General features: G+C 60.2%; 52 protein-coding genes and 1 other RNA gene (2 of these 53 running past the window's edge). 18 read left to right on the top strand and 35 right to left on the bottom strand.

The window, feature by feature from the left end; genetic code table 11:
- From MWN76_RS02525 to MWN76_RS02485, 8 genes are all read right to left on the bottom strand, one after another.
- Positions 1-1386, bottom strand: the 5' portion of a protein-coding gene (locus MWN76_RS02525; RefSeq protein ID WP_250459056.1) for a hypothetical protein. 384 nt of this gene lie to the left of the window's left edge; the window shows 1386 of its 1770 coding nt (coding positions 1-1386); it begins with the start codon at positions 1384-1386; the stop codon falls past the left edge of the window.
- A 98-nt stretch (positions 1387-1484) separates the two neighbouring features.
- Positions 1485-2348: a DUF1853 family protein gene (locus tag MWN76_RS02520; protein ID WP_250459054.1), complete on the bottom strand. Its 864-nt coding sequence runs from the start codon at positions 2346-2348 to the stop codon at positions 1485-1487.
- A gap of 66 nt (positions 2349-2414) precedes the next feature.
- Complete coding sequence (locus tag MWN76_RS02515) at positions 2415-3692, bottom strand: MFS transporter (RefSeq protein WP_250459052.1); 1278 nt, start codon at positions 3690-3692, stop codon at positions 2415-2417.
- A 49-nt stretch (positions 3693-3741) separates the two neighbouring features.
- Positions 3742-6210, bottom strand: coding sequence for an autotransporter family protein (locus tag MWN76_RS02510; RefSeq protein WP_250459051.1), 2469 nt, complete (start codon positions 6208-6210; stop codon positions 3742-3744).
- Between the two features lie 42 nt (positions 6211-6252).
- The gene (locus tag MWN76_RS02505; RefSeq protein ID WP_250459050.1) at positions 6253-7014 is read right to left on the bottom strand and encodes an OmpW/AlkL family protein; all 762 of its coding nucleotides are present in this window, start codon (positions 7012-7014) and stop codon (positions 6253-6255) included.
- A 272-nt stretch (positions 7015-7286) separates the two neighbouring features.
- Positions 7287-8396 carry a lytic polysaccharide monooxygenase gene (locus MWN76_RS21115; protein ID WP_345780042.1) on the bottom strand — a complete coding sequence of 370 codons (1110 nt, stop codon included), beginning with the start codon at positions 8394-8396 and terminating at the stop codon, positions 7287-7289.
- A gap of 522 nt (positions 8397-8918) precedes the next feature.
- Positions 8919-9065 carry a hypothetical protein gene (locus MWN76_RS02490; protein WP_250459048.1) on the bottom strand — a complete coding sequence of 49 codons (147 nt, stop codon included), beginning with the start codon at positions 9063-9065 and terminating at the stop codon, positions 8919-8921.
- A 237-nt stretch (positions 9066-9302) separates the two neighbouring features.
- On the bottom strand, positions 9303-11462 hold the full coding sequence (locus tag MWN76_RS02485; protein ID WP_250459046.1) for a TonB-dependent siderophore receptor: 2160 nt from the start codon (positions 11460-11462) through the stop codon (positions 9303-9305).
- Between the two features lie 370 nt (positions 11463-11832).
- Here MWN76_RS02485 and MWN76_RS02480 point away from each other — a divergent pair, with 370 nt between their 5' ends.
- A complete protein-coding gene (locus tag MWN76_RS02480; protein WP_250459044.1) occupies positions 11833-12960 on the top strand; it encodes a PepSY-associated TM helix domain-containing protein in 1128 nt (375 codons plus the stop codon).
- Positions 12961-13146: 186 nt separating this feature from the next.
- Positions 13147-13464 (top strand): DMT family transporter, encoded by a 318-nt coding sequence (locus tag MWN76_RS02475; protein WP_250459042.1) that lies wholly within the window; start codon positions 13147-13149, stop codon positions 13462-13464.
- Positions 13465-13540: 76 nt separating this feature from the next.
- Here the strand turns inward: MWN76_RS02475 and MWN76_RS02470 are convergent, their stop codons facing one another.
- Positions 13541-14185 (bottom strand): hypothetical protein, encoded by a 645-nt coding sequence (locus MWN76_RS02470; protein WP_250459041.1) that lies wholly within the window; start codon positions 14183-14185, stop codon positions 13541-13543.
- A 237-nt stretch (positions 14186-14422) separates the two neighbouring features.
- Here MWN76_RS02470 and MWN76_RS02465 point away from each other — a divergent pair.
- A protein-coding gene (locus MWN76_RS02465; RefSeq protein ID WP_250459040.1) for an IS3 family transposase occupies positions 14423-15597 on the top strand; the annotation gives its coding sequence in 2 pieces (ribosomal slippage) (positions 14423-14678 and positions 14678-15597; 1176 coding nt in all).
- Positions 15598-15637: 40 nt separating this feature from the next.
- Here MWN76_RS02465 and MWN76_RS02460 read toward each other — a convergent pair.
- The 9 genes from MWN76_RS02460 to MWN76_RS02420 form a co-directional block, all read right to left on the bottom strand.
- Complete coding sequence (locus MWN76_RS02460; protein WP_250459039.1) at positions 15638-16801, bottom strand: NADH-dependent flavin oxidoreductase; 1164 nt, start codon at positions 16799-16801, stop codon at positions 15638-15640.
- 102 nt (positions 16802-16903) lie between these two features.
- Positions 16904-17821 (bottom strand): alpha/beta hydrolase, encoded by a 918-nt coding sequence (locus MWN76_RS02455; RefSeq protein ID WP_250459038.1) that lies wholly within the window; start codon positions 17819-17821, stop codon positions 16904-16906.
- Positions 17822-18101: 280 nt separating this feature from the next.
- The gene (locus tag MWN76_RS02450) at positions 18102-18761 is read right to left on the bottom strand and encodes a flavodoxin family protein (RefSeq protein ID WP_250459037.1); all 660 of its coding nucleotides are present in this window, start codon (positions 18759-18761) and stop codon (positions 18102-18104) included.
- A 45-nt stretch (positions 18762-18806) separates the two neighbouring features.
- Positions 18807-19637 carry an SDR family NAD(P)-dependent oxidoreductase gene (locus tag MWN76_RS02445; protein WP_250459036.1) on the bottom strand — a complete coding sequence of 277 codons (831 nt, stop codon included), beginning with the start codon at positions 19635-19637 and terminating at the stop codon, positions 18807-18809.
- A 57-nt stretch (positions 19638-19694) separates the two neighbouring features.
- A complete protein-coding gene (locus MWN76_RS02440) occupies positions 19695-20561 on the bottom strand; it encodes an SDR family NAD(P)-dependent oxidoreductase (protein WP_250459035.1) in 867 nt (288 codons plus the stop codon).
- Between the two features lie 27 nt (positions 20562-20588).
- Positions 20589-21488 carry an MBL fold metallo-hydrolase gene (locus tag MWN76_RS02435; protein WP_250459034.1) on the bottom strand — a complete coding sequence of 300 codons (900 nt, stop codon included), beginning with the start codon at positions 21486-21488 and terminating at the stop codon, positions 20589-20591.
- A gap of 70 nt (positions 21489-21558) precedes the next feature.
- Positions 21559-22197: an SDR family oxidoreductase gene (locus MWN76_RS02430; RefSeq protein ID WP_250459033.1), complete on the bottom strand. Its 639-nt coding sequence runs from the start codon at positions 22195-22197 to the stop codon at positions 21559-21561.
- Between the two features lie 124 nt (positions 22198-22321).
- Positions 22322-23257, bottom strand: a complete 936-nt coding sequence (locus tag MWN76_RS02425) for an alpha/beta hydrolase (RefSeq protein ID WP_250459031.1) — start codon at positions 23255-23257, stop codon at positions 22322-22324.
- Between the two features lie 69 nt (positions 23258-23326).
- Complete coding sequence (locus MWN76_RS02420; RefSeq protein ID WP_250459029.1) at positions 23327-24259, bottom strand: alpha/beta hydrolase; 933 nt, start codon at positions 24257-24259, stop codon at positions 23327-23329.
- 124 nt (positions 24260-24383) lie between these two features.
- On the opposite strand from MWN76_RS02420, the gene MWN76_RS02415 reads away from it, so the two are divergent.
- Entirely contained in the window at positions 24384-25310 is a 927-nt protein-coding gene (locus MWN76_RS02415; RefSeq protein WP_250459026.1) for a LysR family transcriptional regulator, read from the top strand.
- 334 nt (positions 25311-25644) lie between these two features.
- On the opposite strand, the gene ssrA is transcribed toward MWN76_RS02415, so the two are convergent.
- The 4 genes from ssrA to MWN76_RS02395 all read right to left on the bottom strand — a co-directional run bounded on the left by ssrA (position 25645) and on the right by MWN76_RS02395 (position 29468).
- Positions 25645-26033, bottom strand: a transfer-messenger RNA (tmRNA) gene (ssrA, locus tag MWN76_RS02410).
- A gap of 84 nt (positions 26034-26117) precedes the next feature.
- Entirely contained in the window at positions 26118-27464 is a 1347-nt protein-coding gene (locus tag MWN76_RS02405; protein WP_250459025.1) for a sodium-dependent transporter, read from the bottom strand.
- Positions 27465-27554: 90 nt separating this feature from the next.
- A complete protein-coding gene (gene smpB, locus MWN76_RS02400; protein WP_250459023.1) occupies positions 27555-28034 on the bottom strand; it encodes an SsrA-binding protein SmpB in 480 nt (159 codons plus the stop codon).
- 15 nt (positions 28035-28049) lie between these two features.
- On the bottom strand, positions 28050-29468 hold the full coding sequence (locus MWN76_RS02395) for a sodium-dependent transporter (RefSeq protein WP_250459021.1): 1419 nt from the start codon (positions 29466-29468) through the stop codon (positions 28050-28052).
- A gap of 178 nt (positions 29469-29646) precedes the next feature.
- Here MWN76_RS02395 and MWN76_RS02390 point away from each other — a divergent pair, with 178 nt between their 5' ends.
- Together MWN76_RS02390 and MWN76_RS02385 are read left to right on the top strand one after the other, a co-directional pair.
- On the top strand, positions 29647-30099 hold the full coding sequence (locus MWN76_RS02390; RefSeq protein WP_250459019.1) for a type II toxin-antitoxin system RatA family toxin: 453 nt from the start codon (positions 29647-29649) through the stop codon (positions 30097-30099).
- On the top strand, positions 30096-30434 hold the full coding sequence (locus tag MWN76_RS02385; RefSeq protein ID WP_250459018.1) for an RnfH family protein: 339 nt from the start codon (positions 30096-30098) through the stop codon (positions 30432-30434). Before MWN76_RS02390 ends, MWN76_RS02385 begins: the two co-directional genes overlap by 4 nt.
- Before the next feature lie 31 nt (positions 30435-30465).
- On the opposite strand, the gene MWN76_RS02380 is transcribed toward MWN76_RS02385, so the two are convergent.
- Entirely contained in the window at positions 30466-30813 is a 348-nt protein-coding gene (locus tag MWN76_RS02380; protein WP_250459017.1) for an outer membrane protein assembly factor BamE, read from the bottom strand.
- A 342-nt stretch (positions 30814-31155) separates the two neighbouring features.
- Between MWN76_RS02380 and fur the strand changes: the two genes are divergently transcribed.
- Positions 31156-31560 (top strand): ferric iron uptake transcriptional regulator, encoded by a 405-nt coding sequence (gene fur / locus MWN76_RS02375; protein WP_250459016.1) that lies wholly within the window; start codon positions 31156-31158, stop codon positions 31558-31560.
- A 79-nt stretch (positions 31561-31639) separates the two neighbouring features.
- On the opposite strand, the gene MWN76_RS02370 is transcribed toward fur, so the two are convergent.
- The gene (locus MWN76_RS02370; RefSeq protein WP_250459014.1) at positions 31640-32233 is read right to left on the bottom strand and encodes a 1-acyl-sn-glycerol-3-phosphate acyltransferase; all 594 of its coding nucleotides are present in this window, start codon (positions 32231-32233) and stop codon (positions 31640-31642) included.
- 180 nt (positions 32234-32413) lie between these two features.
- Positions 32414-34081, bottom strand: coding sequence for a DNA repair protein RecN (gene recN / locus MWN76_RS02365; protein WP_250459012.1), 1668 nt, complete (start codon positions 34079-34081; stop codon positions 32414-32416).
- 292 nt (positions 34082-34373) lie between these two features.
- Between recN and grpE the strand changes: the two genes are divergently transcribed.
- The 3 genes from grpE (at position 34374) to dnaJ (ending at position 38479) form a co-directional block, all read left to right on the top strand.
- Complete coding sequence (gene grpE, locus MWN76_RS02360) at positions 34374-35078, top strand: nucleotide exchange factor GrpE (protein WP_425606584.1); 705 nt, start codon at positions 34374-34376, stop codon at positions 35076-35078.
- A gap of 141 nt (positions 35079-35219) precedes the next feature.
- The gene (gene dnaK, locus MWN76_RS02355) at positions 35220-37160 is read left to right on the top strand and encodes a molecular chaperone DnaK (RefSeq protein WP_250459011.1); all 1941 of its coding nucleotides are present in this window, start codon (positions 35220-35222) and stop codon (positions 37158-37160) included.
- 197 nt (positions 37161-37357) lie between these two features.
- Positions 37358-38479: a molecular chaperone DnaJ gene (gene dnaJ, locus MWN76_RS02350; RefSeq protein WP_250459010.1), complete on the top strand. Its 1122-nt coding sequence runs from the start codon at positions 37358-37360 to the stop codon at positions 38477-38479.
- 221 nt (positions 38480-38700) lie between these two features.
- On the opposite strand, the gene MWN76_RS02345 is transcribed toward dnaJ, so the two are convergent.
- Positions 38701-39153, bottom strand: coding sequence for a hypothetical protein (locus MWN76_RS02345; protein ID WP_250459009.1), 453 nt, complete (start codon positions 39151-39153; stop codon positions 38701-38703).
- Between the two features lie 530 nt (positions 39154-39683).
- Here MWN76_RS02345 and dapB point away from each other — a divergent pair.
- From dapB to greA, 7 genes are all read left to right on the top strand, one after another.
- The gene (dapB, locus tag MWN76_RS02340) at positions 39684-40493 is read left to right on the top strand and encodes a 4-hydroxy-tetrahydrodipicolinate reductase (RefSeq protein WP_250459008.1); all 810 of its coding nucleotides are present in this window, start codon (positions 39684-39686) and stop codon (positions 40491-40493) included.
- Between the two features lie 13 nt (positions 40494-40506).
- On the top strand, positions 40507-41916 hold the full coding sequence (gene rimK / locus MWN76_RS02330) for a 30S ribosomal protein S6--L-glutamate ligase (RefSeq protein ID WP_425606577.1): 1410 nt from the start codon (positions 40507-40509) through the stop codon (positions 41914-41916).
- Positions 41917-42162: 246 nt separating this feature from the next.
- Positions 42163-42744 (top strand): YfiR family protein, encoded by a 582-nt coding sequence (locus MWN76_RS02325; protein WP_250459007.1) that lies wholly within the window; start codon positions 42163-42165, stop codon positions 42742-42744.
- A 310-nt stretch (positions 42745-43054) separates the two neighbouring features.
- Complete coding sequence (gene carA / locus MWN76_RS02320; RefSeq protein ID WP_250459329.1) at positions 43055-44239, top strand: glutamine-hydrolyzing carbamoyl-phosphate synthase small subunit; 1185 nt, start codon at positions 43055-43057, stop codon at positions 44237-44239.
- A 26-nt stretch (positions 44240-44265) separates the two neighbouring features.
- Positions 44266-44643: a four helix bundle protein gene (locus MWN76_RS21245; protein WP_425606583.1), complete on the top strand. Its 378-nt coding sequence runs from the start codon at positions 44266-44268 to the stop codon at positions 44641-44643.
- Positions 44643-47873 (top strand): carbamoyl-phosphate synthase large subunit, encoded by a 3231-nt coding sequence (gene carB / locus MWN76_RS02315; protein ID WP_250459006.1) that lies wholly within the window; start codon positions 44643-44645, stop codon positions 47871-47873. Before MWN76_RS21245 ends, carB begins: the two co-directional genes overlap by 1 nt.
- Positions 47874-48000: 127 nt before the next feature.
- Positions 48001-48477 (top strand): transcription elongation factor GreA, encoded by a 477-nt coding sequence (greA, locus tag MWN76_RS02310; RefSeq protein ID WP_250459005.1) that lies wholly within the window; start codon positions 48001-48003, stop codon positions 48475-48477.
- Positions 48478-48598: 121 nt separating this feature from the next.
- Here the strand turns inward: greA and MWN76_RS02305 are convergent, their stop codons facing one another.
- The 9 genes from MWN76_RS02305 to MWN76_RS02265 form a co-directional block, all read right to left on the bottom strand.
- On the bottom strand, positions 48599-49477 hold the full coding sequence (locus MWN76_RS02305) for a hypothetical protein (protein ID WP_250459004.1): 879 nt from the start codon (positions 49475-49477) through the stop codon (positions 48599-48601).
- 773 nt (positions 49478-50250) lie between these two features.
- Positions 50251-51132, bottom strand: a complete 882-nt coding sequence (locus MWN76_RS02300) for a hypothetical protein (protein ID WP_250459002.1) — start codon at positions 51130-51132, stop codon at positions 50251-50253.
- 138 nt (positions 51133-51270) lie between these two features.
- Positions 51271-52080 carry a hypothetical protein gene (locus MWN76_RS02295; RefSeq protein ID WP_250459000.1) on the bottom strand — a complete coding sequence of 270 codons (810 nt, stop codon included), beginning with the start codon at positions 52078-52080 and terminating at the stop codon, positions 51271-51273.
- A 673-nt stretch (positions 52081-52753) separates the two neighbouring features.
- Positions 52754-53644: a hypothetical protein gene (locus tag MWN76_RS21110; RefSeq protein ID WP_250458998.1), complete on the bottom strand. Its 891-nt coding sequence runs from the start codon at positions 53642-53644 to the stop codon at positions 52754-52756.
- Positions 53645-53663: 19 nt separating this feature from the next.
- Entirely contained in the window at positions 53664-54209 is a 546-nt protein-coding gene (locus tag MWN76_RS02285; protein ID WP_250458996.1) for a hypothetical protein, read from the bottom strand.
- Between the two features lie 73 nt (positions 54210-54282).
- Positions 54283-55152, bottom strand: a complete 870-nt coding sequence (locus MWN76_RS02280; protein ID WP_250458995.1) for a CsgG/HfaB family protein — start codon at positions 55150-55152, stop codon at positions 54283-54285.
- 43 nt (positions 55153-55195) lie between these two features.
- Positions 55196-55621 (bottom strand): curli assembly protein CsgF, encoded by a 426-nt coding sequence (locus MWN76_RS02275; protein ID WP_250458994.1) that lies wholly within the window; start codon positions 55619-55621, stop codon positions 55196-55198.
- Positions 55621-56052 (bottom strand): CsgE family curli-type amyloid fiber assembly protein, encoded by a 432-nt coding sequence (locus tag MWN76_RS02270; protein WP_250458993.1) that lies wholly within the window; start codon positions 56050-56052, stop codon positions 55621-55623. The genes MWN76_RS02275 and MWN76_RS02270 overlap by 1 nt, the downstream gene beginning before the upstream one ends.
- A gap of 5 nt (positions 56053-56057) precedes the next feature.
- A complete protein-coding gene (locus MWN76_RS02265; protein ID WP_250458992.1) occupies positions 56058-56651 on the bottom strand; it encodes a helix-turn-helix transcriptional regulator in 594 nt (197 codons plus the stop codon).
- An 870-nt stretch (positions 56652-57521) separates the two neighbouring features.
- On the opposite strand from MWN76_RS02265, the gene MWN76_RS02260 reads away from it, so the two are divergent.
- Positions 57522-57671 carry the beginning of a TetR/AcrR family transcriptional regulator gene (locus MWN76_RS02260; protein WP_250458991.1) on the top strand. The gene runs 489 nt beyond the window's last position, so only the first 150 of its 639 coding nucleotides appear in the window; it begins with the start codon at positions 57522-57524; its stop codon lies off the right edge, out of view.

Genomic DNA, 57671 nt, shown 5'->3' with positions numbered 1-57671 from the left:
GCGGATCCTGGTGGTGATTTCCTCCCAGCGGTTGTTTTCGCGGTTTAGGCGCAGGAAGTCTGGCTTGCCATCCCAGCTCCAGAATCCGGCTTCCTTGATTGCCAGCTGGGTGTTGCCGGCGTCGATCACGGATGAGTACTCGTCCGTATTGCCGCTACCGGTGATGCGCCATGTCTCCGGCTCCACCAGGAAGGTCTCCAGCCTGCCATTGCTGAACAGGTGGCTCTCGTAGCGGGCGAGGGTGCGAATAAACAGTTCATTGCGACCCTGCACCCGCTTCAGGGAGACAACGTCGATATCGCGGGGGCTGGGTGCGCGCTTGCCGCTGTTGTCACTGGCTGTGGAAAAGGTGATGTCGTTGTTCGCGTCGTACCAGCCGTACCCTGCGCGGAAGCTCGCAACCGTCTGCCAATCCCCATCGCCGGAGCCGCGCATGACACTCAGCAGGCTGTCGCGGCTGGTCAGCAGGTCGACCCGGTTGTCGTCCGTGAACAGGGCCTGGTGAATGTAATTGCGGTGGTCGATTGAGCGATCCTGCCATTCGCCACCCGCCGGTTTGACAAAGACCTTGCCCTCTTCACCGGCCACCACCAGGTCTCCGCGCTCGCTGGCAGCGACGGTGTGCAGGTCGATATTGGTATGCACCGCATCCAGTTGCCAGTCGCCCTGCGGGTCGCGTTTGATGATGATCCCCAGCTTGCCGACGAAGTACAGGCTGCCGTCGGGGGCCAGGTACTTGTCGTTGTAGGTGACTGGGTTGCGGGCCGCCGATACATAGGCGGTATTGCGCTCCATGTCGCGTTCGTCCTGATCCCAGCCGCTAACCGCATCCAGGTCGAAGTCGTAAAAGGGAAAGTAGCGTTGCAGGGTGTCGGCGGGCTCGGCGGCGGGGCGCCGCATAAGCATATTGACGTAGCGATCGCCCTGGGATTTGGGGTAGTAGATGATGGTGCCCAGGTCGGTCACCTGTCCCGGCGATACCTCGAAAGTGCCGAACTTTGCCGTGGTCGAGGCGAAGCGGGAATACCAGAAGTTACCGTTGCTGTGGAAGGCGCGGATACTGCTGAGGGCGTACTTGCCGGATTTCAGCGGCGCAGCGAATACCGTGCTGCTGTTGCGCTGATCGGTCAGTGCGCTCAGCCTTTCGGGTTTGATTTTCGTGGATTCGTTCAGGTTCTCCGGATCGAGGGTCAACTGGTTGAACGGCAGCGGATAACCGCTGGCATTGACCACCCTGGCGACCATCAGCCCCTGGTTGGGCTGCACGACGGTCTCCTCGGAAAGTGTGGGTACCATATTGACCTGCCCGGCACAGCCGGCCAGCAGTGTTGCCAGTGCGGCCAGGGTCAAAACCCCCACCCTGGCCCATGTTTTTCCGGAAATCATGAATCCCCCGTTGCTGTTTGTTATTGGTGTGCCTGATTGTACCGGAAATGCCGATGGCCAAGAAAAATGCCGTGGGGCCGCCCGCAGTGTGGTAGAGGTCAGCCGGGCAGCGAGCCGTGTGCCCGCGCGGCCCAGTCATCGGGAACGATAAAGCCGCGACTGATTTCCCGGCCGTCTCGCAGGCCGGCGACACAGAGCGGGTTGTGGAGCGGTGCGCTTGTCAGCTGGCGACAGGGTTCGTCGGTCTCACCCCGGTCGCAGACCTTGGACAACCAGCAGCGCTTGTGGAGCGGCAGCCACTCGACAGATTCTTCCAACTGCTCCAGGTGGCGGCTGAAGGTTTGCCGGTCGGCCCACCAGTACTGGCCCTCGCGGCCGGCACCCAGTCGCAGCGGGGTGAAAAGCCGACCGGGCACCAGGCACCACTGGCGGTCGACCCGGACAGCCTGTTGCCACAACAGCGATTGTGCCTCCGGCCGTCCGATAACCGGCAGCTGGTGATCCCGCATCCGCGCCAGCTTGATATCCAGCCGGTCGCGCAGCCCGGGACCCACCCAGTAATTCCCTTCCACCTGCAGGTAGAACTTGACCGCCACTTCCCAGTGTTCCGTGGCACCGCTGGGCAGGTGTTGTACGACAAAATCCAGTTCGCCCAGCGTGCACCCGTCGGCGCGCAGTGGCAGGTTGCGGTGCAGCAGCCGATAGTCCGGGTGCCGGGTGAAAGCAAATTCCCACAGGTTCTCGAAATAGGCGCCCAGCCTGGTGTTTTTCTGTTGTTCGTCGCACCGGCGAATGGAGGCTTCCAGAGCGGGTGCGAGTCTGTCGCGGATATCGGCGCGGGAAAAGTAGTCGTTCACCGCATCCCGGCGCGGCCGCGGCAGCCAGGGCAGGCTGCTGTCGCGGGAGATGTCTTCTGTTGTCACTGCCCAGAGCAGGTTGTTCCAGTGATTGGCTTCCGGCATACGGCTGTTTACTTGGGGTTATTGGTCAGGGGTGTCGGGACGGGAGTATTCTGAAGTGCCCCGCTGCTATTGGGAAGGTGGTCGATTGCCGGCGTCTCCGAAGGCCGAGTCCGGCAGCCGCGACAGCACCAGCCCGCCGGCCACAAACAGCAGTATCAGCGACAGCATCGAATAGCGCACGTCCCCGAACCAGGTGCCGAAGAGCCCGAACAGCGGCGGGCCCAGCAGAGCGGCGAATTTTCCCATCAGGTTGTAGAAACCGAAAAACTCACCGCTGCGGCTGGCCGGGACCAGCCGCGCGTAGGCGGAGCGGCTCAGCGCCTGGATGCCGCCCTGTACCAGCCCCACCAACACCGCGATCACGAAGAACTCCCACGGCGAGCGGATCAGCGCCCCCCAGAGGCAGACCAGGATATAGACCGCCAGGCCGATATAGATACCGCGGCGGGGGCCGATGCGCTCGCCCAGGTGGCCGAAGGCGATGGCGGCGGGGAAGCCGACAAACTGTACCAGCAGCAACGCCAGGATCAGGTCCGAACGCTCGAAGCCCAGCGCGCGGCCGTAGGCGACGGCCATGCGGATCACGGTGCCGACGCCGTCGATATACAGCCAGTAGGCGAACAGGAACAGGGCGATGGTGCGGTGGCGACGCAGCCGGCGCAGTGTCTGCCACACCTGTACGGCACCCGCGCGCCAGGGCGTTCCCGTCGCTGCGTTGTTGCGCCGGCCGGGTTCCGGCACCAGCAGAAGCAGGGGCAGTGAGAAAATCGCCCACCAGATGGCCGTCAGGGTGAAGGCGTGGAGGGCAGCCTCGGTGCCGCTCGCCAGGCCGAACAGTTGCGGCCGGAGGGTACCGATCACGCACACGAGATACAGCAGCCCGCCGCCCAGGTAGCCGAGACCGAAGCCCAGCCCCGATACCGCGTGCCAGCGGTCTGGCGGCGCCACGCTGACCAGCAGTGCATCGTACAGCAGGTTGGCGCCCATGAATCCGAGGGTGGCGCAGGCAAACAGTACTGACGCCGTGATCCAGGCCCCCTCCGGTACCAGTGCCAGCGCCGCGGTGGCGACCATGGCCGGTGCGGCGAACAGGAAAAGTATGCGTTTGTGCGCGCCGGCCGCATCGGCCACAGCGCCGATCAGTGGCGCGCTGAGTACCAGCAGCAGCGACGCGGCGGCGTTGGACCAGCCGAGGCGCAGGTTGGCCGTGGCGGCGTCGACCCCGGCGTTCCAGAAGTCCTGGTATAACAGCGGGAAAAAGCCTGCCAGCACCACCGTGGCGAAGGCGGAATTGGCCCAGTCGTAGAGGGCCCAGCTCCAGATGATGCGCCGGTTGTAGTTCACGCGCTATACCTTCATACCTGCGCGGTTGGTGTGGGCGTGGGGCGGGGAATCACCATTTAAACCGGAAACCGAAATAGAGCCCGCCGCTGTTACTCTTGCCGAAATTCTCCAGGCTGCTGGACAGCTTGAGTTCGCCGTATACGGAGCAGTAGTCACCGCACTCGTCGTAGGTGGCGCCGATACTCAGCTCGCCGCGCCAGTCGTCTCGGTCCTGGATCAGTCTGGTGCCGGATACGCGCACATCGGTCTGGTCGCGAATGTTGTAGATGGCGCTGGGGGTGACGTAAACAGTGAAGCGCTCCAGCAGTTGGCTGCCGAACACGGGTTGCTTCGCCTTGCGTTGTGTTACCCGGTTGTCGAAGGTGGCACCGATGCGCGCGCGGAAGCCGTTGTTATTGACGTCGGTCAGCTTGGTGCCGTAGACATCGCGGATATCGTCCGCCTCCTCCGACGAGTAGGACAGCTGGGCGTGGGGGGTGATATTGCAGTGACCACCGAGTTTGAAGCTGCGGCCGCCCTCGACCGACAGGGCGTAGCCGAAGGCGTCGTTTCTCCCGCTCAGCCGGCGCAGGTCGTCGGGTTCGATCTCGCTGTTGAACCAGTTGAGGTGCAGTTGCGTGTCCAGGTAGCTGCCGTCGATGCCGTACCAGGTGAGGTAGCTGGCGGCACCATAGTATTCGACGTCGATATCGCCATCGCCGAAAAAGGACTCCACATCGGTATCCGAGTCGCCGTAGTGCAGCGCGACGCTGGCGATCGGTTGGGTACCGCGCACGGTAAAATTGAGCGGTACGTCCACGCCCAATTGCAGTTTGTAGAAATCCTGTGTCCAGTTGGCGCGGGTGGTCGATTCCTCCGATTCCATTTCCCGGCGTTCGGCGACGACGCGCATCCAGGCCCCGCCGCCGTCGATGGTTTTCTCGACCGAGTCGGCGTAGTCGCAAACACCCACGTCCTTGTAACTCGAACCCACCCAGAAGCGGTTGCCCACGCGCTGGCGCAGTGTATCGGGCTGGTTCAGTGAGCGCAGTATCTGCGGGTAGGACTCGTACATCACGGCGCCCGGCTGCCAGCGCGGCATGCTGCCCTCACCGGGAAAATAGTCGCTGTTGGTGAACACCGAGCGCAGGTACCAGTCGCCGTCCGCCGGGTCGGTGATGCCGTTGTGGTGGAGGGTGTAGGCGTAGGCGCCACCGACGGTCGCTGGCTGGCCGTCCCGGGAGACGAAGTCGCCGTCCAGCACGAAAGCGTTCGCGGCGGAATTCCCCTGCACCGCCACGATACGGATACCGTCGCCGGTGGTGACCGCGCCCCTGCCGCCGCGGTTGGTAATCCGCACCGAGGTGCGGCCGGAGGTGTCGCCCCCGATGGTGACAAGGTCTGTTGGGGAGCCGTCATCGTACAGCCTGGTATCCAGCCACAGCCGGCCGCCGTTGCCGATATAACTGCCGTAGTTGCCGTCGGCATCCCGCCGCAGTATCAGCCGGTCGAAGCGGTTGTTGTGCGCCAGGTCGAGGGTGCCGGCGTTGGCGATATTCCCGGTGACGACAAAGCGTTGCGGAATAAACTGCACTAGGCCACCGAAAAGTATATCGAGGCCCAGGTCGTTGCCGTCGGCGTCGACGCCGCCGCCGACATTGAGCGAACCGAAGAACTCCATCTTTGAGCTGCCCCAGATGACGATCCGCTCCCAGTTTCTCAGCAGCCTGCCGTCCTGCTTGAAATCGAGCAGGAAGGTGAGGGTATCTATCTGGCCGTCGCCGGCGTGGAGATCGTCGCCGCCGTCCAGCAGTGGGCCGCTTTCGTAGGCGTAGGCATCAATCCTGACGGTGTCGGAGCCGGGACCGCCGCGGACTTCGTTGGTGACGCCCTCGTCCCAGTAGATGGTGTCGTCGCCGTCACCGGCATCGATATAGTTGTACACATAGGCGCCGTCGAGCGTGATATTGTCGTCGCCACTGCCGCCCCAGATATAAAAAGTCAGGCCGTCCAGCAATTCGATGGTGTCGTTTCCGGAGCCGGCATCGATACCGCCACCATTCATGAAATCGCCGATATCCGCCTTGCGATTGTTGAGGATAACAGTGTCGTTGCCGGAACCGGCGTCGATGATATTTTCGATTACGACGGCGTTGTCGGTAATACCTCCGATATCGGTGAAATCCTCTTCCTCCAATTCGTCGTAATTGGTCTCGTCGACATCGGGAATATTATCTTCCTCCTCGACGATCAGGTTGATGGTGTCGTTGCCGCTGCCGGCGAAGACGCTGCCGATGGTGCCGCCGTCCAGGTTCAGGATGTCGTCGCCAGCAAAGCTTTCCACATCCGCGCCTTCGGCGTCGTTGTCGGCGTCGCAGGTGATGTGGTCTGCGCCGGGGGTGCCGGTATTAGCCGGTGTGCACTCGGCCCAGCTGCGATCGCCAAAACCGCTGAGCGCGATGGCGGACAGCCCGAGGAATGGCCAGAACCGGCGCCGGAAAAGTTTTCTCTGCCCGGATTTTCTGTCTCTGCTGTCCACGATGATTCCCGCATTATTGCCGTGGCCGTTGTTCCACCGATGCTATAGATCGAACCGGTAGCCGATACCCAGGTTCAGGGTCCAGGGGTCGTAGTCGAAATCCGCGTAGAGGCGGTCGTGGCCGAGCCGGGTGGGAAAGCTGATGGTGACATCGGAATCCGACTGGAAGTAGAGCACCGCCGCGTTGACGAGCCAGCTGTGATTGCGGCCGAAACTGAAATCCACACCCACCTGCGCGGCCCAGCCCCAGGAATAACCCAGGCTCAGTTTGCCATTGCCGGTGGCCAGGTCGGTATTTCTGAGGAAGGCGTTGAGCTCCGGGTTCAGCTGTATATCGTGAAAGTCGGTGTAGGTGACACCGAGGCCGGCATAGGGGCGCCCCAGGCAATCGGCGCCGAGGGGATACCAGTTGGCAAAGGCACTGGTGGAGGTGGCCTGGAAATACCCCAGCCCGATGGCCGTGCGCCCGGGGATGCCGGTGAAGCCGCTCAGCTCGGTATTGTAGCGGGCGCCGTTGATATGTATCAGCTCGGCCCCCCAGTGTTCGTCCGGCCGCCAGACGCCACTGATATTCCAGGTGATGTCGCTATCCACCTCCCAACGGGTGTTGTAGAGATCCCAGTGTTGCAACACGCGGAACTTGGGCGAGGTGGAATCCTCGTCCGGGTGCAGGTAGCTGCCGCCGATGCGGACGATGAATTCCCCCCAGTCCACATCCCGCCAGTCCGGTTGTGCGCTGAGGGGCGGAGACAGCGAAATGAAAAAAACCATGCAGAGAGCGGCGACAGTGCGCATGGGCTTCATGGTCAACTCCGTCTGGATGTCCGTGGTCCGGACTACAAATTATCCGTTTGCCCGCCGGCTCCTGGAGACGCCAGCGCCGGCGAATTAATCGCCTTTGAAGTAACACTAAAAAGTAGCAGGCTGTGTCGCTTTTGGTGGGAATCCGGACGGCGTGAGAAAGGAACTGCGCCAGCGGTGGGAGCGGAATGAAAAACGCCGCCCACTCGGAAGCGGGCGGCGCAGGCAATCAAGCCTCCCCAGCGGGAGAGGCCGGACTTTTCATTGGCAAATGATCAGTTACAGACGTCCCCGGTGACTGTCGGAACTTCAAGATCATTACTGCCTTTTTCGCCCTGCAGGCCGAAGGATACGGTCTGGCCGGCGTTGATGGTGTCGTTCCAGCCGATGCCGGTAGCGGAGTAGGGGTTGGTGCCACTGATCGCCGCGTTCCAGGAGCTGAGTACAGAGCTGCCATCGGTATACTCCCAGTTCACGTTCCAGCCATCGACCGGAGTCGTGCCGGTATTGGTGAGGCGGATCTCGGCAGTAAAGCCGTTGTTCCACTCGTTGGAGACGACATACTCACAGGCAACGCCGCCGGTTCCGCCGCTGGAACTGGAAGAACTGCTGCTCGACGAGCTGCTGGACGAGGAACTCGAGGAGGAGCTGCTGGATGAACTGCTGCTGGATGAACTGCTGCTGGAAGAGGAGGAGCTCGAGCCGGTTCCGCCGCCGTCGAAGCTCACGTCGACACAGCCGTGGAAGCGCTCGTCGGTAAAGTAGTTTCGGCCCCACTCGCCGTAGATGATATGGCGACCGGAGCGCTCGGGAACTTCACAGGTGGTGTGGAACAGGTTTGCGCTTTTCTCCGCAACCACGTTGGGGTTACCGGTCGGGTTGGTATCGTCGTAGTTCAGCACACAGAATGGTTCGGCCTCAAAGTCACTCCAGGACAGGCTGCCGCCCACCTGGTAGTCGAAGCCCGGGCGGGTAATCCAGTACTTGAATTCCTCGGTGTCGTCCCAGTGCGGGCCCCAGCTGATATTCCAGGTGATGGTCTGGGAACCGGCGCTCATTTCGCTGGTGGGCCAGTCGAACTGGTGGTCCCAGGGCGTGGGCCCGCCGCTCCAGGTTTCACTGTCGAAGCCGCAGACATTGGTACTGGTACCTTCGGACTTACCACGGGTGTGGGTGAGCACGCTCATGAACTGGTACATGCCGTTGGCATCGACCTGGGCCGCTTCCACGCAGGCGGGTGTGGTTGCCTGGTCCGCCGGTTCGTTCAGCCCGCAGTGCGCATTGCGCGCGGGCGGATCCACCATCAGGCCGTGGCCAAATGCCAGCCCCCCGGCCAGGGCCAGGGACAGCACCGGTATATAGCGTTTGCGAAATCGTATCTTCATCATCGCGATCCTTATCAGGTTATTGTTTTGACTGAAGCCTCTTCACGCCCGGTGACCGACAGATCCTGTATACCGGGCGTTGAAGTGTTGGCTGAATGTTGTAGATCGGTGTATCTGCGTTGGTCCCGGACGGGTCGAAAGGCACCCATGGGCTGATCGGGCCCGCTGTGGACGGTTCGCAAATACGCTTCCGCTTGTCTCGGGCTCCAAAATGACCCGTTTGTTTTTTTGTGCGGAATGATGTGCCCGGCAGCAATGCCGGTCAGGTTGGTGAGAGCGAAAAGCTATTGAAATTAATTTTATTTCCGGGGCGCTGCCATCTTCTTACTGTGGGAGGCATGGATTCCATGTCTGGTCCGGAATTTGGTGCCCCTGGCTGCGACCTTTTGTCGCACCGACATTAATCCGGCAGGGCTCGAATGGCGAGGGTGTTAGGCGCCAAAATGGCAGCATTTTTGCCAGGTGCGAACCAGCACACGAATCCCATCATAGAGTTGATGCCGTCGAAAGCGGTCGCAGGAATCAGCGCTGTAACGGCTCCGGTACGGGCAGTTCCGGTGGTTCGATCGCCGCGGCAGTCCGGTTGTGCGCATCGACCGGGCTGACGAAAAAGCGGCCAAAAGCGAGAATGATCAGTACGATAAAGATGATGTAGACGAATTTCTTCACCCGAGTGTCTCCCAGTCCATCCTGCCCCTTCGGCACCGGGAGCTGTCGCCCCCGCCGGCAGAACTATAGTACAGACCCGATACCACCGCGCAGCGGGCACCGGCGGGAAGGTGGAAGGTTAATAGCCCGGGTTTCGGAGCCCGGGATTGTGGATCGACAGGCGTAGCCCGGATGAAGCGCAGCGGAATCCGGGACAGGGCGCGGCCCGGCTCCGCAGTCCCGGAGCCGGGCAGTGGATCAGAAGTTGTAACTGAATCTCAGTGTCGCATTGCGCGGCGTACCGTAGCTGTACTGGTTGTAATAACCGGCGGTGAGATAGTTGTAGTACTTCTCGTCCAGGGCGTTTTCCACGTTCATCTGCAGGTACATATTGTCGCGGATATCGTAGCGCGCCATCAGGTTGACCAGGGAATAGGCATCCTGTTCCAGGCGGTTGCCCGAGCCTTCCGCATAGATATCCGACTGCCAGTTGACGCCGCCGCCGATCGTCAGCGCCGGCAGGCTGTCCACGAACTGGTAGGTGGTAAACAGTTTGAACTGCTTGCGCGGATATGTGGTATTGACTTCCAGCCCATCCGCATCTTCCGCTTCAAACCGGGAGTAGCCGGCGGAAATATCCCAGCCGTCCGCGATGCGGCCGATCACTTCGGCCTCGAAGCCGTCGCTTTCGGTACCCTGGGCCGCATTATATGCGGAGGCCTGCTCCGGCGTTGGGATATAGTCCGGGTCGACGACGGCGAGGTTGTCCTGTTCGATATGGAACAGGGCGACGGAGGTCTGCAGGCGGTCGTCGAGGAAGGTGCTTTTCAGGCCCACTTCGGTGTTGGTGCCCGTCAGCGGGTCCAGGTAGTCCCCACTGGCGTCCTTGTTGTTCTGCGGGGTGAAGATTTCCGTGTAGCTGGCGTACAGCCGGTGCTGTTCCGTCAGGTCGTAGAGGGCGCCGAAATAGGGCACGAAGACATCGTCGTCACCGTAATCGCTGACGGCGCCGTAATAGGTGCGCTGGCGGTCCCAACTGGCGAGGCGCCCCCCGGCAATGACCTTGAAGCGGTCGCTGAATGACAGGCGGGTGGAGGCGTAATAGCCGGTCTGGGAGGTTTCGTTGTCGTCGCGCACGGTGGCGTTCTCGGTCCAGTCCGGCTCCGGCAAGTCGCCCCACTCATAGTAATTGCCCACCGGCACGGAATCCCAGCCGGTATTGCCGCCCAACGGATCCGGGTCGTAGGTGCTGGTGCCGCCCTCCTGCTCGCTGTGCAGGGCACCCAGGACGAACTCGTGTTGCCTTCCGAACAACTGGTAATCGCCCTTCAACTGCAAATCGTAGCTGTCCTGTTCTGTGTCCCCGAAGGCCCGGTAGCGCTGGGCGTAGAGGCCCTCGCCGGTCTCCCTGTCCAGCGCACCGCTCAGCAGGACCAGCCGGGATTCCTTTTCGTAGGCGAGGTGGTTGTAGTTGATCTTCAGGTCCCAGCCGTTGGCGAACACATGGTTCACGGTGGCGAAGTAGTTCTCGCTGGTGGTTTCCCAGCGGGTCCAGTCCAGGCCGGTGGTTTTGGATACATCCCAGTCGGTGGCGGTGCCGTCGGAGTAGAGTGCCGGCAGGGCGCCCCAGGCCGCGCCGCGCGGGTTCCTGTTCTGGTAGTGGCCGCCGATCCGCAGCAGGGTGTTCTCGGTGAGGTCGCCCTCGATCACGCCGTAGACAACATTCTGCTGTTCCGAGAAATCATCCTTGTGCGATTCGCTGTCCAGGTAGCGGGCAACCAGGCGCCCGCGCAGGCTGCCGGATTCGTTCAGGCCGCTGGCGATGTCCGCCGTGGTCTGGGTCTTGCCCCAACTGCCCGCATCCACGTCGACATAGCCGGTGAGGTCGGTGTGGCTCGCTTTCTTGCGCACCAGGTTGATGGAGGCGGAGGGGTCGCCCACACCGGTCAGCAGGCCGGTGGCGCCGCGCACGAACTCCACCCGCTCGTAAATGGAGACGTCTGCAGACGTCTCCCCGGAATCCCCCGACAGGGACCAGGATAGCGGCACGCCGTCAATCTGGTAATTGTTGATATCGAACCCCCGGGACTGCAGTGAGTTGCGCACATTGTCCAGCTGCGAGGAGGAGATACCGACGGCGTTGTTCACGGTGTCGACGAGGTTGTTGAGGTTCTGGTCCTTGATTCGCTCGGCGGTGAGCACGGTGACGGATTGCGGTGTCTCGCGCAGGGTCAACCCCAGGCCGGTGGCGGTATCGATGGACTCGTCGACGGCGTATTTCCCGGTCACGGTGACGGTTTCGATGGCCTGCCCCGACGACTCCTGCTCATTGCCGGTTTTTTCGTCGGCGGCCAGGGCGGGCAGTGAGCCCAGTGCCAGCGCGATTGCCGTAGCGAGAGGGGAAAGACGAGTGCGCATGATAATGTTTCTCATTACTTGTGTGTGAATGGTGCGCAAGCTAGCACAGGAAGGGGGCTTTTGCACTATCGGGCGGAACGCGTGTTCTAAACGCTTTGCCTGGATGCGTTTTGGCTAAAAAATAATCTGTTCGGCATTGCTTGCCGCTGTGGAAGGGGGTGTCGATTGGATTGGGGGCGGGGAAGCGTCACCTGGAAGCTGCTCCAGTAAATGCAAATGAGAATGCATTGTGGTAACGTTTGCAGCCCATATGGCCCAGGTCTGGGCAATATCGCCTTCTCGCCAAGGATGTTCCCGCCGCGAGAAGGCTTTTTCCGAGCTCGTTTACCACCGTTCTCTATATCCGAACATCTGACGAATACAGGCAAAGATGAATAAATTCCTGTTCAAACTGCACAGCTGGATGGCCCTGGTTGCCTTTGTGCCGCTGTTGGTCATCTGCGTGACCGGCAGTATCCTGGTTTTCAAGCACGAGGTGGACACCCTGCTGATCGAGGACCGGGTACGGGTGGACCCGGCCGGGCGTGAACGCATGGAACTGGATGCGCTGGCAAACTCGGTGCACAGCCATTTCCCCGATTACGAGATCGTCGGCTGGGTACCGTTTCAGGACCGCGGCCGCGCCGACCTGGTCTACACCATGGAGCGCGGCACCAGCGAATGGACCTACGCGCTGCTGAACCAGTACACCGGCGAGCCGCTGCGCCCGCCCATGGGCACTACGCACCACCTGACCGACTGGCTGCTGAGCCTGCATTACACCCTGCTGATGGATGATGCGGGCCTGTTGGTCACCAGTGTCTTTTCCATCCTGCTGTGCCTGCTGGGAATTTCCGGTTTTATCCTGTACCGCAAATTCTGGAAGAACTTTTTCACCCTGCGCTGGAATGCGCGCTTGATCGTCTATTTTTCCGACCTGCACAAAATGACCGGCATCATCGGTGCGCCGGTGCTGCTGATTCTCGGCTTTACCGGCGCCTGGTGGAATATCGAGCACTTCGCCCACGAACTGGAACATCACGCCGACGGTGCCGAGCACTACAAAATGGCCGAGCGCCTGTACAACGACGACCTCTCCCTGCAGGGCCTGATGAACGATGCCAGCCGCCAACTGGACGGTTTCGAAACCACCTATATTTCCTTCCCCTGGGAGCCGGGTACCAACTTCACTTTCTGGGGGGATGTACACAGCGGCAACCCGCTGCAGAGCCAGTACGCCAGTATGGTGAGCTACAACGCCCAGAGCGGCGAGCACCTGTCGAACTACGATATTCGAGAGGCCAGCCTGGGTGCCACCATCCTGGATACCTACCGCCGCCTGCACTTCGGCAACTTCGCCGGCTTGGTGAGCAAGGTCATCTGGTGTGTGGTGGGATTATCGCCACTGCTGCTGTCAGTGACCGGCATTTATATCTGGAACCGGCGCCGCAGCAAGCGCCGCGCCGCGCGGGAGAAACGCCGGGCCAAGGCGGCACAGTTGGTGGGCGCGAGTGCCTGAGCGAAGGGTGACTCGGCGTCCCGGCTCGCGAGTTGTAACACCTTGGCGGGCGTCGATCCGATAAAAACCGTTTGCTCAAATAGTATCCGCGAGCTATCGTGCCGCTGTCTGAAGGAGGACGACCTCCCCCATAATCGGGTACTGATGCCCAGGACGACCTGGCCCTGTTTGAATACGGAGCGGTCAATGCCCTGGATCTACCTCCTCGTTGCCGGCGCCCTTGAAGTGATATGGGCCTACTCCATGAAGCAGTCCCACGGCTTCACCCGGTTGGCACCCTCTCTCGTCACACTGGTCACAATGCTCGGCAGCTTCGGACTCCTGGCGATCGCGATGCGGACCATCCCGCTCGGCACGGCCTACACCATCTGGACCGGCATTGGCGCAATCGGGGCTTTTCTGGTGGGAGTAATCCTGTTGGCGGAACCGCTGAACGCGATGCGGGTCACTGCCGCGATGCTGATTGTTTCCGGGCTGGTGCTGATGAAATTGTCTGGGTCATGAAACCATTCACACACTGGCTCTCGCCGGAATCATGATATTCCCTTTTCAATGGCGGGCCGCATTCGCATCCGGGCCTTCAGGCACCATAGAAAACGGCGCATATCAGCCCGGTTATAAACAGGCCCGCCAAGATCAGAAGCGCAGCGGCAGGTAGTGTCAAGCTGAAGGTCAGGGCGAGGAACCCGACAAGCAGTGTCGCCCCGACCGTTAACAGGCCGGCGACCTTTGCCCTGTCGTAGAGGGCGGTCCGCCGTTGCGCGCTGGGCGGGCTGCCGTGCAGGCGCCGCCAGTCGAGCCAGCGACTCAGGGCAGTCTCGCAGAAGTGGTCGAATGCCTCCAGATCGTGTTTGCCCTGTTGGACGATCAGGGTCGCCCTGCCGGACCGGTGCAGGGTGAGGAAACTCTGGTGGCGGAACTGATCGATTTCGGAGAAAGGCACCCAGCCGTGCCGCCCGAAGCGCAGTCCCCCAGCGCCTACGGAAACACTCTGGCGCATCGGCTGCAATATCATCGCCAGCGCACCCGGCATCACCATTCCCAGGCCGCCGACCAGAAAGCACAGCCAGACGGGGAGCTGCTGCCGCTCGACCAGCGATAACATCTGCCAGCCCGCCAGCGGCCCTATCAGCAGAAAGCCCAGAATCGCAGACAATTGATGCCATCGGGTTCCCACACTGGCGTGGGGCAGGGCCGTGTTGGTGGTTGTTTTTGGTGTCGTCATATTCGCCACTTACATCTCTCGCTGGAAATCCGCATCTTTTGTTCATCGGAAAGTAATTGGGTCGACTGGTCATGGTGGGCGCTTCTCGGCTCGATCATTGCCTTTACGACGGCCTTGGGAAAGTTACCCAACATGGCCTGCTCGGCGGTGTTGTTGCGCAGCTGTGTAGTGGCATAGCGAATTTGGCCACCTGACTTTGAGTGATATTATCACTCTCAACGAAGATCAGGTGAATAAATGACTAGCACAAAAAGAAGGTTTAGCCCGGAGTTCAAGCTGGAGGCGGCGCAGCTCGTTGTTGATCAGGGGTACACGGTAAAGGCCGCGTGCGAAGCCATGGGAGTTAGCAAATCTACCATGGAGTCGTGGGTGCGGAGACTCCGCTCAGAGCGAGGCGGTAAAACGCCTGCAGGAAGTGCCCTGACGCCGGAGCAGCAACGTATACAGGAGCTGGAGCGCAAGCTCAGACGTGTCGAAGAGGAGAAAGAAATCCTAAAAAAGGCTACGGCTCTCTTGATGTCGGACTCGTTGAACAATTTTCGATAATCGAGCGATTGCAGGAGAGCTACCCTGTCCAACGCCTCTGCGAGGTGTTTGACGTTCACCGCAGCAGCTACCGGGCTTGGCGTGATAGGCCAACAGATCTGAAGCCAGAAGAGCTGCAGCTACAGGCTCTGGTGAAGGCCGCACATAAAGCCAGTAACGGCCCAGCGGGGGCCCGTTCCATTGCGCAGATAGTAACGGGAGGCGGAACCCCGCTCAGCCGGTACCGCGCAGGCCGCCGGATGAAGTTATTGGGTCTGGAAAGCGCTCAGGTTCCTTCCCATGCGTACAAAAAGGCGGAGCAGCCTCATGTCGACATTCCGAACCTGCTGGACCGGAAATTCGACATCCAGAAACCGAATACCGCCTGGGCCGGTGACATAACGTACATCTGGACTGGCGCTCGTTGGGCCTATCTGGCGGTGGTTCTGGATCTGTTTGCACGCAAGCCGGTTGGCTGGGCATTGTCGCTGTCACCAGATGCAGAACTGGTAAAGAAGGCACTGACGACGGCCTACGAATCGCGAGGGGAGCCGGAAGGGGTGATGTTCCACTCAGATCAAGGCTGCCAGTACACCAGTCTGGGGTTCCGGCAACTGCTGTGGCGCTACCGGATGACACAGAGCCTGAGCTGTCGTGGAAACTGCTGGGACAATGCGCCGACAGAGCGCTTCTTCAGGAGCTTAAAGACAGAGTGGATGCCGGAGGTTGGCTACCAGAGTTTCCCGGCAGCAAAGCAGGCTATCAACGAGTACATCATTGGCTATTACAGCCAAATACGGCCGCATCAACACAACGGTGGTTTGCCGCCAAGTGTGGCAGAAGAAAAATATCGGAACGCTCAAAAGACGGTGGCCAAAAATACTTGACCACTACAACTTTCCGCGAACCAATACTTCAGGATCCTGGTTAAGCATCAACGAGATTATCTTCACGAAATGTGAACCAGCCGTTTCCCCTGGAAGCCTCGATGACACCCCACAACTTGTCAGGGATAACGTAACCGGGCACTTTTTCTGGCGCCAACTCCGTATCAATCTCACTGTCCCGCTGATTTTGCGCCAGCTCTACCCAGTCAGGATTCATCACCAGTCCTTTCCCGACGGCGACCAGTGACAGGCCAAGGTTCAGTGCTTCTTCAGCCTCAGAAGGCGTACGAACGTTACCTGCTGCAATAATCGGTATGCGGTCGGCTACATGTGCAGTGATCAACTCGGCAGTCAGCTGATCTGCCGTGGCATCGATCGGTGTCGCGTTCAGAATGTCCGCTAGCGAAACATGTACGTAATCCAATCCGCTCTCGATCAGGCGATCAATGAGTGCGTAGGAGTCGTGAATCCTCAGTGTGCCTTCCCCGGACTCTTCGGGCGAAATGCGATACCCGAGCAGGAATGGCTGCTTGGCGTGCGTGTCGATTACCTTACGTACTTCCTTAACCAAGGCTGAAGGGAAGCGCATGCGATTTTCCAGAGAGCCACCCCACTCGTCTGTACGCTGATTGAACATGGGCGAGAAAAAGTTTTGGATCAGGAACCCATGTGCGCCATGCAGCTCAACACCATCAAATCCGGCTTCGATGGCACGTCGAGTGGCTTCACCAAATGCCCGAATTACTTCCAGGATTTCCTCATGAGTCAGTGCGAGGCTCGTAACTTCCCCGCTATTGAATGGACCTGGTTGCGCCTTCAGTGCACTGGCACTCACGATTTTACCGCCGGGTACCAGGCCAGGGACCGCCTTATTACCCGCATGAAATATCTGCAGGATGGCTGGAGCACCGCCGCTCTTCGCGGCCTGGGCGAGACTCCGCAAACTCGGGATGAATCGGTCATCATGTGCCGCAAACTCATCCGTGAAGCCAATGCCGTTTTCCATTACGTGGGTGCATCCCGTTAGCACCAAGCCGACACCGTTGGCGCGGTGGCGATAGTAGTCAAGCTCCTGGTCGGAAACGCTTCCATCCGGGTTGGCAGACCACGTTGTCATTGGCGCCATCACAATTCGATTGCGCAGGGTAGTGCCGTTTTTAAAGGTAAAAGGCTTAAATACTGTGTCGGAATGTTTGACTGTCATCTTAAATAACTCCGATGGTGTCATTTGCCGAAAGAGGTGACTCAGATGTGTCCAAAGTGGATATCGAATTGGGCGCGGTGAATCCACGCCCTCACGCTGCTGTTATAGGTTTTCCTTATAAAAAGGGATTAACTTGGCCAGAGCCTGAGACACTGGCTCCGGCTGGTCATACAGGTCGTAGTGGGAGTAACCCTCGACGACCACCAGTTCCTTGACCTTCGACGCAGCGCGCGCGTAAATCTCCAGGCCATCGCGATAGGCACCAAAGCCACCAGGTATGTCGCCGACCACCACCATCATCGGCGTTGTCAGCAGGGTCTCGGCAAGATGGAAGCCATCCCAGGCAGCGGAGGCGGCGCGACGGGAGAACAATGCGCGCGTGCCGGCATTGTCGTTGACACAGCGATTACGGTAGTAGTCGGTGGCACCAAGCACGTCGACGTCGGTAATACCCGCTTCGGCTGCCGCTTCCAAGGAAGGGGGGACGAACAGGTCGACCTTGAGTGCTTCTCCCCTGGCCTCGGCAGTGCGTTGTGCAGCCACCGCTTCCATCTGGCCGATGGGGTCGAAACCACTGAAGCCTTCACGGCACAGGCGGCCGAAATTGACACCGGTAATGCTGACAAGGGCCTTGATGCGGCGCTCGATCATGGTCGCATTGATGGCATAGCCGCCGGCGCCGCAGATCCCCAGCACCCCGATGCGGTTGGCATCCACGTACGGCAGAGTCACCAGATAGTCGGTTACGCGGCTAAAGTCTTCTACGGCTAACGCCGGGTCTTCGGTATAGCGGGGCTCACCGCCGCTCTGCCCTTGTGTGCTGCGGTCGAAAGCAATGACGACAAAACCTTCCTTCGCGAGGGCTTCGCCATAAACGTTGCCCGCTGTCTGGTCCTTGCAGCTCCCGATGGGGTGAGCGCTGATAATGGCCGGGTATTGCTTCTGGTCGTCAAAGCCGGGGGGAAAGTAGATGTTGGCTGCGATGGCCCAGTACTGGGTCTTGATCATGACCGTTTGCATAGTCTTCTCCAATTACGGTTTGGGGTGGTCGCTGACACATTGCCCAACTGACGTTGGCCCCAACCGGCGACTTGCAGTTGGTGAACGAATAGTAGGCATCTGATTGGCGCTGAAAAAGGTGCTAATCGTGAAAATAGTGGTAAGTGAAACTTTACAATCGGGTTACCTGATGGATCCGTCGCTTCTTCCCTCCCTGGCATGGTTCGCCCATATCGCTCATCACCGCAGCCTTACCAAGGCCGCGGCTTGTTTACCCCGACGTCTTCCTTACTTTACAGCCCTAGGGGCGCTCAATAATCGGCATCCATTGTGTGTTGATTGCCTCCAGCATCTCATCTGGAGTCTTTTGCTGTGTCATCCTTCCGCGCTTGAACTGAAGATGCGTGAAGGACTTGGCTCCCCGGTTCATTACTTTGCTGCGGAAGGATTCAATTCGTTCCTGGCTGAAGTTGCTGTTGAACGTATTGAATAAAACCACATGGTTTCCATCAAAACGGTTGTTTTCAATAAACGCCCAAATTGGCGGCGCCGGTGAATAGAGCCAAATCGGTGACCCCAGGTAGACAGTATCAAAGGACGATAGGTCAACAGTGTGCGGCTGGATATCGGGCAGCGCCTGATGATTGCCTTTTAACGTGTTGGCATCTTTGAGCGCGTTGGCAAGACCTGCCATTCCCAACTCGTATTCAGCGGCCTGCAGTTCCACCAGATGCGCATCGAGCTGTTTAGCCAGGTGACGGGCGGCCAACCCGGTGTTACCCGAACGTGAAAAAAACACGACGGCAACACTCTTGGAGCCCGATGCGGCCGGTATGCCTGGCCCGACAGCCTTCAGATGCCGGGCCTGGTAGTTTTCTATCCGGGTAACGCCGAACAACACGCCCACTATAGCAACGACAACCAGTGCCAGAGCTAAAGCAAGCCAGTGCAGAAATGACATTGTCTTCACCACCATTTGGAACGCGCGAGAGGTCTCGCGGGAGAATTAAAAATCGGTCGTCTTGGTCAAGGACTCGAAGCTGCGTGTTTCTTCTATGCGGGCTAGTAATGAAGGCATGACAAAGTCCAGCGCATCGTTGCCAATCAGCAGCTGTCTCGGTGGGTTGTCCATAGCAGCCAACTGCATCACAACCTGTGCCAGCTTCGCGGGGTCTCCCTGTTGTTGGCCATCAGCGGATGCCAGCAAGGAACGGGCATTGCCGTAAGGCACATAGTCGGCAATTTGCCTTTCGCCATACTGGGCCGAGTTGTCGCTCAAGAATTCAGTACGAAAGAACCCCGGCTCTATCGCGGTGACTTTTATACCCAGTGGCGCGACCTCGTCGGCCAGCGCCAGCGTCATGCCTTCCACGGCAAACTTCGATGCGGAGTAGAAAGTGGCATTGGCCACTGCTTTAACTCCCGCGATGGAGGAGGTGTTGATGATGTGTCCGCTACCTTGGTCACGCATGACTGGTAGCACGGCACGTAACACGTTGGCCATGCCAAAGACGTTGGTTGAGAATTGCTCCTCAATCTGGGCCGCACTGGCTTCTTCGAAGCGCCCAAGGAGGCAATAACCCGCGTTGTTGACAAGAACGTCGATACGACCAAAGCACTCCAAGACGGCTTTTACCGCGTCCTTTGCCTGTCGTTCTTCCCGAACATCTAGAGGCAACAGTGCGATGCTGCTTGGCGGCACCTCACTGAATTCCTCACGAAGTTTTTCCAGGTTGCGCCCGGTAGCGGCAACCTTGTCACCACGCAACAACGCAGCTTTTACGATTTCAACACCCATGCCACGCGTGGCACCGGTGACAAACCAGATACGGCTCATCGTGTGTTTCCTCTCTTTCGATTCGGAATTTCTTGTCGGTTGCCTGTGCGGCGTTGTCTACGCCTGCCGATTAGGCAGCGGCGGTAATTCTCCGGTCACATCAAAATCGATCCAGTCGCCCACCGCTTGCCATGCGTCACGGGTCGCCGCACGCACACCCTCAACCGCTTTGACCGTCTCAAGCCCGACGCGACCGAGAACAATGTGGGGCGGCAACGCTGTTTGCTCGGCTAATACCAAAAGCAATTTTGCTACTTTTTCGGGATCGCCAGCCTCGTGGCCAAAGCTCTGACCAAGCATTGCCATGACTTGCCCGACCGACGGCTCATAGTCGGGTAAAAGCTCTATGTCCTTCGTCGCCGTAGTGCCAAAGCCGGTACGCATGCCACCCGGCTCGATCGTGGTAGCGACAACACCGAATGGCGCCGCTTCTTGGGCAATGGCTTCGGCAAAGCCGCCTACGCCCCACTTCGCGGCGTGATAGGAAGCGTTACCGGCAAAGGCTACGCGACCACCAATCGACGATATCTGGAAAATATGGCCACTGCGCTGATTCCGCATGACTGGCAGAACTGCGCGTGTCATGTTGACTGTGCCAAACAAGCAGGTCTCGACAAGTTTGCGGAAGTCCTCCGCCGGTGTCTGTTCAAACGGGCGAACATCGCCATAGCCTGCATTATTCACCAGAACGTCTACTCGACCGAAAGCTTCCAGTGCAGCCTGCACGGCGGCCTGACATTCCTCCTCGCTCGTAACATCATGCCGGACTGTACGAATTTTATCTCCGTAGCGCGCGACCAGATCATCAAGCTGTTCTGGTTTTCGAGTCGTTGCGACTACTGAGTTGCCTGCGGATAAAGCCTGTTCTGTAATCGTGCGACCCAGCCCGTTTCCGCTGCCGGTCACTAACCAAACGTTTGCCATAGGGGAATTTCCTTTAAATACTTGATTTCAATGTGATTCTTTTCTCGGCACAAAGACAAACCCGTCTTCACCCACCGCGACCTCTATGCGACCGAAGGAAGGTACGTTGAAATGAATATCTGCCACCAGCGTCGGTGTTCCGGCAAGATCACCCAATAGCTTCACACGTGTCGCGGCCGATTGATCCTTGTCGTAGTCGGAAACGGTGGCCCAGTGGGGCCGCGCGATCTGGCAGGGGTGATGTATGGCATCACCGGCAATCACCAAGCGTTCGCCGCCAGCATCCACCACCACGGCGACATGCGCACGTGTATGGCCGGGTGTGGGTATAACCGTAATGCCATCCCCCAAATCCGTCGGCGGATCGATAAAATTGGCAAGACCCGCCTCTGCGATGGGTAAAACGGATTCGTGGAAAGAAGCAGACTGCATGCTTCCTTCCTCATCCTGCTTTAGCGCATCGAGCCAGAAGTCGTATTCATCGCGCGCAAAATGATATTTTGCATTGGCAAAGGTCGGCAGCCACAGTCCGTCTTTCAAGTGCGTATTCCAACCGACATGATCGACATGCAAATGAGTGCAGAGCACGTCTGTCACCTTCTCCCTGTCTATTCCGGCTCGTTCCAGTTGCCCCAGGAAATCGATCTGCAGGGCATTCCACTCCTCGATCTCATCTACCGTCTTGTCGTTACCGATACAGGTATCGACAACGAGTATCCGGCCTGCGTGCTTGATGATGAAACTCTGAGAGAGTCCGTTCAGGCGGTAATCAGCCGTGCGATAGGGTTCGTCGAGCCACGTGATTTGGCGGATCGCTTCCGGGTTGTTGTCCGGCAGAAACCAGTCGAAATGATGGCCAACATCCATTTCGATGATCTGGATTATTTCAGCATCACCAATCCTGGTCTTTGCAATTTCAAGTGGCATTCATGATGTCCTCGTTTACAAGCGACTTGTTTCTGAGCGCGGCGGTAAAAGGGGGGGCTCAACCGCCTCCTTACATGAAATACGGCTTGTCAGCCTCAGTGCCGGGTTTATTTACCCCCAGGTTCTCGCCCAGATGCAGCTCAGGTGACACGATGATCTTGGAAACCAGGTCGGCCACACTCTTGCGCGATACCACCGTTCCTTTAAACGCCTCCCCCTTGGCTGTGATTTCATAGTCCACTTCGTGTTCGTCAGTCAGCCAAGCTGGTCTCAGGATGGTGTATTCCAAGCCTGAACTCTCGATGGCATCTGCGGCCCTGCGGTATGGTTCGAGGTCTTTGCCAATAATCTCGTTGTTCCACTGACCGAATCGACCCGGTACTTCATCGTAAATGCCAAGCGAAAGTATGAACACCAGGCGCTTTACGCCTGCGTTCTGCATCGCTTCGATCACGCGTTTTGTCTGTATATCCAGGTCCTCTCCTATGAGGTTGGCATATACGATGTCCTGGCCAGTCATTGCTCCTCGCATCAGCTTACGATCAAGTACGTTGCCAATTACGATCTGTCCATTAGCAGGTTCCCACCCCGTAAGTTTGTTCGGGTTGCGTTGCAGAAGAGTCAAAGATATATCTTTTTGATCTGTTAGCTTCGCGATAACCCAGCGGGCGATCTGTCCGTTTGCGCCCAATACGAGAACATTTTTCATGGATTGTTTTCCACATTCCGGAGAATCCGCAGCATGCATGCGCGTGTATCTCCATTTAGTCTGAAGAGGATTCCAGCCAGGGAGTCTGGAACCCTAGTTTTTCTCTCAACTAACTCGGCGACAGTTAGAGGTGCTGCTCGAAGAATGGGAGGATCTCAGTCATAGCCAGTGCTACGGGCTCGGACTTGTCGTAGAGGTCGTAATGGGAGTAGCCCTCAGTCACGAAGATCTGCTTGTCTTTCGAGGCGGCGCGTCCGTAGATTTCCCAGCTATCCCGATAGGCACCGAAGGCGCCGGGCTTATCACCGGTGACGACAAGCAACGGTTGTGTCAGCAGGCTTTCCGCATTGAGGAATGCGTCCCATCCCATGGCAGCGCTGTTAAATGAAAACAGGCCACTCGTCGCACCGTTTGGCTGCTGGCCGCGCGCGGTCTTGTAGTAATCCGTGGCTTCCAGCACATCCCTGTCGGTGATGCCACTGGCCCGCCCTTCTTCCACCGAAGCAGGCAGGTAGTCAATGACATGGCGCTCTGCGCCCTGTGCTTCAGCGGTGCGCTGCTTGCCCATGGCCTGCAGGGCAGACACCGGATCGAATTCACTAAACCCTTCACGAATCAAACGCCCGAAGTTCACGCCGGTAATTGAGGCCAGAGCCTTGATGCGGTGATCGGTAATCGCCGCGTGAATGGTGTAGCCGCCGCCACCACAAACGCCGATGGCCCCGATACGGTCCTGATCCACATAGGGCAGTGTTACCAGGTAATCGATAGCAAAGCGGATATCGGATGTGCGAATCGACGGGTCCTCGATAAATCTCGGGGAGCCACCACTGTCGCCCTGAAAGCTTGCATCAAACGCGAGGGCGACAAATCCAGCCTCCGCCAAGGCCTTCGCATAGATATTGCCGGAGGTTTGCTCCTTGCAGCTTCCGATCGGATGCGTGCTGACGATGGCCGGGTATTTTTTAGTGTCATCAAAACCCGGCGGCAGGTAGAGGTCAGCAGCCGACTCCCATCCCAGGTTCTGATAATTAACGTGTTGGACGTTTACCTTACTCATTTAAATCACCTCGAATTCTTATCGGGGCACATACAGAATGTGCCCCGATATTAATTGCCTTCAATACAGTTACTTCAGCGTGCGTGCGAAGAACGGGGTCAGTACGGATACTGCTTCGTCCACATACTCAGGCACGTCGTACAGTGACATGTGGTTCGCACCTTTCACGACATGCATGGTCTTGTCGCTGCTGGCTGCGCGGGCGATCAGATCATCACTCATCCACTTGCTTCCCGCCTGGTCACCGGCAATGGTGAGTACCGGTTGTGTCAGGAAGGCCTCAGCCAGGTTGTAGGCGTCATAGGTGATGATCTGGTTCAGGCTGCGAGCGGTCATAAATCCGGGCGCATTCGGGTGCTGGCAGCGATCGGTGTGGTAGTACTCCCAGGCCTGGCGCAGCTCTTCATTGGGTGCATCCTCCTCCTTCATTGGGGCGAGGGGCAGGGTGCCCAGCTCATCACTGTTGGCGTCGCTGGTGCGCGCTTCGGAGCCCGCCACGACATACGCCAATGCGTCGGCATCCTTCACATTGTTCTCCCAGCCGTTGCGGAACATCTGGCCGATGTTCACCGCACTGACGGTGGCCAGGGATTTGATACGACGGTCGGTGATCGCGGCATTGGCGGAGTAGCCGCCGCCAGCACAGACTCCCATGGCGCCGATGCGGCTGTTGTCGACGTATGGCAGTGTGGTCAGATAGTCGATCACGGCACTGACATCCTCAGTGCGGATGTAGGGGTTCTCCAGCTGACGCGGCGTACCGCTGCTCGCTCCCTGGTAAGAAGCGTCGTATGCAACCGTGACCAAGCCACTCTCTGCCAGTCGCTCGGCATAGAGGCCAGCTGTCTGCTCCTTAACACCACCGCCGGGGTGGGATACCACCAGTGCGGCGTACTGCTGGCTTTCATCAAAGTCGGCAGGGAAGTACACGTTGGCGGCGATAGTGACGCCCTGGCCATTGAGGTTCTTGATGCTGATGCTTTTCATGATGGTGCCCTTCATGTTGGTAGCTTCGGTCTCAGTGTTCTTCTGAGCGGTTCTGCTCAGACAGGGGGAATACTAATGGCGGGACTTATTTGAAAAAACGTGCTAAAACTTAAATCTGTGTTAAGTCCAGGTTAACAATATGGCCATCGATCCCTCGCTGTATCCGTCTCTAGTATGGTTTGTGCGTATAGCGCGTCACAGCAGCATTACCAGGGCGGCGGAGGAGGGTGAAGTGTCACGCGCAGCCCTGTCGCAGCACCTGAAATCGCTGGAACAGCAGCTGAATGTGCGGCTGCTGAACCGCAGCACGCGCAGCATGTCGCTAACAGAGGAGGGGCAGCGACTGTTTGACGTTCTTACCCCGGCCATTGAGTCGGTCGACCGGGCAGTCGCTGAGGTGGGGGAGTCGCAGGCAGAGCCGTCCGGGGTAATACGTATCAATACGTCGAGGGTGGCAGCCAGGTTATTGCTGGAGCCAAAGATGGAATCATTCCTGGCGCGCTACCCCAAATTAAAGTTGGAATTGATCCTGGATGATGGCCTTTCCAATATCATTTCGAGTGGAGTGGACGCAGGTATTCGCCTGGGGGAAAGCCTCGCTGAGCATATGGTGGCTGTGCCGGTAACACCGCCGATGTCGATGGCGATCGTTGGCTCCCCGGAGTATTTCGCGAAGCACGGCACCCCGGAATCACCCGATGACCTACTGCAACACAACTGTCTTGCCTTTCGTTTTACCTCCAGTGGCACCATCGACCGCTGGACCTTCACGTCGTCGGATGCTGACAAGCGCATTCTGGTGTTCGAGCCGAAGGGTAATGGAGTGTTCAATGATGACGAAAGTATGCTGCACGCGGCGCTCAACGGTGTGGGTGTGATAAAGCACTTGGATCTATGCGTGCAGCAGTATCTTGCAGAGGGCTCGCTGGTGAGGGTGTTGCAGAGCTGGTGTAAGCCTTTTCCGGGATTCTTTTTGTACGTCCCTTCTAGAGCACAGATGCCGGCTAAGATAAGGGTTTTGATTGATTTTCTGGTGGAGCAGCGTGATGATTTCGTGAATGAATAATTGGAGGCGGAAGCGGAATACCCAGCGCTTTGTGCCGGTAGAGGCCGGTAGAGGTGACCTCAACGGCCAGGCCTTTCTCGTCGGCCTCGATGTACTTCCTGTCGCGGGGCTTGCGCGCCCGGATCTTGGTATCTGACAGGGGCATGGCTGCGCCTTCCTTGCTGGGGTTTGGACGGGTTGGACGGTGTCGGTGGGCTCAACCCGTCCAATAACCCGGCCAACTGGGGTTAGATTTGGACGGGTTGGATTAGATTAACTGGGATGGGTCTGATAAGCAAAAGCCCCGAGAGCACTGGGCCTCCGGGGCTTTTGTGGTCTGTCTGGGACAGGTAGTTGGTGGAGATGGCGGGAGTCGAACCCGCGTCCGTCAGCACTCTGCCAGAGGCTCTACATGCTTAGTTCCGTCTATTGATTTAGCCGCATACAGCCCAACGGGCAGGACGTAATTGGCGAGCCTGTTTAAGTTTTAGCTGATCCCCGACAGGCGCGGTTCACAGCGATCCAGTTCTGTCTGACAGCCTGCAGCGCGGTACTGGAACCTTGCTGAAGGCCGCTAAGGGCGAACCCTTAGTTAGTGCTTCACGGGCTGCTTACGCAGCCAGTTGGGCACCGTAGTTGTCGTCGTTGGCAACTAATAAATTGCAGCTTTGGATTTACGTGATTGGCTGCCATCACGGCATGCACCCATGGTTTCGTTACCGGCGTCGAATCCAAGTCATCCCCGATAGAAACTCATTTGTGTAAGCGGATTATACCGCAAATACGCCCTCTACAATATGCCCTGTTTGTCTGATTATGGCTCCGCAGTCACATGACCGACTGGACGAATGCGGCCAGGATCAGCAGTGGGCAGACAATGCGAACATACCAGGGCCAGATCTTCCAGAACAAGGTGTGTTCGATGCCCGGGTGCCCCTCCCGGAGTTCCGCCAGCAACTGGTCGCGGCGCCAGATCCAGCCGGCGAAGATACACAGGGCCACACCCAGCAGGGGTTGCCCGAACTCGGTGCTGGCACTGACCACCAGCCCGAACAGGGCGTCGAAATTGAAGATGATCACGCTGCTGATGGCGAAGATGATGATCCCCACCAGCGGTGTGGCCAGGCGGCGCGGCACGTTCAGGTTCTCGATGGCGAAGGCCACCGGTACCTCGAGCATGGAGATGGACGAGGTCAGGGAGGCGATCACCATCAGTGCGAAGAAGGCGATGGCCACGAACAGGCCGGCCGTGCCCATGGTGTCGAACAGGGCCGGCAGCACCTGCAGAATCAGTCCGGGGCCGGCGATCAGTTCGCCGCTGTCGGCATAGATCCGGGTGCCGGCTTCCTGCGCCACATACATCGCCGGCAGTATCAGCAGGCCGGCGGTAAAGGCGATGCCGACGTCGATCAGGGTCACCAGGGCACCCAGTCGCGGCAGGCTTTCCTGCCGGCTCAGGTAGGAACCGTAGATCAGCATGGTGCCCACGCCGAGCGATAGCGAGAAGAATGCCTGCCCCATGGCGGAGACCATCAGCTGCGGCGAGAAGAGGCTGAAGTCGGGCATCAGGTAGGCTTCGAGCCCCTGCATGGCGCCGGGCTGGGTCAGTACGTAGACGATCAGTAGTAGCAGCAGCACGATCAGCGCCGGCATCAGCAGGGTGGACCAGCGCTCGATCCCTTTCTCCACGCCGCTGGCAATGATCAGCATGGTCATGCCGCTGAAGATGGCCGTGAAGGTCAGGTTGCGTGCGGTGCTGTTGCCGGTCAGCCACTCCACCGCGCCCTCGGCGCCGGCGAGGCTGGCGAAGGGGCCCACCAGGTGCGCGACCATCCAGCCGGCGACGATGGCGTAGAAGCTGAGGATCAACGAGGCCACCACGATGCCGCCGAAGCCGGCCAGGCCGCCGAAGAAACGGCTGGTGGGGCCGGTGGCGATGCCGCGCAGTGCCTGGACCATATTGCGGCGCGCGTGGCGGCCGATGGTCAGTTCCGCCATCAGCGCCGGGTAGGCGAGCAGGAAAGCCAGCACCAGGTAGGCCAGCACGAAAGCGGCGCCGCCGTTGGCGGCCACATTGGTGGGGAAGCCCCAGATATTGCCGAGCCCCACGGCGGAGCCCGCCGCGGCCATCAGGAAACCGATGTTGGAGCTGAACTGTCCTCGCGGTGCACTCATTGTGAATCTCTTCGTTATTCTTTTATTTTCTGCGGCGCCCTACCCCTGCCTCTCCCCCTCGAGGGGAGGCTGGGGCAGGGGGCCCGCTACTTAGCGGTTCTCGGTGCGCATCAGGCGCTGCTTCTCGCGATTCCAGTCGCGATTCTTCTCGGTTTCGCGCTTGTCGTGCTTGGCCTTGCCCTTGGCCAGGGCGATCTCACACTTGACCAGGTGTTTTTTCCAGTAGAGTGCGGTGGCCACCACGGTGTGGCCCTTCTGCTCGACGGCGGCGACCAGCTTGGCCAGTTCGCGCTTGTTGAGCAGCAGCCGGCGGGTGCGGTCCGGTTCGGTGACGAAGTGGGTGGAGGCGCTGGGCAGCGGCTGGACGCGCGCGCCCAGCAGGAAGGCCTCGCCGCGCTTGAAAATCACGTAGCTGTCGGTGAGCTGCGCCTTGCCCTCGCGGCAGCTTTTGACTTCCCAGCCCTGCAGTTCCAGGCCGGCCTCAAACCGCTCCTCGATGAAGTAGTCGTGGCGGGCCTTCTTGTTCAGCGCGATGGTGCTGGAAGACTGGGCTTTTTTCTTTTTGGCCATGGATACAACGATTGCCTAGATGAAACTGTGTCCGAAGAATTTGAGCGCGAGCGTGTTGATAAAGATCAAAAGCAGAATCAACGGGATGAACGTGCCCAGGGAGAAATTGACATACTTCTGCGAGAAGGTCCCGGCAAAGCCGCTGTCGCCCTCCTGCAGTTCCCGGTCGAAGTTGGCCCGTTTCCACTTGTAGATCACGAACAGGCATACCAACAGGCCGTTGAGCGGCAGTATGGTGTCGTAAAAGATCATTTCAACCAGGTCGAAGAAAGACTTGTTCTCGCCGGCGATGGTCGCAAACTCGGTGAACCACTGCACCAGGCCAAAGGACACGGCGCAGCAGATGGCGAGTACCAGCTGTACCGCGGCGATGGTGTAGATCGCCTTCTTGCGGTCCATGTTGCGCTCGTCGCGCAGGGTGGCGACCGGCACTTCGATGATCGATACCAGCGAGGTCAGCGCGGCCACCAGCACCAGGAAGAAGAACACGGCGGCGAAGGCGCTGGCCCCGAAGTAACCGATACTGCTCTGCAGCGCGTAGAAGATCTTGGGCAGGAACAGGAAAATCATGCCGGCAGAGGAATCGCTCAGTTCCGCTGGGTTAATCTGCGGGTTGAAATGGAAAATACTCGGCAGAATCAGCAGGCCCGCGGTAAACGCCACCAGGGTATCGGTGATGGCCACTGCACGGGAAGAGCTGGGAATGGAATCCTGCTTCTTCATATAGGAACCGTAGGTGATCATGATGCCCATGCCCAGCGACAGGGAGAAAAAGGCCTGTGCCATGGCCTTGCTGATGACCTCCGGGTTGATTTTGCTGAAGTCCGGAATCAGGTAGTACTTGACCCCGAGCATGGCGTTCTCCCGTGTGAGCACGAAGATCACCAGCGCCAGCAGCATTACGAACAGCATCGGCATCAGGGTTTTCGCCGCGCGCTCGATGCCGTCCTTCACGCCTAGGGTCAGGATGCCGTTGATCCCCAGCATGACAACAATCAGGTAGACAAACACCATCGGCGAGTTGATGAACTGGCCGAAGTAGGCTCCGGTGGCGAGCTGGTCCAGGTTGCCGCGCAGGGCTTCCACCAGGTAGCCGAGAATCCACACGGTGACCACCAGGTAGAAGACCGCGATCATGAACGGCGTGACCAGGGCCAGCCAGCCCGGCAGCGACCAGAACCGGGAGCCGCCGGACACCTGGCGGTAGGCGCCCACCGGGTCCTTGTCGGACTTCCGGCCCAGGGCCAGTTCCGCCATCATGACCGGCAGGCAGATAAAGAATACGAACAGGGCATAGACCAGCAGGAAGGCGCCGCCGCCGCTTTTGGTGGCGGCCACCGGAAAGGCCACCAGGTTGCCGATGCCGACGGCGGACCCGGCTGCGGCCAGGATAAACCCGAGTCGCGATCCAAAATGTTCTCTAGCTGCGGCCATAGTACTCTCGCTTGCCTGTTATTCTTGTCATTTGGGTTCTGTCCGGCCCCGGGCCGGCCGAATAAAAACTGCGATTGTTGCAGGAATTGCCTTGCTTGAGTAGCGCCGACTGGCAAAATTGCCCGCTCGTTGATCAGGAAAGGCAAATTGGCTCGAAGAATTGGAATAGATAGCAGTAATGACTGAAATAGAGCGCAGTGCGCTGGTAATGTTCAGTGCGGAGCAGATGTTCGACCTGGTCAATGACGTGGCCAGTTACCCGCAGTTCCTGCCCGGCTGCCGCAGCGCCGAAGTTTTGTACAGCGACGAACACACCCTGGAGGCGCGGCTGGAGCTGGCGCGCGCCGGCATCCACCAGACGTTTGTGACCCGCAACCAGCTGGAGCGGCCACTGCGCATGACCCTCAAGCTGGTGGAGGGGCCGTTTACCGATTTTACCGGCCTCTGGCATTTCACGCCGCTGGCGGTGGATGCCTGCAAGGTGACCTTTTCGCTGTCGTTCAGCCTGAAAAACCGGCTGGTTGCTGCCGCCGCGGGCAAGCTGTTCAGTGAACTGGCCAACCAGATGGTGGGGGTCATGAGTGCGCGCGCGGAGCAGGTGTACGGAAAACAGGAAGGGAAATCACCATGACGGATATCAAGACAATTGCCGTGGAGGTGGTCTATGCGCTGCCCCACGAACAGCGCCTGATGCGCCTGCTGGTTGCGCCCGGCACCACGGCCCGGGAGGCGCTGGTACGCTCGGGCATTCCGGAGGAGTACCCGGAGGTGGATCCGGACACGGCCAGGCTGGGGATTTTCGGCCAGGCGCTGGGAACCAAGGGGCTGGCGCCGGCGGATCAGTACGAGCTGCAGCCGGGCGACCGGGTCGAGGTCTATCGCCCGCTGATCGCGGATCCCAAGGAGGCGCGCAGGCAGCGCGCAGAGAAGGCGAAACGGCAGGCCGGCAAGCAGCAACAGCAGTAGCTGCGCCGGCGGCCCGCCCGCGGGGCGGCGGTTACTCCGGCCAGCCCGCCGGCTGCCAGTCGCCGCTGGTGGCGATCAGGATGTCGCCGTTGAAGTAGACACTGAAGCGCTTCTGGGAAACCTCGCCGTCCGGATCGCGCACCCGGTTGAGGTAATCCCAGCGGTTGGGATTGAAGGTGTCCTCGATCAGCGGCGTGCCGAGCACAAAGCGGACCTGGCGGCGGGTCATGCCCGGTTTCAGTTGGTCCACCATCTCCTGGGTGACGATATTGCCCTGTTGTATCTCGATGCGGTGTACGCCGGGAAACTTGAACAGGCTGCAGGCGCCGAGCATGGCGCTCAGGCCGACGATGGCGAGGATTCTCAGGCTAGACGGCATTCATTGCTCCATTATGGTTTTCCGGTCGGTGCTCGCCGCCGGGACGACTATCTGCGGTTAGGGCGCCCACCGTCGAAGAAAGTTCCGCGGGGGCGTGGAGTTGGCCGCAAATGTGGCGGTTCGGCGCCTCCGCGGTGCGACCATCCAGTGCCCGGGGTTCCGCTAACTCCGCTGGGCGTGGGATAATACCCGAAGTGTTCGCCCGCTGACAGAGATCTCCGCGGAGTCCGGGCACGGCCTTGCCGAAGGCCGTTGTCGAGTCGGCCGACAGCCCCCGGGCTGTGCGAACGAACCATTGAAACTGAAAGATTCAACCAGAATCCTGTCGGGAATTGTCTATTCATGTCTACTGAAAATCAGGAACTGCGCAAAGCGGGCCTCAAAGTCACCCTGCCACGGGTCAAGATCCTGCAACTGCTGGAGAGCTCCACCGAGCCGCATCTGAGCGCCGAAGATGTCTACAAGATGCTGCTGGAGGCGGGCGAGGACGTCGGCCTGGCGACCGTCTACCGGGTGTTGACCCAGTTCGAGAGCGCGGGCCTGGTGATCCGCCACAATTTCGACGGCGGCCACTCGGTGTTCGAGCTGGACCGCGGCGAGCATCACGACCACATGGTCTGTACCGATACCGGCAAGGTGATCGAATTCCACAACGAGGAGATCGAGCGGCTGCAGGAGCAGATCGCCGAGGAGCACGGTTACGAACTCACCGGCCACAGCCTGGTGCTCTACGTCAAGAAAAAGTGATCCCGGGAGCGCGGAGCTCCAGCTCCGCTTGCAGGCCGCAGGCCCGCCCGCCTGCCGAGCCGGGCCCCGGCGCCCGGCATCACGCCGGCGGCGTATAGCGCTCCGGGAACTTGCCGATCTTGTCCGCGTAGAAGTCCCGCAGGCGTTCCAACTCCGCCACCAGGTTCTCCCCCATCTCCATCACCGCGCCCATACCGACTTCCTTCCTGGCGTAGTTGGCGAAGCCGCACACCACCGGTACCCGCGCGCCGCGGGCGATATGGTAGAAACCGGTCTTCCAGCGCTCCCGGCGGCCGCGGGTGCCCTCCGGCGGTACCGCCACCACCAGTTCGTCGCTCGCATTGAACTGGTCGACGGTGCCCTGCACCAGGTTGTTGGCCCTGCTGCGGTCCACGGCGATACCGCCGAACCAGCGCATGGCGCCGCCGAGCGGGAAGCGGAACAGTTTGTCCTTGCCCATCCAGTGGGGGGTGACCCTGAGCTTGAGCGCGGCGAGGATAAAGTAGTAGCCATCCCAGTTGCTGGTGTGCGGTGCGCCCAGCAGCACGTACTTCTTCAGCTTCAGGGCCTGCTCGTCCGCGACCACGCGCCAGCCGTGCAGTCTCAGCAACAGGCGCGCGCCCTGGCGCAGTATCGGGGTCACGATGGGGGTGTTGAAAATCGTTCTTCGCATGGATCGGGCCGAACTCACTACTTCTGATGGCGCTGCAGTATAGGCGAACTTTGCCGCTGTTCCCGGTCATTTTCGGCCTATTGCTGCGGATGGATGTCGGGTGCGGGAATCGGCCCCGGCGGCGAAAAGGTTTGGGAGGATGGTGTGCACGGCGCACCCTACTGGAGTCCCGAGTCCCGATCAGCTGCGCTCCAGCATTTCCCCGGCGTGTGCCAGGGACTGGGCGGTGGTCTCGCCGCCGAGCATGCGCGCCACTTCCTCGCGGCGCTCGCCGTCCTTCAATTCCCGCAGTGACACGAACGCGGCCTGGCCGTCGCTGTGTTTCTCCACCAGGTACTGGCGGTGGGCGCGCGCCGCCACCTGTGCCAGGTGGGTCACGCAGATCACCTGGCCGGCGCGGCCATTGCGGTGCTCGCCCAACTGGCGCAACAGGCGGCCGACCACGTCGCCGGTGGCGCCGCCGATACCCACGTCCACTTCGTCAAATACCAGCGTCGGCGTGCGCGAGGTCTGCGCGGTGACCACCTGGATCGCCAGGCTGACCCGGGACAGCTCGCCGCCGGAGGCGATCTTGCCCAGCGGGCGCGGCGGCTGGCCGGGGTTGGTGGCGATCAGTATCTCCACCTCCTCCAGGCCGCTGGAGGTCGGCTTCTCCTGCGGCTGCAGGGCCAGCTCCACCTTCGCGTGCGGCATGGCCAGGTCCGCCAGCTGCGCGTTGACGGCGTCGGCCAGTCGCGCAGCGGCTTTCGCCCGCAACCTGCTGAGTTTGCCGGCGCTGGTACGGAAGGTTTTTTCCAGTTTTTCGCACTCGGCCGCCAGGCGGTCGAGGGTGTCCGGCGCGCCGATATCGTCCAGCTCTGCCTGCAGTTGCGCCTGCAGCGCCGGCAGCTCGGGCGGCTGCACGCGGTGTTTACGCGCGGCCTGGTAGATGGCGCTAAGGCGCTCCTCCACCTCGGCCAGGCGCTCGGGATCCATCTCGAAGCGGTCGATATGGCGCGACAGGGTGCCGGCCGCCTCGTCCACCTGGATGCGTGCGCTGTCGAGCATCTGTGCCACCTCGGCCAGTGCCGGCGACTGCTCCGGCATCGCCGTCAACAGTTGCAGGGCGCGGTGCAGGTGCTCGGCGATATCCCCCTCGCCACCGCTCAGCATGGCCGCCAGCTGGTAGCTGCCACTGAGGATCTGGCCGGCGTTGGCCAGTTGGCGCTGCTCGCTCTCCAGTTCCTCTATCTCGCCCGGCTGCAGGTCCAGTTGCTCCAGCTCCTCCAACTGGTATTGCAGCAGCTGGCGGCGGGCCTCGGTTTCCTCGGCGCTGTCCGCCAGGCTGCGGTAGCGGCGATGCTGGTCCTGCCAAGTCTTGAAGTGGATGCGGGTTTCGGCGGACAGCTCCTGGGCGTGGGCGAATTCGTCCAGCAGGCGCCGGTGGGTGTCCTTCTTCAGCAGCGACTGGTGTTCGTGCTGGCTGTGGATATCGATCAACTGCTCGCCCAGGGCGCGCAGCTGCAGCAGTGTCACCGGCTGGCCGTTGATATAGGCCCGCGAGCGGCCGTCGGCGCCGATCACCCGCCGCAGGATGGTCTCGCGCCCGGCGTCCATCTCCTGCTCTTCGAGCCAGGCGGCCGCCTCCGGGTGATCGCTGATATCGAAGGTGGCGTGGATGTCGGCGCGTTTGGCACCGGCGCGAACCAGTTCGGCGTTGCCGCGGTCGCCCAGTGCCAGGCCCAGGGCGTCCAGGGTGATGGATTTGCCGGCGCCGGTTTCGCCGGTGAGGGTGCTGGTGCCGGGACCGAACTCCAGTTCGAGTTGGTCCACCAGGGTGAATTGGCTGATCGACAGGTGCAGCAGCATAGGAATCGTGGCCCTTGTTATTGGGGTTGCTGTAGGTGGCCGGGCGCTCCCGGCAGTCGAATCAGTGGTTATTTATACAGTATTCGGGTGGGGTTAGCCAGCCGTGCCGGGCCACATTAACCTGCCCTGAGGGCCCGGCGCCAGGGTGACAGCGGGGCGTCCGGGGATGGATTCGCCCCCCGGGGGGCAAAAGACCACTTGAACTGTGGGGTCCGGGCCCCATATAGGTGGGCAGTGCCCGCCTGGCGGGCAGTTTTTATTGAAACTGACAGTCGACGCGACGGAGAAAGCAGTGGCCAAAGAGCGCAGCGAAGAAGATCAGATTGAAGAGCCCTCAGCGTTGGGAGAAGAGCCCTCAGCGCAGGGAGAAAAGCCCTCAGCGCGGGGGGATGCATCCTCTGATGGGGCAGAAGTCCTGACCGACGAGCATACGCCCGCCGGCGAAGGGGCTTCCGCAGAGATGGAAGAACCGACTGCCGAGGAGCAGCACCGGGCCGAGGAGGCCCTGCACGAGGCCGGCGAGAGCCCCGATGCGCTGCACGAGGACATCGTCAAGCTGCAGGAACAGCTGGCAATTCAGCGGGACATGGCCATGCGCGCCCAGGCCGAGGCGCAGAACGCCCGCCGCCGCGCGCAGCAGGATGTGGAAAAAGCGCACAAGTTTGCCGTGGAGAAACTGCTGCAGGACCTGCTGCCGGTGGTCGACAACCTGGAGCGGGCGCTGTCCACCATCGACACCGGCGACGAAGCCAACAAGGCGGTGGTCGAGGGGATAGAGCTGACCCACAAGTCTTTCGTCGACACCCTGACGAAATACGCCGTGGAAGTGGTGGATCCGGCCGGCGAGCCCTTCGACCCGGAACTGCACCAGGCCATGACCCAGGTGCCCAACGGCGATGTGGAGCCGAACACCGTGCTGGATGTGTTCCAGAAGGGCTACCGCCTCAACGGTCGCCTGGTGCGCCCGGCGATGGTCGTGGTCAGCAAAGCTCCGTAGATCTCCGCAAGAGATCCGGAGGATCGGGCAAAAAGCCCCTTGAAATTGTAGGGCCGGCACCAATATAGCTGGCATCACCGAATGCAAAACGCGCGGCGGGGCCCCGATGGCCGGCGCGAAACACAAGCGAGGATTTTACAGATGGGCAAAATTATCGGTATCGACCTGGGTACTACCAACAGCTGTGTGGCAGTACTGGACGGTGACAAGGCGCGCGTGATCGAGAATGCAGAGGGCGATCGCACCACCCCCTCCATCGTCGCCTTCACCGACGACAACGAGATCCTGGTGGGCCAGTCCGCCAAGCGTCAGGCCGTTACCAACCCGCAGAACACCCTGTTCGCGGTCAAGCGCCTGATCGGCCGCAAGTTCAAGGACGATGTGGTCCAGAAAGATATCAAGATGGTGCCCTACGGCATCGTCGAAGCCGACAATGGCGATGCCTGGGTGGAAGTGAAAGGCGATAAAAAAGCCCCGCCGCAGATCTCCGCCGAAGTCCTGAAGAAAATGAAGAAGACTGCCGAGGACTTCCTCGGTGAGAAGGTCGATGCCGCGGTGATCACCGTGCCGGCCTACTTCAACGACTCCCAGCGCCAGGCCACCAAGGATGCCGGCCGCATCGCCGGCCTGGACGTGAAGCGCATCATCAACGAACCCACCGCGGCGGCACTGGCCTACGGCCTCGACAAGCAGAGCGGCGACCGCACCGTCGCGGTCTACGACCTGGGTGGCGGTACCTTCGATATCTCCATCATCGAGATCGCCGACGTAGACGGCGAGATGCAGGTGGAAGTGCTGTCCACCAACGGCGACACCTTCCTCGGCGGTGAGGATTTCGACCTGCGCCTGATCGACTACCTGGCGGAAGAGTTCAAGAAGGACCAGGGCATCGACCTGAAGGGCGATCCGCTGGCCATGCAGCGCCTGAAAGAGGCCGCCGAGAAGGCCAAGATCGAGCTGTCTTCCAGCCAGCAGACCGAGGTGAACCTGCCGTACATCACCGCGGACGCCTCCGGCCCGAAACACCTGGTGGTCAAGCTGACCCGCGCCAAGCTCGAGAGCCTGGTGGAAGGCCTGGTCGACCGCTCCCTGGATCCGGTCAAGACCGCACTGGCGGACGCGGACCTGTCTGCTTCCGGCGTCGACGAAGTGATCCTGGTGGGCGGCCAGACCCGCATGCCGCTGGTACAGAAGAAAGTCACCGACTTCTTTGGCAAGGAGCCGCGCAAGGACGTCAACCCGGATGAGGCGGTTGCCATGGGTGCGGCCATCCAGGGTGCGGTACTGGCCGGCGACGTCAAAGACGTACTGCTGCTGGACGTGACCCCGCTGACCCTGGGGATCGAGACCATGGGCGGTGTGGCCACGCCGCTGATCGACAAGAACACCACCATCCCGACGAAGAAGTCCCAGACTTTCTCCACCGCCGAGGACAACCAGACTGCCGTGACTATTCACGTGGTGCAGGGCGAGCGCAAGCAGGCGGCGCAGAACAAGTCCCTGGGCCGTTTCGACCTCGCGGATATCCCGCCGGCACCGCGCGGCACGCCGCAGATCGAAGTGACCTTCGATATCGATGCCAACGGTATCCTGCACGTGCACGCCAAAGACAAGGCCACCGGCAAGGAGCAGTCCATCGTGATCAAGGCGTCCTCCGGCCTGTCCGAGGAAGAGATCGACAAGATGGTGTCCGATGCCGAGGCCAACGCCGAGGCGGACAAGCAGTTCGAGGAGCTGGTCACCACCCGCAACACCCTCGACGGCCTGATCTCCGCGACCAGGAAAACCCTCGAAGAGGCCGGTGACAAGGCCACCGCGGAAGAGAAATCCGCCATCGAGGAAGCCATCAAGGAGGCCGAGGAAGCGGTCAAGGGCAACGACAAGGACGCCATGGAAGCCGCGACCAACAAGCTGACCGAAGCTTCCGGTCCGGTGGCCCAGAAGATGTACGCCGAGCAGGCCCAGGCCGCGGGCGGTGCCGAAGGTGCATCCGCCGAACAGGCCGAGCAATCAGCCGGAGGCGACGATGCAGTGGATGCCGAGTTCGAGGAAGTGAAGGAAGACAAAAAAGAGGACAAGTAAAAGGTAAGCGCCAGCTTACCTCCTCTTGGTAGGAGCCTGCCCTGCAGGCGAAAGACTGAGCGATCCATAGGGCTCGTTCGCTTTCGCCTGCAGGGCAGGCTCCTACAAAATAGCTCGAAAGGCGCGGTGGCAATTCTGCGGAAAAGCCGCCGCGCCTTATGCCGTTAAAAAGCGCTTAAATAAAGAACACACTCGATATGTCCAAACGCGATTATTACGAAGTCCTCGGCGTCTCCAAGGGGGCGGATGAAAAGGAGCTGAAAAAAGCCTACCGGCGGGTGGCGATGAAATATCACCCGGACCGCAATCCCGATGATGCCGAAGCGGAGAACAAGTTCAAGGAGGCCAACGAGGCCTACGAAGTCCTGTCCGACCCGCAGAAAAAGGCGGCCTACGACCAGTTCGGCCATGCCGGTGTCGAGGGCCAGATGGGCGGCGGTGGCGCCGGCGGTTTCGGTGGATTCTCCGATATCTTCGGCGATGTGTTTGGCGATATCTTCGGCGGCGGTGGCGGCCGTCGCGGCGGCCCGGCGCGGGGTTCCGACCTGCGCTATGACCTGGAGCTGGACCTGGAAGACGCGGTGCGCGGCACCAACGTCAAGATCCGCGTACCCACCCTGGCCGCCTGTGGCACCTGTGACGGCTCCGGCGCCAAGCCGGGTTCCAACCCCCAGACCTGCGGCACCTGCGGCGGTATCGGCCAGGTACGCATGCAGCAGGGCTTCTTCTCGGTGCAGCAGACCTGCCCCAACTGTCGCGGCCGCGGCACCATCATCACCGATCCCTGCGGAAGCTGCCACGGTCGCGGTCGTGTGGAGGAGACCAAGACCCTGTCGGTCAAGGTGCCGCCGGGCGTCGACACCGGCGACCGTATCCGCCTGACCGGCGAGGGTGAGGCGGGACCGGACGGCGGCCCGCCCGGGGACCTGTATGTGCAGGTGGTGGTCAAGGAGCACGAGCTGTTCCAGCGCGATGGCAAGAACCTGTACTGTGAGGTGCCGATCAGTTTTGTGACTGCCGCGCTCGGCGGTGAACTGGAAGTGCCGACACTGGAAAGCAAGGTCAAACTGAAGATCCCGGCCGAGAGCCAGACCGGCAAGCTGTTCCGCCTGCGCGGCAAGGGCGTCACCCCGGTGCGTGGCGGCGCTCCCGGCGACCTGCTGTGTCGCGTGGTGGTGGAGACCCCGGTCAACCTGAGCGGCAGGCAGAGAGAGCTGCTGGAAGAGTTCTCCAGCACGCTCAGCGAAAAGAAAAATTCACCGCGCCAGACCGGCTGGTTTGAAGGGGTGAAGAATTTCTTTGGCGATATGAAACTGTAAGTCGGGACTCGGGACTCGGGACTCGGGACTCGGGACTCGGGACTCGGGACTCGGGACTCGGGACTCGGGACTCGGGACTCGGGACTCGGGACTCGGACGGAGCGCTCCGGAGTCACTGTAGGGGCGAACCTTGTGTTCGCCCGGCCCGCAGTGGTCCGATTTCCCGCTGTTACCCGCCTCGTCCAGGGCGAACACAAGGTTCGCCCCTTGGTCGCCCCGGTTCAGCCGTCGTCGGTATGCTGTTTCAAGCGGCGCCGGAACTCCTCGTGATACTCCCGCTGTACTTTCTTCAGTTCCTCCAATTGCCGCTCGTCCAGCACACTGACCAGCTGTGCCCGCGTCTCCGCGCGAATCGCGATCATCTTCGCGTCGATTTCCTCTTTCTGTTTTTGGTCGAGTGTCGGTATATCGCCGCTCAGGAAGCCGTATTCCTTCAGCATTGCTTTCTTTTTCTCGAAGTTCTGCTCCAGTATCGGCAGTGCGCTGTTTTCCTGTTCCGGTGTCAGCTTCAGGCGCAGGGTCAGCCAGTCGGCGATATCGTCGTATTTTTCCCAGAAGTTCTCGCCGAGGCCCTCGTCGTCCGCCCTGAGCTGCATGGCGCAGAACAGCAGGCTGACGGCGAGCAGCACGGGGAACAGCCGGGCAAAGGTGCCGGGGTGAGTGAATACTTGCATGGTTGGCGCTCCAATCATCCATCTATCTGAAGCCTAGCCCGGATATTTCATCAGGGGCCACGATGATCGCGCCGAGATCTGTGCGCTCAGTGCATTTTTGTGGCGTACATGCATGCTTATTGCACGTATTAGCCGCAAAAATGTGCTGAGCGTGCAGAGATCAAGCGAGGGCGTGGCCAGCGTTGGCCGGTGACAATCTGTCCCCGCGGAGATCCCTGAAGACATTAACGAAAACATAGAGTTACGCTGAATACTAAGCGGCCTGGTGAAATATCCGGGCTAGCAGATGTGCAGGGCGGGACCGGTCCGAGAGAGTGCATACTGCAGTTCGTGCCGTGAAATCCCGTTGGGTTGGGCTCGCCCGGATTGCATCGGCGGCGGCCTCTGCTTGAATTGTTCCTGTCCGTTGGTTTCCATGGTGGTGGGCCGGGCCGTTTTTGCCGACGCGGTGCCAGTGAATCCTATGCCACGGGATTGCACAGGGGGTAGAATCGGCGGCTTTGTATCGGGGTTTGACGGGAGAGTGCAGTATGGCGGTAAAAATAGCGGTAACCGGCTTTGGCGGGCGCATGGGCCGCGCCCTGGCCGCGGCGGTGGTGCAATCCGGGCAGGCCGAGCTGTCCGCGGCGGTGGTGCGCCGGGGCTCCAGCCTGGTCGGCGCCGATGCCGGTGAGGTGGCGGGCCTGGGCCGCAACGGACTGGCGATCGTCGACGATCTCGGGCAAGCGGACTTCGACGTGTTGATCGACTTTACCGCGCCGGATGCGACCCGGGACAACGCCGATTTCTGCGCCAGAAAAGGGCGCCCGATCGTGATCGGCACCACCGGGTTTGACGAGCGGCAGAAAAGCGCGGTGCTGGCCCAGGCGGAGCGGGTGCCGCTGTGTCTCGCCAGCAACTTTTCCACCGGTGTGAATCTCTGTTTCAATCTGCTGGAAACCGCTGCCCGCGTGCTGGGCGATGAATCCGATATCGAAATTGTCGAGGCCCACCACCGGCACAAGGTGGATGCGCCCTCCGGTACCGCGCTCAGCATGGGGGAAGTCGTGGCCGACACCCTCGGCCGCGACCTGTCGCAGGTGGCGGTCTACGGCCGCGAGGGGCAGACAGGCGCGCGCGAGCGCGACACCATCGGCTTTGCCACCGTGCGCGGCGGCGACGTGGTGGGTGAGCACACGGTAATGTTCATGGCCGAGGGCGAACGGGTGGAGATTACCCACAAGGCCAGCAGCCGCCTGTCCTTCGCCCGCGGTGCCGTGCGCGCCGCGCTGTGGCTGGTGGCGGAAGGACGCACACCCGGCCACTACGATATGCGCGATGTACTGGGCCTGAAAAACTGACGAGGATTCCGAATTGGAAAAGAAACTGATTGTCGGCAGTGAAGAGTGGTGCGGTCTGCCCTCCCTGGGGGTGCCCGCCATCAAGGCGCGAGTGGATTCCGGGGCCAAGACCTCGTCGCTGCACGCCTATAACATCCAGACTTTCAAGCGCGACGGCGACCCCTGGGTGAGCTTCGAGGCCCACCCCCTGCAGCACCTGCGCCGCCCGTCGGTGCGCTGCGAGGCCAAGCTGCTGGACAAGCGTACGGTGCGCAGCTCCTCCGGCGAGAGCGAGCGGCGCCCGGTGATCCGCACCGCCCTGTCCATCGGCGGCAGTGTCTGGGACATCGAGCTGACCCTGACCAACCGCGACACCATGGGCTACCGTATGCTGCTGGGGCGCGAGGCGATGCTCGGGCGCATGATGGTGGACCCGTCGGAGAGCTTCTGTCTCGGTGAAATCCGCCCCAGCGAGCTGGAGGAGTACTACCGGGACGAGCACCATATGGCCGGCACCGGCCTGCGTATCGGCCTGCTGGCGTCCAACCCCGACCTGTACAGCAACCAGCGCATCATGGAGGCGGGTGCCGAGCGCGGCCACCGCATGAGCTTCCTGGATATCCGCCAGTGCTATATGAAACTGGACGCCAACGATCCGGAAGTGCACTACCGCGACGGCCGCATCCTCAACAACCTGGATGCGGTGATTCCGCGTATCCGGCCCAGCCAGACTTTCTACGGCTGCGCCCTGACGCGCCACTTCGAGAGTCTCGGCGTCTTCGCCCTGAACGGTTCCTCGGCCATCAGCCAGTCGCGCGACAAGCTGTTCTCGCTGCAGTTGCTGCAGCAGGCCGGGCTGAATATTCCCACCTCCGGTTTTGCCAACTCGCCGGTGGATACCAACGAGCTGATCGAGATGGTCGGCGGCGCGCCGCTGATCGTGAAACTGCTCGAGGGCACCCAGGGCCGGGGCGTGGTACTGGCGGAGACCCGCAAGGCCGGCGAGTCGGTGATCAACGCCTTCAAGTCCCTGAAGGCCAACCTGCTGGTACAGGAGTTTATCCGCGAGGCCCAGGGCAAGGACCTGCGCCTGTTCGTGATCGACGGCAAGGTGGTGGCGTCTATCCAGCGGGAGGCGGCACCGGGTGAATTTCGCGCCAATATCCACCAGGGCGGCACCGCCTCCGTGGTCAAGGTGACACCGGACGAGAAGCGCCTGGCGGTCAAGGCGACCAAGGCGCTGGGGCTCAAGGTCGCCGGTGTGGATATCATCCGCTCGAAGAAGGGCCCGCTGCTACTGGAGGTCAACTCCTCGCCGGGCCTGGAGGGGATCGAGAGCGCCACGCGCAAGGATGTGGCCGGTTCGATGATCGTGTCGATCGAGAAGGCCCTGAAGTGGCGGCCCGCCGCCGCCAACGCCGATACCGCGTCACAGGAGAGCTGAACCCGCTGCCACCGCTGTTCTCCCGGCGGGCACCGGCCGGTGCCCGCTGGCGTTGCCCGCCTCCACCCCGCTTGGCGAAGCGTTTTCACCGCGACTAATCTTTGGTGAGGCCGGAAAAGGCATTCCGGCGCATCTTCCCACCCCGGCCTGGCGCAGGCCGACAATGTCATGTGACTGGTCGCCAGGGATGGCCAGTGGGCTCGGCACCAGGCGCCGCGGCCCCGGTGACCGGCTTGGAGTCGTGCGGTGAAACACCCCTTCCGCGTTTGCCCGGTCCGCCCCGGATCACTGGTCGTATACCCGTTATTGCTGATGGCGCTGGTGGCGGCCCCGGCCCAGGCCTCGAACCGCCTGTCCGATTCCACCGCCGGCCGCCGGGTCATGGTCGACTATATCGTCCACTTCGCCCACCACCTGCAGTGGCCGATCGCGGCCTTTACCGGCACCGACGCGCCGTTTCGCATCTGCGTGATGGGGGGCGCGGAATTATTCGAGCCTCTGACGGAACGGCTCGACCGCCACCGCGTGGGTGGCCGCCGGGTCGAGCTGCTGCGGGTCGAAGAGGGCGAGACAACCCGTGCGCGCAGCTGCCAGATCCTGGTATTCGGCGCCATGGAGCGCGCCAACCTGTTGAAGACCATGGGAGCGCTGGAGTTCTTCCCGGTGCTGACCGTCAGCGACGCCGACCGCTTCGCGGTGACCGGCGGCATGGTGGAGTTCGCCGGCAGCGGCGCCAATGTGGCCCTGCAACTGAACAAGACCATGCTCGAGCGGGCGGAACTCAAGATCGGCGACAGTCTCTTCCGCCTGAGCCGCAAGCTGCGCTGAGCGCGCCCCGCGAAAGCGCCGGCGGAAATTTGTACTGGAATCGGCTGCCGGTTTGGCGTAGAATCTGCGCCCGGTTTGGGCTGGCCTCGCGACCTCCTGTCGCGGCGACGGCTGCCCGTCAACGCCGGCGGCAAGCGCCGGCCACAGAGTGAGAGCCGCGCGTGAAGAATTGAAAAGAGCGAGATGAAGCCCAGGTGTTTCATCTCGCTTTTTTACAATTGGAGCCCGCAAAAAGTTACGCCCGCAAGCACTGGAGATCAATTTGACTAAGACTGTCCCCACGCCGGAGTCCCCTGCGCCCCACAACTTTATGGAGAGTACAACCCCGGCCCTGCTGGTGCTGGCAGATGGCAGTGTTTTTGAAGGGCGCGCAATCGGGGCCCACGGCAGCGCCGTCGGTGAAGTGGTCTTCAACACCTCGATGACCGGCTACCAGGAAATCCTCACCGATCCGTCTTACGCGCGCCAGATCGTCACTCTCACCTATCCGCATATCGGCAATACCGGTACCAACTCTGAGGATGAGGAGTGTGCGGATATCTGGGCGGCGGGACTGGTGATCCGCGACCTGCCGCTGCTGGCCAGCAGCTTCCGCAAGGAGCAGTCACTGGATGACTATCTCCGCTCGCGCAACGTGGTCGGCATCGCCGATATCGACACCCGTCGCCTGACCCGCCTGCTGCGGGACAAGGGCGCGCAGAGCGGCTGCATCGTCGCCGGAGAGGGCATCGACCGCGATGCGGCACTGGCGCAAGCAAACGAGTTCGCCGGCCTCAAAGGCATGGACCTGGCGAAGGTGGTCTCCACCAAAACACACTACGCCTTCAACGAGGGTACCTGGGAGCTGGGGCAGGGCCACAGGCCGGCGCCGGAGCAGCCCTACAAAGTGGTGGCCTACGACTACGGCGTCAAGCGCAATATCCTGCGCATGCTGGTGGACCGCGGCTGCGACGTGACTGTCGTTCCGGCGCAGACGCCAGCGGAAGAGGCGCTGGCGCTGAATCCGGACGGTATCTTCCTGTCCAACGGTCCCGGTGATCCCGAGCCCTGCGATTACGCCATCGAGGCGATCAGAACCTTTATCGACAAGGGCATCCCCACCTACGGTATCTGTCTCGGCCACCAGTTGCTGGGCCTGGCGGTGGGCGGTCGCTCGGCGAAGATGAAATTCGGTCACCACGGCGGCAACCACCCGGTGCAGGACCTGGCGTCCGGCAAGGTGATGATCACCGCGCAGAACCACGGCTTTGCGGTGGACGAGGATTCGCTGCCGGACAATGTGGAAATTACCCACAAATCCCTGTTCGACGGCACGCTGCAGGGGATCCGCCTGAAGGACAGGCCGGCCTTCAGCTTCCAGGGCCACCCGGAAGCGAGCCCGGGCCCCCACGACATGGCGCCGCTGTTCGACCGCTTTATCGAACTGATGCAGGTACGGAAGAACGGGACTCGGGACTCGGGACTCGGGACTCGGGACTCGGGAGGGGAGCATTGAGCGTATCTCACTTTCGTGAATTAGAGGTGTGGCGTTTGGCCATGAGCCTCGCAACGCAGGTTTATTCGCTGACGGCGGATTTTCCTCGTGAGGAGCGCTATGGGCTTAGCTCTCAGTTGCAACGTTCGTCAGTATCGATTCCGTCGAATATTGCCGAGGGCAATGCCCGCGGCAGCACGCGAGATTACGCGCGCTTTATTTCAATGGCGCAGGGATCCTGCGCAGAATTGCAGACCCAATTATTTCTGAGTAGGGAGTTGGCATTGGGAAACCCAAACGCAATTGATGACACTTTGGCCACATGCAACAGAGTGGGCCAGATGCTGTTAAAGCTCCACCGCGCACTGACAACCAGAATGGACCCCGAGTCCCGAGTCCCGAGTCCCGAGTCCCGGAGTTACTAATGCCAAAACGCACAGACATCAAAAGCATTCTGATTATCGGCGCCGGCCCCATCGTCATCGGCCAGGCCTGCGAATTCGACTATTCCGGTGCGCAGGCCTGTAAGGCGCTGCGGGAAGAGGGCTACCGGGTGATCCTGGTGAACTCCAACCCCGCCACCATCATGACCGACCCGGCCATGGCCGACGCCACCTACATCGAACCGGTGGAGTGGCGCAATGTGGCCAAGATCGTCGAACAGGAGCGCCCGGATGCGATCCTGCCCACCATGGGCGGGCAGACCGCGCTGAACTGCGCGCTGGACCTGGACAAACACGGCGTGCTGGAAAAGTTCGGCGTGGAGCTGATCGGCGCCGACAAGAACGCGATCGAGAAGGCCGAGGATCGCGACCTGTTCGACAAGGCGATGAAGGCCATCGGCCTGGAAACGCCGCGCGCGAAGATCGTGCACTCCCTGGAAGAGGCGAAGAAGGTGCCGGAGGAATACGGCTTCCCGGTCATCATCCGCCCGTCCTTCACCATGGGTGGCTCCGGCGGCGGTGTGGCCTACAACTGGCCGGAATTCGAGGAAATCTGCAAGCGCGGCCTCGACCTGTCGCCGATCAACGAATTGCTGATCGACGAATCCCTGCTCGGCTGGAAAGAGTACGAGATGGAGGTGGTGCGCGATAAGAACGACAACTGCATCATCGTCTGCGCGATCGAGAACTTTGACCCGATGGGCGTGCACACCGGCGACTCCATCACCGTGGCGCCGTCGCAGACCCTGACCGACAAGGAATACCAGCTGATGCGCAACGCCTCCCTGGCGGTGCTGCGCGAGATCGGCGTGGAGACCGGCGGCTCCAACGTGCAGTTCGGGGTCTGCCCGAACACCGGCCGCATGGTGGTGATCGAGATGAACCCGCGGGTATCCCGCTCCTCGGCGCTGGCCTCCAAGGCCACCGGTTTCCCGATCGCCAAGGTAGCCGCCAAGCTGGCGGTCGGCTATACGCTGGACGAACTGCAGAACGAAATCACCGGCGGCGCGACGCCGGCCTCCTTCGAGCCCAGCATCGATTACGTGGTCACCAAGATCCCGCGCTTCACCTTCGAGAAATTCGGCGAAGCGGACGCGCGCCTGACCACGCAGATGAAATCCGTGGGCGAGGTGATGGCCATCGGCCGCACTTTCCAGGAGTCGCTGCAGAAGGCCCTGCGCGGCCTGGAAGTGGGCAGCTACGGCCTGGAAAGCAAAATCGACCCGAACGAAGAGGGCGCCAGGGAGCGCCTGCGCCGCGAGCTGTCCGTGCCCGGTGCCGAGCGCATCTGGTATGTGGGGGACGCCTTCCGCATGGATATGAGCGTCCAGGAAGTCTATGAGCTGTCCGGTATCGATCCCTGGTTCCTGGTGCAGATCGAGGAGCTGATCAAAATAGAGCAGCCGCTCAAGTCGATGCCCACCTCGGCCATCGATGCGGCCACCATGCGCTTCCTGAAGCGCAAGGGCTTCTCCGATATGCGCCTGGCCAACCTGCTGGGTGTCAGCCAGAAGACCGTGCGCGAATTCCGCCACAAGCTGGGCGTCTTCCCGTCCTACAAGCGGGTGGATACCTGTGCGGCCGAGTTCGCCACCAGCACCGCCTATATGTACTCCACCTACGACGAGGAGTGCGAATCGAATCCGTCCGGGAACAAGAAAATCATGGTGCTCGGCGGCGGCCCCAACCGTATCGGCCAGGGCATCGAGTTCGATTACTGCTGCGTGCACGCGGCGCTGGCGATGCGCGAGGACGGTTACGAGACCATCATGGTCAACTGCAACCCGGAGACAGTCTCCACCGACTACGACACTTCCGACCGCCTCTACTTCGAGCCGGTGACACTGGAAGACGTACTGGAAATCGTGCACAAGGAAAAGCCGGAAGGCGTGATCGTGCAGTTCGGTGGCCAGACACCGCTGAAGCTGGCGCGCTTCCTGGCCGCCGAGGGGGTGCCGATCATCGGCACCACACCGGAGCAGATCGACCGCGCCGAGGACCGCGAGCGCTTCCAGCAGATGATCGTGCGCCTGGGCCTGAAACAGCCCAAAAACGCCATCGTGCGTTCGGTCAACGAGGCTGTCCGTGAAGCGAAGGAAGTGGGCTACCCGCTGGTGGTGCGCCCCTCCTATGTGCTGGGCGGCCGCGCGATGGAGATCGTCTACAAGGAAGACGAGCTGCTGAACTACATGAAGGAAGCGGTGGAGGTCTCCGAAGACTCACCGGTGCTGCTGGATAACTTCCTCAATGCCGCCATCGAGGTGGACATCGACGCGGTTTCCGATGGCGAGGATGTCGTGATCGGCGCCATCATGCAGCATATCGAGCAGGCCGGTGTGCACTCCGGTGACTCCGCCTGCTCGCTGCCGCCCTACAGCCTGGCGGCGGATGTGCAGGACCTGATGCGCGAGCAGGTGAAGGCCATGGCACGCGAACTGGGCGTCGTGGGCCTGATGAACACCCAGCTGGCCTACCAGGACGGCGAGATCTTTGTGATCGAGGTGAACCCGCGCGCTTCCCGCACCGTGCCCTTCGTCTCCAAGTGTATCGGCACCTCCCTGGCCAAGGTGGCCGCGCGCGTGCAGGCCGGTATCAGCCTGAAAGAGCAGGGCTTTACCGAGGAAATCGTGCCGGATTACTTCTCCGTGAAGGAGTCGGTATTCCCGTTCAACAAGTTCCCGAAGGTGGACCCGATCCTGGGCCCGGAGATGAAATCCACCGGCGAGGTCATGGGCGTGGGCGCCACCTTCGCCGAGGCCTTCGACAAGGGCCTGCTGGCCGCCGGCGATACCCTGCCGGAATCCGGCAAGGTGTTCATCTCGGTGCGCGACTTCGACAAGCCCGAAGTGGTGGGCGTGGCGCGCGACCTGGCGGGCCTCGGTTTCGAGCTGGTGGCTACCCGCGGTACCGCCGGGGTCTTGCAAGATGCCGATATTCCCGTTACAACCGTCAACAAGATGAGCGAGGGGCGCCCGCATATCGTCGATATGATCAAGAACGACGAGATTGCACTGGTGGTCAATACCACCGAGGGGCGCCAGGCCATTCGCGATTCCGCCGATATCCGCCGCAGCGCGGAGAACCACCAGGTGTGCTACACCACCACGCTGGCCGCGGCCAAGGCCATGGCCCTGGCGATGCAGCAGGGTGAGTCGCTGGCGGTACGCCGTTTGCAGGACCTGCACCAGCGCGTGGTCAAGTTGCCGGAATAGCCGGTCGGCGCCAATCCGGGAGCCTGCAGGGCGGGATCCCGGAGAGAAATTCTCAAGAAAAGAGCAGCCGGGTTTCGCACAGCGGGCGGAACCCGGCTTTCTAGTAATAAGAATTGGAGGTCCCACATTGAACCGGGTACCAATGACCATTGAAGGCGCCGACGCACTGCGCGCTGAACTGGAAAAACTGAAAAAGGTCGAGCGTCCGGCGGTTGTCCAGGCCATCGCGGAAGCGCGCGAGCACGGCGACCTGAAGGAGAACGCCGAGTATCACGCCGCGCGTGAGAAGCAGGGTTTTATCGAGGGGCGCATCCAGGAAATCGAGGGCAAGCTGTCCCATGCACAGGTGATCGATGTCAAAACCATCGAGCCCAGCGGTAAGGTGATTTTCGGCACGACCGTGACCATTATCCATATGGATGACGATGCGGAAGTTACCTACAAGATTGTCGGTGATGACGAAGCGGATGTGAAACAGCAGAAAATTTCAGTGAACTCCCCCATCGCCCGCGCGCTGATCGGCAAGGAGATCGGGGATGTGGTGGAAGTGCACACGCCTTCCGGTGCGGTGGAGTATGAAATCGATGCCGTTGAGCATCTCTGACACCGTATCTGTTCTCGAGTGATAAAAACAAGGGCGGCCTCTGGCCGCCCTTGGTTTTTGTGGACTGCGCAAAGTGATTGCTGTTATCTGCACAGTAAACCACGTCAACAGGTTCGCAGGGTTACTGCCAGACCTTGGCGTGGTTGGCGATACCCACCTGGGTTGTGTAGGCCGACTCGTGATGGCCTACCTGGGAAATGCTCACCTTGTTGAAGAGGCCGAGCTGGGAGGAAACAGCCAGGTGGCCGACCCCGTCCTGACATACATTCAGCTTGTTCGCGAAGCCTTTCTGAAAGCCCAGTGCCTCGTTGTGGATGCCTATCTGAAGCATGGATGCCTTGTTGCCAAAGCCGGATTGCAGGATGGTCGCATCGTTGCCGAACCCGTGCAGCTGGGTAGTGCTGGCATGGTTGAATTTGCCATCCTGGTCGATGCTTGAGTCCTGGCCGAAACCGCTCTGCTTGGCCGAGGCATCATTACCCAGACCTGTCTGGGTAATCGAGGCATTGGAGTGGAAGCTCAGGACCTGGGTTACGTCGGCCTTGTTGAAGAAGCCGGACTGGTCAATGGTGGACGTATTGCCGACACCTGCCAGCTGTAGTGTAGAGGCCTTGTTGCCCACGCCGTACTGCATGGTGGTGGCGGTGCTGCCGAGTTGGGAAATCTGGGTGGTGCTGGAATAGTTGCCAATGCCACTCTGCATACTGGTGCTGGTATTGTGGGCACCGTGCGCCTGCAGGGAGTAGGCGTCGTTATGGGCGCCGTCCTGCTGCTGGTAAATGGTGCTGTGGCGTTCGGCACTCTGGGTGGCATCCGCGTTGTTGAAGAAACCGTGTTGATCCTGTTCGATCAGGTTCTTCTTGGTGGCGTGGCCTGTCTGGGTTGCGGAAGCCGAGTTGCCTACACCGACCTGGTTCTGCACCGCGGTGTTGTCCTCGGCAAATGCCGTACCGCCGATGGTCAGCAAAATGGCCGCGGCGATGGGGGTTAACGTCTTCATGAGTGTCTCCATTACTACAAACTTCAATGAGCTCTGACGTCGATGAATTCCGGCTTGAATCAAGCCGGCTTGAAATGGCACCAGTGCCGGTGCCATCGGGCTTTACAGCGGAGGAGCAATGCCGGTCCGGCACGTAAGCCCGCTGTAAATCTTCCCCGCCCGCGGCCTGCTCGGGAGGTCGCGTTTCCGGACGGGATCAATAGGGTTGTTTCGGAAGGCCAATCCATTGGTGGCTGAAGATCCTTAAAAACAGGTTGTCTCCCCATTATTCTTGTCGTGGCGTTTTGCTTTCGCTATGAGAGGGAAGTGCCAAATATGGTGGGAAAAAAGTCTTGTTTTTGATGAAAATTGCGCAACTGTCATTTCCTGAAAAATTACAGCCATGATTCTTTTGGTTGGAGCCGTCAGTAGGGTGAGCGGCACCTGTGAGAGACGGTAAAGTTGGTGCGGAACCAGGTCGGGGAAGTGGTTCTGAAAAGCCGCCCTGAAGAGAAGGCATGCAGAGCAGCCCTAGTGGTCCATGCGGAAAGTTGTGTAACTGTTCGCGTCGCCAAAGCGTCCAGCTCTGCGTTGAGAAAGCTTGAAATAGAACCACTATTCCTGCGCTTTCTCGCCTTGATCTGAACACTTTGGCTGTGCTCCTTAGTCACCAAACTTTCCGCATGGACCACTAGCAGGGGCTCAAGACAGTAATCCGGGGAAGTGGAGCGGCGGACGGCCAGGGCATCCGCCCCGACGATCCACCGCCTGCAAACGGTTTAGTGCGCCTTGCGTCACTGGATAACGACAGCGTTATTTCCTATACCGTTTTGAGTGATGTTCGCCGTCTCGGCGTAGCCGCTCTGTATGACGGTCGCCTCGTTGAGACCACCGGACTGGTTGATGATTGCCAGGTGACTGCCGCTCGGGCCGAACTGATAGACATCGGCGCTGTTGAGAAAGCCGCGCTGGTTGACGACCGCGGTGTTGTACCAGGATACCTGGGTCACCTGGGCCTCATTGCCAAAGCCGCTCTGGTAAATCTCGGATGTGTTGTGGAGGTCACCCTGGGCAGAGATCGCCGTGTTGGCAAGGCCGTCCTGGTGAATGCTCGAGTAGTGCCCGGTACCCGATTGCAGGATGTCCGCCTCGTTGCCGACACCACTCTGGTAGATATAGGCATCGGAGTTGTAACTGGCATACTGGCCGATGGAGGCGCCGTGAACGGAGCCCATCTGCTCGATGACCGCCACATTGTCTCCGCCGGCCACCTGGTAAATCTCGGCATCGTTGGCAAAGCCATTCTGCCGGATGGTTGCCTCGCTGTCGTCGTTGTCCAGCTGCCAGGTGGAGGCCTCGTTGAAGGCCCCGGACTGGTGAATGTTGGCGATATTGCCGGTGCCGTTCATCTGCAGGGAGTAGGCCTCGTTCGCCAACCCGTCCTGCACCTGGTAGATATGGCTTTCCGTTTCTCCGCGCTGGCTGGCCTCGGCATTGTTGAAGGCGCCGCCCTGTTCCAGCTGGATCAGGTTTCCGCTGGATCCCGGATCGTCCTGGTCGGCCACGGCCTCGTTGTCGATGCCATTCTGGTTGGTAATCGCCGTATTGTCTGCCGCTGCAACAAGTCCGCTTGTGGCCAACATCAGTGTGGCGGCGATAGGAGTAAGTGTTTTCACCGGTGGCTCCTTTACTTCTCACTTCAAAGGATCTGTTTACTGGTGGGCCGGTTGTTGCCGTTACCACTGGTATCGCAATTTCAGATCGACAAAGGGGCGGCCGTGTGGCCGCCCCATTGTTCCAGCAATAAAACGCGCTTACTGGACTGTCAAAGCGAAGTTGCCGATACCAACCTGTCCGGTAATGGAAGTATTGCTGTTGGTAACGAACTGCAGGGTGATGCTGTCGTTGGCAATACCCAGCTGGCTGGTAACAGACAGCTGATTGAATCCGGCCTGGAAGGTTACAGAGTCGTTGGCGAGACCGGTCTGGAAGGTGTACTGATCGTGGAACGCACCCAGTTGGGTCACGTCGGAATCGTTCACGATACCATTCTGTACGGTCAGTGAGTCGTGGCCCAGGCCGACCTGGTCAGTCCACGCGTCGTTGGCGATACCGTTCTGGTAGGTCTCGGCATCGTGGAAGGCGCCGCTCTGGTCAGTGTCGGCATCGTTGGCAATACCGTCCTGGTCCACCAGGGCGTCGGAGAAGAAAGCGAAGATCTGGTTGACTTCACCTTCGTTGCCTGCGCCTGTCTGGTTGACTTCACCATCGTTGAAGGCACCACCAACCTGGCGAACGACACCGTCGTTGCCAAAGCCGACCTGCATGACAGTGGCGTCACTGAAGTTTTCGCCCAGCTGTACGGTGGCACCATCGTTGCCGGCACCCACTTGGGTCACTGTGGCATCGTTGAAGTTACCGCCCGCCTGCAGGGAGAAAGCGTCGTTGGCAATGCCGATTTGCAGGTGATCGATATCACCGAAATCTTCACCACCAGTCTGGATTGCCAGGGAGTCGTTGAAGAGACCTACCTGGGTTTGGTTGGTTTCGTTGTTGTTTACGTCACCGCCAGCCTGAACGGAAATGGCATCGTTGCCGATACCCAGTTGGCTTTTGGTGGCCATGTTGTTGTCTGCCAGAACACTACCGCTTGCTGCAAGAAGTACTGCTGCGGCGATCGGGGAAAACGTCTTCATGTGTTGCTCCTTTCACTTACGTCCGACGTTGGAAGAATCAGTACGTACCCTGCTGGCCGTACCGATTTACAATGGCGCAGATCCCTGCACCATGTCTGGGTCAGCGGAGTGGCGGTCGTCACCCGGCCCGCCACTGGCTTCGCTGCTGAAACTTTTCATCTTTCCCATCCCGCGCAACGGCACGTTTCCGGATGGGGAAACCCGACTGGCCCCGATTCGTCTGAAGGTGGCCTTGGCTCCCTGTAGTACTGCCGGTAGAGGCTCCGCTGGCGGCGACTCAGGCGACGGTGACTTTGGTTGGGAGTTTACAAATCAATCAAACTGTTCAAAGTTTGACCTGAAGATGTATTGAGTCTTGCTGCTCAATCGGGAGGTGGCCATAGGAGAGAAGTGTCGAAACACTAGGAAAAAAGTTCGATTTTTGAACAGTTGTGCTTTTGGATGCTGGGAACGGGGCAGGGGGTGCCCGGGGGAGTCGCTGTTTCCGTCCGGGGTTGCCTGCTGTGGGGAATCGACTGTGGTTTCGTCGATGGGGCGCATACGCCGCGCCCCGGAATGGAAGGTTTTACCCGGCGTTGCCGGAGTGCACTGCGGGTCTTGTTCAGTGCACCAGAGACACGGAGTTACCGCTGCCCGATTGGGTCACTATTGCCGAGGAGGAGGAGCCGGCCTGGATGATCGCGGTTTCATTCAGGCTGCCGGACTGGCTGATCACGGAAAGGTGGCTGCCGCCCATACCGAGGGTGCCGGTCTGCCGCACGGCGGCCGTATTGAAAGAGCCATCCTGGGTCACGATGGCACTGTTGTACAGGTCTTCCTGGATCACAACAGTGCCGTTGGCAAAGCCGCTCTGGGCGATATCGGCTTCCTGGAATTCGCCCGCCTGGTCTATGTCGGCACGGTTGAAGGCACCCTGTTGCCCGGCACTGGAAAAATGACCGACGCCGGTCTGCGCGATATCGGCCTCGTTGTCGGTGCCGTGCTGATCGATATAGGCCTCGCTGTGATAGCTGGAGACCTGTGAGATGGAGGCGCTGTGCACCTGCCCGCGCTGCTCTGTAGCCGCCGTGTTGCCGATGCCGAGGTCCTGTTGGATTTCGGACTGGTTGTCGTAACCCCGCTGTTCGGAGATGGCGCGGTTGTCCACAGCGACCTTCTGCAGGGTGCCGGCGCTGTTGCGGACGCCCAGCTGGTAGATCGCGCTGCTATTGCCGGACCCCCCCAGCTGCAGGCTGGTGGCAGAGTTCAGGAAGCCTTCCTGGATTTGTTCGATACTGCTGTCGGACTCCTCCCTCTGGCCCGCAGTAAGGGTATTGTAGGCTCCGTCCTGTTCCTGGATCAGGCTGTTGTCGGAAGCGCCGGGCTCGATCTGTTCGGCGTAGGCGGTATTGCCCGTGCCATCCTGGGTCTGTTCGGCGCTGTTGTCGGCCGCGGTTGCGGTAACGCTCGCGATCAGCAGCAGTGGCGCGGCAGTTGCGGAAAGGATTTTCACGTTGAGTTCCCAACCTTTATCAGTCGTATTGATTGACCGTTACATTGGCGGCAGTGGCGCCGGTGACGGTCACCGAGGTCGTCAGGCCATTGCCGCTCTGGTAGATGTCCACATTGTGGCGAACGCCTATTTCACTGACCTGGGCGGAGTTCCGGATGCCGACCTGGGATACGCCCGCGGTATTGGCGTAGCCCACCTGGTTCAGCTGGATAAAGTTTTCATACCCGGCCTGCAGCAGTGCGGCGATGTTGCTTTCGCCCAACTGGCGGGCAATCACCGAATTCTCCCCCCCGGACTGGATGACCGACAGGGTATTCTGCTGGCCACTCTGGAGAACGGAGAGGTAGTTCAGCAGGCCGTATTGTCTGGCATCCACCCGGTTGAAATTGCCGTCCTGGAGAATCATTGCCAGGTTGGCCAATGAAGCTGTACTGCTGTAATCCAGCTCGCTGCTGTTGGCCAGTTCCGAGCCGGGCGCCAGGTCCTGGGCACCGGCAATACCACAGGGGCCGCCGGCAAACAGCAGGGTCAGTGCGCGGACGGCAATTGAATGCGCAATTCTCATCGGTGGAAATCTCACTCTGGCGCCCGGCCGGCGCAGGCTGCGTGCATCGGCAATGTTCAATAGCGGCACCGGTTTACATGATGTAAGTGCTTTCGTTGAGGTAGTACTGCAGAATCGGGTTGTTGATCTCGTCCGGATTGGCCAGGGCCCAGGAATTGCTGACAATTCCCTCGCTGATCAGGTGGATGACCGCCGACTCCATTGCCGACAACATGGCCAGTTGCGCCGGCTCGTTGGTGGTGGTGCCGGCCTCCATTTCCAGCAACCGCCGGAACTTGATGAAGCGATAGACATCGGCGCTGATGGCCTTGGAATAGACCGTTTTGGAGGTCAGTACCGAGTGCAGTATGCGGCCGGAGCGGATATCGATGGCGCGGAGGTTGACGGTCACCTGGTCCACACGATACTGGTCGTCGATACCGATGCCGAAGTAGCGGGCCCCGGCACCGCCGGTGCGGATATTGGTGTCGTAGGCGACGATTCCCCCTTCCAGCAGGATATTGGCGGCCACCAGCGACGGCAGCGGACTGTTGTTGTTGGCGGGGGCATTGGGTTTGTTCAGGCCGGCACGGATGATCTTGCGCTCTGTCAGGAGGTTCTGCAGGCCTTCGCGTTCCAGCGGGATAAACCAGCCGGATTCATTGAGCACATCCATCAACATGGAGGCGCCGCCCTGGGTTACCGCAGTGGAAAAGCTGCTGTTCGGGGCGGGCTTGTACTGGCCCGTCTGGTCGCGGAAACCGTAGACCGCCGCCAGTATCTTGCCCTTGGGTTGGGGCAGGTTGATCAGGTCCTTGTAGGTGCCCGTCCTCGGGGTCAGCTGGGCGTCACTTTTCCCGGGACCGAACAACGCGTCGCCAGTGCTCTTGACGGCGGTGCAGCCGCCCAATGTGACTGCGGTTGCCAGCAGGGGCAAGGCAAACCTTGTTATCGCAATACGCATTGCCTTTCTCTCCAGTAATTCTTATCAGAGTGAAGCTGAGGCGTTAATTTGTCGGGTTCAGTCCGCTGACTACGATTTCACTTTTGTCGCCGGTGTTGCGGTCGGTTACCAGTACCGTCAGTACGCCGTCGTTGTCGAGGATCTGGACAATGAAGTCGTCGGTCACCAGCTCGCCGCTGTTACCGTTACCCACATCGGTCAGCAACTGATTCAGCAGGCGCGTTTCCAGGGAGTCCGTGAAGCGGTCCAGCGGGCTGGGCTGTTCATAGAGGTCTTCCGGCGCATCGGGATCCTCGTGCGTGTCCTGCGCCTGGGCGTTGGACAGCAGGTAGCTGCCGTTCAGCGGATTGCCGCCGAAGTTGGGGTTTACCGGCTCATAGATCAGCTCCGTGGCCGAGGCCAGTCCGCCGCTCAGGAGAAGTAATGGGGCCAGTGGAGCGGCCCGCCATTTTGGATCTGTCGTCTTCATCAGAATTCATCCTTTCCGAGGTCGTAGTGATCGATCAGCGCGTTGCGCACCTTTTCCTGTAGCACTACTTCGTGGACATGTTTCGATACCTCTTCCGCCAGCTTTCGGATATCGTTCGTGCTGGGGCTGATAAAGCGCCGGAAAACGGTCTTGTTGTTGTAGGTGACCCAGATCAGGTTGCCCCAGCGGGCGGAGGGCCTCTCGTAAATCGTGAGGTTATAGTCGCTGTCGGGGTAGTGGAGATTGCGATAGGCACTCATATAGCGCGCGAAGTCATGGCCCGTCCGTGTGATGGTCCGGTCGATGTTGAAGCCGCTGATTTCATTCTCGATACGCCCGCTGTCATCCAGTTTTTCGCCGACAGCCTGTGGGTCCCCGGTCTCTTCCTGGGCCTGCAACGGCAGTTGGAAAAGCAGGAATAACAGTGCCATGCGTTTCATATCTTCTCGGCCTGGAGATGCAATTTGGCCCAGTTGCTCGCCTGCAAACGGTTTTTGACGCCGATCTTGCGGAAGATGTTGTACATATGGTTCTTCACGGTGTGCTCGCTCAGGTGGAGCTTTGATGCGATAACACTGTTCGGTTCACCGGTGGTCAATTGTGTCAGTATCTCCTGCTCCCGGGGAGTCAAAAGCAACTGGCCGCGTGTTTCATTGGGAGGTGGATGATCACTGTTCTGCAGGGCCGTACCCAGTTTTCGGATAAGGCTTTCCCGATCGGTACTGGCATCACAGAGCAGTAGCGTATTGTTGCCCTTCAGTTGTTGGCCAAGGCGAATAGAGGATTCCGCCGGGTAGTTGATCAGGAGGATTCTCGGGTGGTTCAGCTTTCTCAACAGGTCGAGAATATTGCCGGCCTCTCCGTTCGTCGCCAGGTGCCAGCAGTCGATGACGATGGCGCGATAATTCTGCAGGCAGTTTTTCTGTTTCCCGATTTCCGATTTTTCCCAGTTGAATGGCAGCGCGTCTGAGACCAGTGAGTAGAGCAGTTCACCTTGCAGGCCTGAACCGCTGAAGAAAAGAATTGGCATAAGCCGCTCCATTTTTGACAATGACCCGCGGTCCGGAATGCCTGTGCCTTGATGCCGGTTTTCCCGTCCGGGCCCTGTCACCTTTTAACCCCATGTCAACTGCGCCGTGGCGCAGGAGATCGTTGTTGTTTGAGATGAATCACTCATCATCTGAGAGTTTGGTTTGGAGTGTAGACACTATCCAGTCGCACACGGGGCAAATGGCCTCCACTCCGTTTTAATTCTTGCCACTTTTTAAACGGTGTAATGCGTTGTTACTTCCCGGGTCGGATATAGTTCTTTTTTGCTGGAAAGTCAGTTCCAATTTGAGCCGGGGCTCTTTCTTCTGCCTGTTTTTTGGGGTTTTCATTTTGAGACATTCGTGCGTCTTTTGGCGGGTTGTTCGGGTAAGAACGAGGTGTGTCCCGGGGGGTAGGACATTGGTATGGTCGGGCTGGGAAATTCTTCTCAGCAGAACGTACAGTTAAGTTCCAACCGATTAAAAACTCTGTTTGTAGCGGTTAGTTCGCTCGGTGTTCTGGCGTTTAAACCGGTTGTGTCCGATGGGAAATCGGTATCGGGGATATCGTAGAGATTCAATCTTTCGGATAATTTCTGGTTTATTCCGCAGATGGTACAAAAGTGCCATTTTCCTGGCATCCGTCGGACTCACTGTGTTCACCAGTTCCGGTCAGTTGTTCCCGGGCCAGCTTTGAAGCCGATGGAGCGCCGTGACCCTGGATTCCCAGGGGATGATGGGATTGCACCTTGTTGCCCCGGTGAAGGTGCAACCCCCCATGCTTGCGCCTGGGCAGAAGAGGCTTGAATTTAATTAATTAGTTAATTAAATTTAGGGATATCGACTGATCCATCTCTGCCCGTGGAGCCGAAATGACCAAAGCCCGCTCACCCGGTCGCCCCGCCCGGGATTCCGCCGACCTGCGCCACTCCCTGCTGGACGCCGCCCTGGTCTGTTATGCCCGGGAGGGCATCGCCTCCACCTCGGTCAAGGCGATCGCCGCTGAGGCCGGCGTCACCCCG

It is taken from the genome of Microbulbifer litoralis (genome assembly GCF_023634065.1).
In the GTDB taxonomy this organism is placed as follows: Bacteria; Pseudomonadota; Gammaproteobacteria; order Pseudomonadales; family Cellvibrionaceae; genus Microbulbifer; species Microbulbifer litoralis.
This window is presented reverse-complemented; position numbering and strand designations above follow the sequence as displayed.

Bases quoted from the DNA above. Each gene is read 5' to 3' on its own strand.
- MWN76_RS02295 (WP_250459000.1), bottom strand. From the start codon at position 52,080: ATGGCCACCAAAAGCCAACTGGGTATCGGCAACGATGCCATTTCCGTT.
- MWN76_RS02480 (WP_250459044.1), top strand. From the start codon at position 11,833: ATGAATAAATTCCTGTTCAAACTGCACAGCTGGATGGCCCTGGTTGCC.
- MWN76_RS02520 (WP_250459054.1), bottom strand. From the start codon at position 2,348: ATGCCGGAAGCCAATCACTGGAACAACCTGCTCTGGGCAGTGACAACA.
- carB (WP_250459006.1), top strand. From the start codon at position 44,643: ATGCCAAAACGCACAGACATCAAAAGCATTCTGATTATCGGCGCCGGC.
- MWN76_RS02485 (WP_250459046.1), bottom strand. From the start codon at position 11,462: ATGCGCACTCGTCTTTCCCCTCTCGCTACGGCAATCGCGCTGGCACTG.
- dnaJ (WP_250459010.1), top strand. From the start codon at position 37,358: ATGTCCAAACGCGATTATTACGAAGTCCTCGGCGTCTCCAAGGGGGCG.
- MWN76_RS21115 (WP_345780042.1), bottom strand. From the start codon at position 8,396: ATGAAGATACGATTTCGCAAACGCTATATACCGGTGCTGTCCCTGGCC.
- MWN76_RS02420 (WP_250459029.1), bottom strand. From the start codon at position 24,259: ATGAAGGGCACCATCATGAAAAGCATCAGCATCAAGAACCTCAATGGC.
- dapB (WP_250459008.1), top strand. From the start codon at position 39,684: ATGGCGGTAAAAATAGCGGTAACCGGCTTTGGCGGGCGCATGGGCCGC.
- fur (WP_250459016.1), top strand. From the start codon at position 31,156: ATGTCTACTGAAAATCAGGAACTGCGCAAAGCGGGCCTCAAAGTCACC.
- recN (WP_250459012.1), bottom strand. From the start codon at position 34,081: ATGCTGCTGCACCTGTCGATCAGCCAATTCACCCTGGTGGACCAACTC.
- MWN76_RS02435 (WP_250459034.1), bottom strand. From the start codon at position 21,488: ATGCCACTTGAAATTGCAAAGACCAGGATTGGTGATGCTGAAATAATC.
- MWN76_RS02345 (WP_250459009.1), bottom strand. From the start codon at position 39,153: ATGCAAGTATTCACTCACCCCGGCACCTTTGCCCGGCTGTTCCCCGTG.
- dnaK (WP_250459011.1), top strand. From the start codon at position 35,220: ATGGGCAAAATTATCGGTATCGACCTGGGTACTACCAACAGCTGTGTG.
- MWN76_RS02425 (WP_250459031.1), bottom strand. From the start codon at position 23,257: ATGAGTAAGGTAAACGTCCAACACGTTAATTATCAGAACCTGGGATGG.
- MWN76_RS02460 (WP_250459039.1), bottom strand. From the start codon at position 16,801: ATGACAGTCAAACATTCCGACACAGTATTTAAGCCTTTTACCTTTAAA.
- MWN76_RS02280 (WP_250458995.1), bottom strand. From the start codon at position 55,152: ATGCGTATTGCGATAACAAGGTTTGCCTTGCCCCTGCTGGCAACCGCA.
- MWN76_RS02370 (WP_250459014.1), bottom strand. From the start codon at position 32,233: ATGCGAAGAACGATTTTCAACACCCCCATCGTGACCCCGATACTGCGC.
- carA (WP_250459329.1), top strand. From the start codon at position 43,055: ATGGAGAGTACAACCCCGGCCCTGCTGGTGCTGGCAGATGGCAGTGTT.
- MWN76_RS02475 (WP_250459042.1), top strand. From the start codon at position 13,147: ATGCCCTGGATCTACCTCCTCGTTGCCGGCGCCCTTGAAGTGATATGG.
- MWN76_RS02305 (WP_250459004.1), bottom strand. From the start codon at position 49,477: ATGAAGACGTTAACCCCCATCGCCGCGGCCATTTTGCTGACCATCGGC.
- MWN76_RS02270 (WP_250458993.1), bottom strand. From the start codon at position 56,052: ATGGCACTGTTATTCCTGCTTTTCCAACTGCCGTTGCAGGCCCAGGAA.
- MWN76_RS02390 (WP_250459019.1), top strand. From the start codon at position 29,647: ATGACTGAAATAGAGCGCAGTGCGCTGGTAATGTTCAGTGCGGAGCAG.
- MWN76_RS02395 (WP_250459021.1), bottom strand. From the start codon at position 29,468: ATGGCCGCAGCTAGAGAACATTTTGGATCGCGACTCGGGTTTATCCTG.
- MWN76_RS02445 (WP_250459036.1), bottom strand. From the start codon at position 19,637: ATGAGCCGTATCTGGTTTGTCACCGGTGCCACGCGTGGCATGGGTGTT.
- MWN76_RS02505 (WP_250459050.1), bottom strand. From the start codon at position 7,014: ATGAAGCCCATGCGCACTGTCGCCGCTCTCTGCATGGTTTTTTTCATT.
- MWN76_RS02430 (WP_250459033.1), bottom strand. From the start codon at position 22,197: ATGAAAAATGTTCTCGTATTGGGCGCAAACGGACAGATCGCCCGCTGG.
- MWN76_RS02450 (WP_250459037.1), bottom strand. From the start codon at position 18,761: ATGTCATTTCTGCACTGGCTTGCTTTAGCTCTGGCACTGGTTGTCGTT.
- MWN76_RS02275 (WP_250458994.1), bottom strand. From the start codon at position 55,621: ATGAAGACGACAGATCCAAAATGGCGGGCCGCTCCACTGGCCCCATTA.
- MWN76_RS02380 (WP_250459017.1), bottom strand. From the start codon at position 30,813: ATGCCGTCTAGCCTGAGAATCCTCGCCATCGTCGGCCTGAGCGCCATG.
- MWN76_RS02440 (WP_250459035.1), bottom strand. From the start codon at position 20,561: ATGGCAAACGTTTGGTTAGTGACCGGCAGCGGAAACGGGCTGGGTCGC.
- smpB (WP_250459023.1), bottom strand. From the start codon at position 28,034: ATGGCCAAAAAGAAAAAAGCCCAGTCTTCCAGCACCATCGCGCTGAAC.
- MWN76_RS02285 (WP_250458996.1), bottom strand. From the start codon at position 54,209: ATGAGAATTGCGCATTCAATTGCCGTCCGCGCACTGACCCTGCTGTTT.
- MWN76_RS02385 (WP_250459018.1), top strand. From the start codon at position 30,096: ATGACGGATATCAAGACAATTGCCGTGGAGGTGGTCTATGCGCTGCCC.
- MWN76_RS02470 (WP_250459041.1), bottom strand. From the start codon at position 14,185: ATGACGACACCAAAAACAACCACCAACACGGCCCTGCCCCACGCCAGT.
- MWN76_RS02405 (WP_250459025.1), bottom strand. From the start codon at position 27,464: ATGAGTGCACCGCGAGGACAGTTCAGCTCCAACATCGGTTTCCTGATG.
- MWN76_RS02455 (WP_250459038.1), bottom strand. From the start codon at position 17,821: ATGCAAACGGTCATGATCAAGACCCAGTACTGGGCCATCGCAGCCAAC.
- MWN76_RS02415 (WP_250459026.1), top strand. From the start codon at position 24,384: ATGGCCATCGATCCCTCGCTGTATCCGTCTCTAGTATGGTTTGTGCGT.
- MWN76_RS02265 (WP_250458992.1), bottom strand. From the start codon at position 56,651: ATGCCAATTCTTTTCTTCAGCGGTTCAGGCCTGCAAGGTGAACTGCTC.